The sequence below is a fragment of the Nostoc sp. 'Peltigera membranacea cyanobiont' 213 genome (genome assembly GCF_002245975.1).
Lineage (GTDB): Bacteria > Cyanobacteriota > Cyanobacteriia > Cyanobacteriales > Nostocaceae > Nostoc.
Map to the genome: position 1 here is coordinate 1 of NZ_NOLI01000013.1, position 57,671 is coordinate 57,671.

The window sequence follows — 57,671 nt, forward strand, 5'->3', positions numbered from 1 at the left end:
AGTCAGGCGGAGGTGATTCATGAACCTTTCTGAACCATTTATCCGCCGCCCCATTATGACAACTCTGGTGATGACGGCGATTTTGATTTTCGGTTTCATGAGTTATCGCCTGCTGCCAATCAGCGATTTACCCAGCGTAGATTATCCCACAATTCAGGTCAGCGCCTCGCGACCGGGAGCTAGCCCCGAAACGATGGCAGCATCGGTTGCTCGTCCTTTAGAGAAGCAATTTTCTAGCATTGCTGGACTCGATTCGCTCAACTCAACTAGCACCTTGGGACAGACTCAAATTACCCTGCAATTCAACTTGAGCCGCAATATTGATGATGCGGCGCAGGATGTGGAAGCAGCGATATCAGGATCGTCGGGACAAATTGCGACGGATTTACCTAATCCTCCCACTTACAGCAAAGTTAACCCCGCAGATCAACCAATTCTTTACCTTTATCTCGATTCTCCCACTCTGCCCCTTTCCCAGGTAGATAATTATGCTGAGACTTATTTGGCGCAAAAGCTATCTACAATCAATGGGGTAGCACAGGTAGCCGTCTACGGTTCCCAAAAGTATGCGGCTCGAATTCAACTCGATCCCCAGCAATTGGCTACGCGGCAAATTGGGTTAGATCGGGTGGCGACGGCGATTCAACAGGGTAACGTCAATTTACCTACCGGCAGTCTTTCGGGAAATCATAAGAATTTTACAGTCCAGACTAACGGACAACTTGAAGATGCAGCTGCTTATCGCCAGTTGATTGTGTCTTATAAAGATGGGATGCCTATCTATCTCAATCAACTGGGTAGGATTATTGACAGTGTAGAAAATGACAAAGTAGCAAGCTGGTACAACAATACTCGCGCCATTATTCTCACCATTCAAAGACAGCCCGGAACCAATACGGTGCAAGTCGTAGACACAATTAAGAATTTGCTGCCAAAGTTACGAGAACAGATTCCGGCATCTGTGGAAATTGGAGTTCTTTATGATGCATCTCAGTCGATTCGAGATTCAGTAGATGATGTCAGATTTACGTTGATTTTGACGATCGCTCTCGTTATCTTAGTAATTTTCATCTTTTTACGGAACCTCTCGGCGACGGTAATTCCCAGTTTGGCATTACCTGTTTCGCTGATTGGTACTTTTGCGGTGATGTATTTCCTGCACTACTCACTAGATAACCTATCACTGATGGCGTTGACCCTTTCAGTGGGCTTCGTCGTGGATGATGCGATCGTTATGCTAGAAAATATCGTCCGGCACATGGAAATGGGGGAAAGTCCGTTAGAAGCGGCGTTGAATGGGTCGAGAGAAATTGGTTTTACAATTCTGTCGATGACCCTTTCCTTGGTTGCAGTCTTCATTCCCATGTTGTTCATGAGTGAAGTGCTGGGACGATTATTTCATGAATTTGCTGTGACGATCGCAGTTGCAATTCTCGTCTCTGGTTTTGTATCTTTGAGTCTGACTCCCATGTTGTGCAGCCGTTTTCTGCGTCCTGTGGATCGTGCTAATCAAAGTCGCTTATATCAAGCTTCTGAATATGTCTTCGATCGCTTCCTGGGTTTGTACGATTGGAGTCTGAAAAAAGTCTTAAAATATCACCTCACCACGATGATTTTATCCGCCTTTCTCTTGGCGGTGACAGTTGGGCTACTGGTGGTAGTTCCCAAAGGCTTTATTCCTAGCGAAGATACCGGACAAATTACAGGTATTACCCAAGCAGCCGAAGATGCATCCTTCGATAATCTTGTCCAGCATCAGCAGACAGTTGCTAACCTGATTCGTCAAAACCCAAATGTCGATGCAGTCAACTCCAATATTGGCGCGGGATCTAGTGCTAGTGGCGGTGGGGCAGCAGTTGCAGCCAATTCCGGCAGTTTGTTCATTCGGTTAAAAGAGCGATCGCAGCGCCAGCTTAGTGCCGATGAAATCATTCAAGAGTTGCGAACCCAACTCGCCACTGTTCCCGGCATCCAAGTATTCTTACAAAATCCCCCAGCGATACCGATTGGCGCTCAACAAAGTACGGGACTTTATCAAGTTGCACTTCAGAGTTCGGATGTCAAGCCCTTACAAGAATATGTTCCCCAACTTGTTCTCAAGATGAAGGAGATGACAGAACTCCAGGATGTCAACAGCGATTTACAGTTTGCTTCCAAAATTCAAATTGACATTGACCGCGATAAAGCCTCAACTTACGGGATTACCGCCCAGACAATTGAAAATACCCTGAGAAGTGCTTATGGCTCTTACCAAGTGTCAACTATCTATGCAGCCACCAATGAGTATCAGGTAATTTTGGAATTAGCGCCCCAGTATCAGCAGGATATCAATGCTCTGTTGACATTGTACGTTAACTCCAGCACTGGAGTAGCAGTACCTCTCAAGACATTCGCCAAACTGTCTCAGGGAGTCAGCCCGTTAATGGTTAATCATAACGGTCGGATGAACGCCGCCACCATTTCCTTTAACCTCGCCCCCGGTGTGTCTTTGGGAAATGCCAACGAAGAGATTCAAAAAGTGATTGATGAGGTGATTCCTGCCAGCATTAGCACCAGCTTTCAGGGTGCAAGCCAGGTATTTCAAAGTTCACTGCCGAGTTTGGGTTTATTGTTAGCGATCGCTATCCTCGTAATTTATCTCATCCTGGGTGTTCTCTACGAAGATTTCATTCACCCAATTACAATTCTTTCTGGTTTGCCATCAGCAGGTTTTGGGGCATTGTTAACGCTGATGATATTCCACGTTGAACTCAACGTTTACTCCTTCATCGGCATAATTTTATTGGTGGGCATCGTTAAGAAAAACGGCATCATGATGGTGGATTTTGCGATCGTTGCCCAGCGAGAAGAATTGAAAAAGCCCTCCGAGGCGATTTATCAAGCGTGTTTGGTGCGCTTCCGCCCGATTATGATGACCACAATGGCAGCATTAATGGGAACCTTGCCCATAGCGATCGGATTTGGGGCTGGTTCGGAATCCCGCCGTCCTCTAGGAATTGCAGTTGTGGGCGGACTGGTATTTTCTCAGATATTAACCCTGTATTTAACCCCTGTGTTCTATATATATATGGAATCATGGCGGAACAAACTCAGTCAAGTTAAGTTCCGGCGAGTGTTTTCATTTACAGGCGGGCGATCGTGATTTTCAATCATCTGAAAACCAAGACTAAATCTGATTTTCTCAATTATGAATTAAACACTTATGTCAGATATTAAAGATGCATTAACCCGAATTCATGACTGGTTTCAAGAAAATCATCCAGCAAAGATTGCATCATTGGCATCAGGTTTAAGTCCATTAGAAATAGATAATGTGTTGAGTACCCTATCTTTTAAAGTATCCAAAGAAGTTCGGGAAATTTATGAATGGTCAAATGGATACCCAATGGATGGCTGTGTAGAAGATGATTGGATATTTTATCCTATGTTTCTTCTAAGTTTAGATTCAGCAGTGTCAGAAGCTCAAACTTGGGTAGAAGAACATGAAGAAATAGCCCTGATGTATAAGTATGCAGGTAAACCTGTCTTGCCAGTCTGTATGTCAGATGTCGAGTTTTTAGCAGTTGTCGCAACGGATGATGAACAAACAACTTCTCCTGTAGTTCATATCTCCGAAATTGCCGAAATTTCGCTACGATACAGCAATTTAACAGCTATGATGTTGACCATAGCAGAATCTTACGAGACTGGGGGATTGTTCATTGGTCGTAATGGTTACATAGAGAAAGATGAGAAAAACTATGCTGCTGCATATCGAAAGTACAACTCAGGAATTACAGACTTAGCTATCGAAAGATTTCTGAAAATCTTTCCTGAAGATTCCTCTTGGCAAACCGTACACCTACTTTATGACGACCTAAATATGATCGATAGCTATCAAATAGAAATCCCGCCAAGTAGCCTGAAAAGTCAAGTAGTTACGACTCTTCTTTATGTGCTGCAAGACGAAAAATATGATTCCGGCTTTTCTGTAGTATTAGTACTTGAACAACTTCGAGCAGTAGATGCATTAATTCAAGTACTTCAACACCCTAACAAATGGGTTCGTAGTAGGTCGGCGTTTGCTTTAGGAAAAATCAAAGCATTTGAGGCTGTAGATTTTGTATCGCAGCTTTTAGAAGATCCAGATCCAGTTGTTCAAGAAGCAGTTCAGGAGGCGTTAGATATGTTTAAAAATCACAGATAGAGTTGTTGCACCTATTACAGATTGATCGAATTCACGTTGAAATTATATTTAGCGATCGCACCGCTACCACATTTCTGGGATAACAAAACCCATGAACCTTTCAGAACCCTTCATCCGTCGTCCAGTCATGACCACCTTGGTCACGATCGGTATTCTCATCTTCGGTCTGATGAGTTATTTCCTCTTACCCATCAGTGCCCTACCCAACGTTGAATATCCTTTTATTTCTGTCTCAGCTAGTCTCCCAGGTGCTACCCCCGAAACAATGGCATCTTCCGTCGCTGCACCTCTAGAAAGACAGTTTACCGAAATTGCCGGACTAAATTCCTTCAATTCCACCAGTTCAACTGGTAGCACCAACATCTCCCTCCAATTTGACTTTAGTCGTAGAGTGGAAGATGCCGCCAAAGATGTGCAAGCAGCCATCTCCGCCGCCGCCGGACAACTACCTGCCGGAATGCCTCACCCCCCCACGTACCGCAAAGTTAACCCCTCTGTCTCACCTGTTATCTACCTCTATATGTATTCTGAGACACAGCCAATCTCCACAGTAGATGAATACGCAGAGGTAACAGTTGGTCAACCCATCTCGATGATTGATGGTGTTGCTCAGGTACAGGTATATGGTCAACAGCAATATGCAGTCCGCGTCCAACTCGATCCGCGAGAGTTGGCATCAAGGGGAATTGGTCTAAGTCAGGTAAAAACTGCCATTCAACAAGGAAATGTCAACTTGCCAACAGGCAGTCTTTCTGGCACTTACAAAAGTTATACGATTCAGGCAAACGGTCAACTTACCGATGCCGTCGGCTATCGCCAGTTGATTGTAACTTATAAGAATGGCGCACCCGTGCGCCTCCAGGATTTGGGGGATGTGATTGACAGCGAACAAAACGTCAAAGTCTCGAATTTGTATAGCGATCAGAAGGTGACAAACCGCCATTCGGTTGTTCTCGCTGTACAGCCACAGCCGGGTGCTAATACTGTAAATATCGTTGATGCCATCCAGGAACTTTTACCGACACTGCGCGAACAAGTTCCCAAATCCATTGAGATGGGGATTATGTACGATCGCTCCCAAACTATCCGCGCCTCTGTCAACGATGTAAAATTTACCTTGGTTCTATCGGTTTGTCTAGTTGTCTTAGTTATTTTCTTATTCTTGCGTGACACAACTGCGACGCTGATTCCTAGTTTGGCGCTACCTGTAGCCATCATTGGCACTTTTGCGGTAATGTATCTGTCGGGCTTTTCCCTAGACAACCTCTCACTCATGGCGTTGACCCTTTCTGTGGGTTTTGTGGTGGATGATGCGATCGTGGTGTTAGAAAATATCGTCCGTTATCGAGAAATGGGCGAATCTCCCCTAAACGCGGCATTGAAGGGATCGAGGGAAATCAGCTTTACCATTTTGTCAATGACACTTTCCCTAGTGGCGGTGTTTATCCCCATCATGTTTATGAGTGGAATAATCGGTAAATTATTTCATGAATTTGCCGTGACGATCGCAGTGGCAATTTTGGTTTCCGGTTTTGTTTCCCTCAGTCTCACCCCAATGTTGTGCAGTCGCTTTTTGCGTTCATCCCATCAGCAAAAGCCAAATTTGGTGTATCGCGTTTCAGAACGAGCATTTGATTCACTACTGCAAGGATATGATTGGACGCTCAAGCCGATTTTAAAATACCGTCTGATGACACTAATCGGTTCTGGTATTTTGCTGATAATGACTGTATATTTGTTCGTCATCGTTCCCAAAGGCTTTATTCCCACCGAAGACACCGGACAACTGATGGGAAACACAAAAGCAGCGCAAGATATTTCTTTTGATGATATGCGTCGTCACCAACAAAAGGTTGTCGATATCATTCGTCAAGACCCCAACATAGAAGCAGTTGATTCCATTGTGGGCGCAAGCGGCCCTAACGCCTCCGTGAATTCCGGGCGAATTACAATTCGGCTCAAGCCACGTTCTAAACGGAAACTCAGCGCTGACGAAATCATTCAAGAGTTAACCCCCAAGTTAAGGCGTGTGGTTGGACTTAAGACATTCCTCCGCTCTCCGCCAGCTATTCCCATCGGTGGACAACAAACCAATTCTACTTATCAGTTCACGTTGCAGAGTTTAAATCTGCAAGACTTACGCCAATACGTTCCGAAACTTGTAGATAAAGTCAAAACTCTACCAGGACTCCGGGACGTTGACAGCGATTTACAACTCAGCACTCCCCAAATCCAAGTCCAAATCGACCACAATAAAGCTGCAACCCTTGGCATTACCGCCGAACTGGTTCAACAAACCCTCAGCGCCGCTTATGGTTCTAGCCAGGTTTCTACTATCTATACCCCAAATGACCAATTTTATGTAATCTTAGAAGTTAAACCGGAGTTTCAACGAGATCCCAGCGCCTTATCGATGCTCTATGTGCAATCAAGTACAGGGAAACTTGTTCCCCTGAGTGCGATCGCAAATATCACCCAAAATGTCGGCCCCCTCACTGTCGCTCACGTTGCTCAACTCCCTTCTTCAACGATATCTTTTGACACCCTCCCAGGAACGTCTCTCAGTCAAGCTACAGATGCCATCAAGCAAGCAGCCAGTGAGATACTACCTTCAACAATTACCACCAGTTTTCAGGGTTCAGCCCAAACCTTTCAACAGTCTTTCAACGATTTAGGCGTGTTGTTGTTGGTGTCTATTTTAGTCATCTACCTAATTCTCGGTATCCTCTATGAGGATTTTATTCACCCAATTACCATTCTTTCCGGTTTACCTTCGGCGGGTTTTGGCGCATTACTGACGCTGCTAATTTTCCAGGTTGATTTAAACCTTTACTCTTTCATCGGCATTATTCTGCTAGTGGGTATCGTCAAGAAAAACGGGATTATGTTGGTGGATTTTGCCATTGAAGCGCAACGCAAGGAAGGTAAAAATTCCTTTGATGCCATCTATGCCGCTTGCTTGGTTCGCTTCCGGCCGATTATGATGACAACGATGGCAGCTTTAATTGGCACACTCCCCATTGCGTTGGGCACAGGAGTCGGTTCAGAAGCGCGTCGTCCTTTGGGGATTGCGATCGTTGGTGGATTGCTGTTCTCTCAGATATTAACTCTCTATCTGACTCCGGTATTTTTTATTTACATGGAAGCATTGCGGAAAAAGCTTGGACAACCGAAGTCTTACCGCTTTTTCTTCAAAACATAGCAAGGGAAATTAGCCCCTCTAATACTCACCGACATCCTACCTCGGAATTCATTCCGAGGTGGGATAGAAAGTAGTTCGAGATTTATTAATAAATATATGGCTGCGGAAAGACTTGTGTGTAAACTGTAGTCTTACTAGCCTGGAAAATGCTATGTGACTCAATTGCAAACTGATAATCTCAGTAAAGGATTGGATCGGAAAGTCAATCAGGTATGTAATCTGAATGCTAGCCCTGAATTTATGAGTGCTAACGAAATATCTCTTCGACCTGCTCAAGAAACAGATGCCTGGGTGCTGAGTGCAATTCATATTGCTGCTATTAAAGCTCTACCTGCAACTTTCTACACCGAAAAAGAACTTTTAGTTTGGCGTAATTACCGCGAAAAACCTGATGGTTCAAATATCTTAAAAAGTATCAAAGTGGAGACTTGCTGGGTTGCAATTGAGGGAGATGCTGTCATAGGTTTTGCTAGTTTTATAGTTGATGAACTTATCGGGCTGTATGTCCATCCTAAATATCAAGGTAAAGGAGTTGGGCGGGCTTTAGTTCAACATTTTTGCGATGAAGCAATTGAGCAAGGCATAGATAAGGTAATTACAACAGCTAGTCTTTATGCTGAAGGATTTTATTTACGGCTGGGATTTACTGCCATCCAAAGGGCACCTCATTATTTAGGAAGTGGGGTATTTGTCCCAGTTACTAAAATGAGTAAAATATTAGCTAAAGTACCAAAGGAAATTTGAGCCGATACAATATTTTCACTAACTTTAAAAATGCTGGTATCAAGATTAATTTTTACCCAAGTTGCGATCGCTTTCTTTACATAACTTATGATGTAAGTAAGTACTTGCCAGCATAAATGAATAAAACTATCCGTTCATCAACTCTTACCCGTACACGTTTGATAGAAGCCGCTTCGCAGGTATTTGCTAGCTTAGGTGTTCAAGGAGCAACTACCCGTGAAATAGCTCGTGTTGCTGATGTGAATGAGGTCACTTTGTTTCGCCATTTTGCTAGTAAAGAACAACTTTTGGGAGCAGTCATCAAAAATGCCTTTGCACTCCAGACGGAAGCCCTTGCACACCCTGAAGCGTGGACCCAGGATTTAAAAATTGATTTAAGACAGTATGCCAATCTTTACAATACTATGCTAGAGGCACAAGAAGACTTAATTCGTACCTTTATTGGAGAAGCGAAACGTCATCCAGAGGCGGCCAAACAAGTTATTCAAGAAGCTGCCAAGCCTTTAAGAGAAAAGCTGGTAGCTTACCTGCAATCGGGTCAGATACGAGGCATTGTCAGAGCAGACCTCGATCCATTTCCAGCAGTCGATATGTTTACAGGAATGCTGTTAGCTGGAATGCTATGCCGTAGTGCAAAATTCAATCAAGACAGCTATAGCTGTGAAGACTATATAGAAACCTGTGTAGAGATTTTTGTACGCGGTATCAGTGCAATTACCCTCTGAGTTAGTTGTCAATGCGGCTGTAATCATCCCGACTATCTAACTCTCTGCCTTTATTGCCATGATTGAAATTCATCAACGGCGCTACGAATTAAGGAAGTTATTTGAGCGCGACGGGTTTCAAAGTTGGCGGCGATGTAAATCAGTAAAATTCCGACTAGCAAACCAACAACCCATTTTAAAAATGAGTACTGCAAGCTGAAAATTACCGATTGATAGATTGTAGTGATTAGAAAAGCGGCTGTACCAATGTAGAGAAAAGCTCGCACTCGCAAAGCTAATCCGGCAAAAATGGCGATGAGGCTTAAAACTCCAGGTATCCAGGCTGTATTTTGATGAAATAAAGTTGCCCACCCACAAATTAAGCCACTACCTAGTACTCTCAGAAAATGGCGGGCTGTTTTGTACTCTGGTAGTCTGAGTTGGGTATCGACTTGAGCAATATAAAGCAGTGATAACCCAATTGGCGTTACATACCATAAAACATCAGTCAGGCGTAAGGAATCAAACCAACGGAAAAGTGCCCAATCAATCAATGCCACACTGATATAGGTAAAACGGATGTTTTCACCCACTTTTGCGAGAAAAATGTAAAATCCAGCTGCGAGTACTAAGGTAATGGGGTAAGTTTGCAGTCTGGTTTCCCATAAAATTATCAGTGGTATGATGTAGGCGGCTTGCTGCCAAGGTCTTTTAGACCAACCCCAATTTTCCCAAGGTAGAATGTACAGAAAATAGGCTACCACACAGGCGATCGCACCGTTCCAAGGAACCAACGGCCCAGCCCAAAATTTTCCTACAGCTGTCTCCCGCCAATAAACTCTCATGCCGGCTACCTCTAATAAGCCAAGGTAAACCCACATTTCGGCTATTGTGATTCCTCCCAAGATGCTGGGGGAAGTGCGCGAATTTCGTCCCTGAAAGATGGCATAGCGAATCAAAAATCCCCCTGTTGCCAATCCCACCAAACGGTTAACTCCAATAGGAAGCGGAATCGCAGCCATTAATAAGCAGCTACTCCAAACCCAATGAATATGGGCAATTCCTTTTAGTTCTTGGGGAGTTAGGCGTAAGTAGCTGACAAGCCTTGGCGACAGAATGCGGTAAGCATACATGATACTGGCACCAAGGGCAGACATAGCAATTAATCCATCACCTAATGCTCCTCCTGAAGCTTGTGACATTTGATAGAACAAAAGTTCATAGGCAGAAATGGATACGCCAATAATTCCTAAGTACAGCAGGGGTTTAAAGTTCTCGCGCCGTCGCCCCACGCCAATGATAATAAAAGCTACACCCAAGGAATACAAACCAGTCCACTCGGTGAAGGTGTTCAAACGCAGTAATACGCTGAATGCACCATAAATTAAGGGCAAAATATGAAAACTGCTAGGAACCCTTTCTAATTGGTATCTTCGTCGCCACCACTCTCCGAAAAGTTGAGCGATTAAACCCAAGGCTATGTTAGCAATCGCAATTTTAACAGTTGAGCGTTCCCCAAATCCCAACACCTGGGCAGTCAACAATTCCAATGACCAACCAATAGCATAAAATGCCCAATTTGTCGGTTGTCGCCAACTGCGATAAATAATGGCTGCCAAGGTGATTGCAGTGGCAGCTATATACAAAAATCCTGAAGATAGAAACCCTGAGTAAATCAATATTGAGTGCAGTGTCAAACTGAACAACTCAAAACCACATAATGCGATCGCCCATCGATCGCTAGCGGCTGCATAGATAACTCCTAATTCGTTACCGCGTCGGCTCAAAGCTGTCCGCGCTAACCATAGACTTAGAGTTGCGATCGCTCCGACGACAAACCAACCTCCTAGCGCAAGGCGAGGTAAACCAGGTACACCCGTCCACAGCAGCGCTACTATGAAACTCAGAGCAAATCCTTCTGTAATTACCGCAGATATTTGGTTTCGCAAATAGCGTGTATTGGCGAACATCAGTCCCGCACCTACTGCCAAACCAATTAATCTAATTCCTGGTAGCTGTAAAGTTAGTAGCTGGGCGACTCCCACAGCTAAGACACTCAAGTAGCGGGTAGTAGTCCGTCGCTCGATAATTGTGCAATTGGCAACACCCGTGAGAGCTATGGGCGTAACTAGCCATAAGGCTCCCAAATAAGCTTGGCTATCAGCTATACCATGCCAAGATGACTCTGCGTTCATCCACAATAGGAAAAAACTCGCGGCGGCTAATCCTAAACCCACATCCCATGCACTACGTTGCCATAGTCCTTCTTCCACGCTAAATCGCCATTCTGCAACCATCAAAGCTAATAAAATACTTGCCCAGACTTGTTGACTCAGGTTTGGTGCCAGCCAATTAATGGTAGAGCAAAATGTCAGCACTCCCATGATGTGAGTTAGATATACCAGGGGAAGGGATGAGGGGGAACGGCGTTGAGTAATCAATGCCAGAGTGATGGTGGAAAATAGCAGATTTAGCGATCGCAATGCGGGATTTACTATGGCGATCGTTGTTAAAAAAGCTCCAAGTAAGAGGGTTAACAGTTCGCCAAACTTAGCTAATTCTTGCTTTTGGGTGCGATGTAGGCTATCTGTTAGCGCCACCATCAAAATTATGTAGGGAAATAAAGCTACACCCAGCAAAGCCGAGGGTTGATTTTGAGAATTTGTGAGTTGAGTGCCAGTTGCGATCGCTAATTTCTGTAAGCTATCAGGTACTAATCGCCAACCTAGCCAAACTGTCTGTAAGCCAATAACAAAAACCGCAGCGAAATCAAGCCTTAAACTGTACCGCCGCAAGCGACTTCCCAGAAAGCATAAACCCAAACCACTGACAGCTATGGCTTGCCAAGGATAATTTATTACCGAAACCAGCCAACCCAAGAAGAGTAGAATACCACCAAGTTTTTCCCAGAGGAAGAGAGATGAGGGGAATGGGGGAGATGGGGAGAATATTAGAGTTACATCCTCTGCTCCCCCTGCCGCCTGCTCTCTGCTCTCTCCCCTCTCCTCTGCTAACCAAGTGACTAGCCAGCCACAAATGCCGATCGCTAAACCTAATTGCGTTACATCTACCCCAGCAACAAAAATCGCCCGCACTAGCAGCACTATTAGAGCATAAATAATCACAGAGGCAGGTAAGTTAATACTTAACCGCCGGCGATCGCTTCTATCTCCTTGACGTTGGTAAAGATTGTGATAAATGCTAATGATGGTTGTGCCGATCGTTGCTACATAAATGGCAATTAAGGGAAATCCTTTTAATTGCCAACCCCAATGCAGATAACTCAGCCCCAGAATATTTGCAAGAGGTAATTTGCCAGGATGTAAATCGGGAAAAATAGTCCGATTTTTGGAGAGTAAAACAGTTATAGCTGTGAGAGTAGGCCAGGCGATCGCAACTACAATCCAATCCACAGGATTTTGCCACAACTTAAAGCTATCCATTGCCCAAAAGTTCACTGGAACTAACAAAAGAGTGGCAATCAGTAAAGTTTGAGCCGTCAATCTCAGGTTGTTTTGCCTAGTTGCCCAGAAGCTTAACCCCCAAAAACTCAAAGTATAAGCAAATAAAACTCCATACTGTCCAGAAGCAGGAAACTTTGCCCACTGACTCGCAGCCAGTACCCCAGATGATACTACTACCAGGAATACTCCTAAAAAAAGCAGCCACCGGACACTCAATTCTGCCCCCAAGGACTGCAATATTCTACTGAGAAAGTTGGGTTCAGTTGGTTTTTGTTGCGTTTGTCTGCGGCTACTAGATTGTAAAGCTGCTACAGGCAGCTGCTGCACGGGATCGGGAGTTATAAAAACTACCTTTGTTTGAGCTTCAGACTGGGGTTGCAACACCACCGTACACACCAGAAACTCTCGACATAGCTCCTTAACTTGGGTATCGGATATCAAACCTAAACGCAGCCATATATCTAGTCCTTCTAGTAACTGAGGATGTGAGTCTGGCAGTCTGATTTCAAATTTTAGCGGGCGCTCAAGGGGCGATGACATAAATGGCAGGAGTATAAGTATATACTTTAATATGATTTTAATTAAAGTATATTTTGGCTGTAATCGTGCCACTTATTAGGCTAATAGATATTAATTTTTAACTCCTATAGGACTCAGATTTTATTTTTGAAATACATGTAGGGTACGTTATGCCAAAGGCTAAGGCACCACTTGCCAGTTGGAGAGAATTAATTCATCAATTGACTATTAAGTAGGTAGACATAATTAAATATAAAATAAACTCCTAGTTTGTAGTGAGCGATTTATCGCTCAGAGCAAGGATTATCAGGACTAAAGTCCTTACTACAAACAATAAATTTATTTATGCCTAGATACTTATTACTCTCAATGATTTGGTAACAAAAGCTTTTTCCTGTAATGCCACAAAAGAAGGGAAGTTACTGCCTCCCTTCTACTCTTTATCGAGCTAGTGTATTAAGTGCTAATCTCTTAACTGAGAGTGATTGATTATCGATAGTCATACTCATGTCTAGAGCGCCACTCCCGTTTCTCATGTTCTCTACGTAGCCATTCACGGCGCTCGCGTTCTTCCCGTTCTCTACGTAGCAATACTAGCCTCCTTTGTTCTCGTTCGCGCCATTCATGTTGGTGATTGTTTCCCAAAATTACTTCTACTTGAGCAGATGCCCGCTCTGCTAAAACACTCGAAGTTAGCAAAACGCCTAACAAACAAGATGAAAGAATTCTTTTCATGTTCATAAAGACATACCTTTGATTGAACCAGAAATCTATAGCTTTAGACTTTTTACTTTCACAAAAGGTTCAATTCGGGGAGACACTTCCAAATAATCCTAGTCGTATTCTTAATTGCTCGTTGTGTGCTGTTGTTCTGGATTGTACTTCTATATATATTCAGAAATTATCCGTTTTAGCTCTTTGAGAGAATTCATTTTGAGCAATTTTTGCCTATGCCCAAACTTCTAACCTATTTGAACCTTTTTTCCATTCATCCGGTCTAATAAATACAAGCAACGAAACGGATAGAGGAGAATGCCTCAGGTGTTAGTTGTGCCAGCCAAGGTTTCAAAAGCAAATCAATTGATTGGTGAATCAGAAAGCGAATCTGACAGTTATCTAGTAGAGCAGTGCCTGCGGGGTGATACCCAAAGCTACGGTCAGCTTTACCGTCGCCATCAGCAAAGAGTGAGGTCAATCCTCTACAAACTTTGTACTCCTGCCAGCCTGGATGATGTGGTGCAGGAAGTGTTTTTGCAAGCCTGGAAAGGATTGCCCAAGTTCCGCCAAACAGCAAAATTTTCCACCTGGCTGTACCGAATTGCTTGGAATGTGGCTAGCGACCAGCGACAGGCAGATGTTAAAAGGCGGACTCAATTACAGATTCTGAGTGAAAAAACTCCTACCCAACAGGAAGCCCCAGAGTTAATGAATCTGCATTATCAAGACCTTGTGCAACGGGGACTAGCAAACCTAAGTTTTGACCATCGCACAATATTGGTTTTGCATGATTTAGAAGAAGTACCTCAAAAAGAGGTAGCACAAATCCTAGATATTCCCTTGGGAACAGTCAAATCACGCCTATTCCATGCTCGTGCTGCGATGCGTCAATTTTTCCAAAACCAAGGAGTACAGCTATGACTCAGCCACCCGATGATGATTCTGACCTAATTAATTTTCTGTGCCAACATCGCCCAGAAGTTCCGCCAGCTTCACCTGATTTAGAACAACAAATTTTACAACAGGTAAAAGCTTCCCCTTTGCCACCCTTACGCCACTATTCAAGGTTGAGGTTAGTTTTGCCTGCTCTCGCTGCTGGATTAGTAGCTGCTATAGTTGGCTACCGTGCCTTTATACCAGTTCAACCGAGTCCAGCTGAACTTGCTACATTGCAAAATTTTATTGAAAGCAATTGGCAAGATACAGTCAGTAACGAACATCTGGAAAGTGATGTATGGCATTTTACAGACTTAGATACTGAATAGGAGATCGCTTTGATGTTAATTCGTCGTGTTTCCATTTTGGCGGTGGCAATGATTGCCCTTGGTAGCACTATTGCTCTGGCCAAGCCAACTTTGCTTTCACGCCAAGTCATTGCCCAAACTCCCACAAATCTATCTCGCCCAAATCGTGCTAAATCAGGGGGATGGCTCAAGGATTTGAATTTGACATCCCAGCAACTACAACAGATTAAGGAAATTCGTCGTCAATCTAAACAGCAGATAGCCCAAAAATCACAGGAGATACGTCAAGGGCAACAGCAATTACATGACTTAATAGCAGGGACTACAGCTACTAAAGAGCAAGTGCGGGATAAATATAACCAAATTAAGCTTGTGAAGCAGCAGCTTGCTGATATTCAGTTTGAAAATACCCTTGCTATTCGGGAAATTTTGAACCCAGAGCAACGGCAGAAATTTGCCGATCGCATGTATAAGAAAAATCCTCCAGCACAGCACAATTAACTCTATGCTTGTAAAGCCTAAATATTGGGTGTTGTTGTTGTTGATCTTGCTGGGGTCAATTCCTCCCAGTAATGCAGCCTCCACAACTGTTGACCCAAAAGTATTACATATAATTAATCGCCTCAGCTTTGGCCCTCGTCCGGGAGATGTACAAAGAGTGGAATCTATAGGTGTAGAGCGATACATTCAGGAGCAACTCTCACCCGAATCGATTCCCGAACCAGAAAGTCTCACCAGCCAACTAAAGCAGCTAGATACTCTCCAATTGAATCCGGTGGAACTTTTAGAACATGGTACAACTAATCTCCCAGGACAAAAACCCACCCAGTTAGAAAGAAAAGCTGCCAACCAATGGGCTAAACAGGTGCTAGCTCAGGCAGTCCAGGCGCGATTATTAAAGGCAACTAGCAGTCAGCAACAACTCCAGGAAGTGATGGTGGACTTTTGGTATAACCATTTTAATGTGGATGCTGCTAAAGGACGCGATCGCCTCTGGGTGGGAGCTTATGAACAACAAGCGATTCGACCTTACGCTTTGGGTCGCTTTCGTGACCTGTTAGGGGCAACAGCTCGTCATCCAGCCATGCAGTATTATCTAGACAACTTCCAAAATCGGGCTGACAGCCGCCCCGATGCCCAAGGTAATATTCGAGGTTTAAATGAGAACTATGCCCGCGAACTGATGGAACTACACACTCTCGGCGTAGATGGAGGTTATACTCAGCAAGATGTGATTGCTCTGGCGCGGATTTTAAGTGGTTGGGGTTTCAGTCGTCCCAGTCAGCAAACAGATAATCCTTTCGGATTTTACTTCAATCCAAAGCGTCATGATTTTAGCGACAAAGTTTTCCTGGGACACACAATTAAAAGCGGTGGTGAAGCCCAAGGGGAGGAAGCTTTAGATATTTTGGCTCGAAGTCCGGTGACTGCACATCACATTAGCTATCAGATAGCTCAATATTTTGTCAGCGATGTTCCCCCAACTTCTCTAGTAAACAATCTCACACAACGTTATCTTGCCACTGATGGCAATATTCGTGAGCTTCTTAACACCCTATTCCACAGCCGGGAATTCTGGGATGCCAAAAACTTTAATGCCAAGTTTAAAACCCCCTATCAATTCGCTATCTCGGCGGTGCGAGCCACAGGTGTCGAAGTGCAGAATACAAAACCAATCTCCAATCTGCTGCAACAGTTGGGAATGCCCCTATATGGTTGCCAAACTCCAGACGGTTACAAAAACACAGCAGATGTGTGGTTAAATCCTGATGCCATGAACCGCCGCCTGAGTTTTGCTTCAGCGATCGCTAATGGAAATTTACCCTTATCAACTGTCCCCACAAATCTGCAACAGTGGGAGAAAATCGGCCAAAAGTCTCCCAATATTCCTGTAGATGCTTGGCAACTAACCAATACATTGGGAAATTCTTTGTCAATGAAAACACAGAAGGCGATCGCTTCTAGTTCCCCTCAAATTCATAGTGCTTTAATTTTGGGAAGTCCAGAATTTATGCGTCGTTAGGGACTCTTTCTTTGCGGTTCGTTCCTCATAAACTTTGGCGCATCTTCATACAAAATTGGTATCAATAATTTTAATTATGAAAAGACGTGACTTCCTAATCCAAAGTGGAATTTTTTCAGCTGCTGCAATTTCAGCCGTAAGCAGCAATGCTTGGATAGCTAGATCCGCTACCCAAAATAGTGACCAGAAGCGCTTGATTGTAATTTTTCTCCGGGGAGCAGTAGACGGTTTAAACATCGTCGTTCCTTACTCAGAGACAGCTTACTATCAAGCTCGACCGCAAATTGCTATCCCCCAACCAGGGAAGGAAGGGGGAGTAATAGATTTAGATGGACGCTTTGGCTTGCATCCAGCATTAGCTTCTTTGATGCCTTTCTGGCAGCAGAACAGTTTGGCATTTGTTCATGCCTGTGGTTCTCCCGATCCAACTCGCTCTCACTTTGATGCTCAACAATACATGGAAAACGCTACCCCTGGTGACAAACATACTCAGGATGGTTGGATGAATCGTTTACTAGGGGTGATTTCTCAAAAAACACCCATCCAGGCAGTAAGTGTCGGAGAAACAACACCCTGGATTTTTTCTGGACGGATGCCTGTAGCTAACATCGCATCCGGGAGAAATGCTAACAGACCTCTGCCAATAGATCGTCCTCAATTAGCAGCAGCATTTGACCAACTTTATAGCGGTAATGATGCCTTAAGTCAGACCTATCGCCAAGGACGAATGGCGCGTCAGGCCATCATGAATGACCTAGATAATGAAATGAAAATGGCAAATAATGGTGCGCCTTCACCTGATGGCTTCGCCAGCGATGCCCAACGATTAGCACAATTAATGCTCAAAGATCCCAGAATTGAGTTAGGGTTTATGGCTTTGGGGGGTTGGGATACTCATGTCAATCAAGGTAGCACTCAAGGACAGTTAGCTCGGAACTTAAAAAAATTGGGTTCAGGTTTGACAGCTTTGGTCAAAGGTTTGGGAAGCGTTTACCAGAATACGACAATTGTCGTAATGTCCGAGTTTGGTCGTACAGTTAAGCAAAATGATAACGGTGGTACTGACCACGGTCATGGGAATGTCATGTGGGTTTTGGGCGGTAAAATTCGCGGTGGTAAAGTTTATGGTGAATGGCCTGGTCTATCTACAGCCCAACTTTATCAAGGTAGAGACTTGGCTATTACCACTGATTTTCGGGATGTTATCTCTGCTGTGTTGTCAGATCATCTACATGTCAATGAAGCAAAATTAAATCAAGTATTGCCAAATTACGCCTCTACTCAGAAAGTAGGATTAATTTCCACTTAGTACCAATTGCCGAAATTGTCTCTGCAACTATTTTCCAAGTCAGTGCGCCCTTGCGGTTCCCCAACTTGTAGCAACTGGCATAACACAGAGAGAACAAAGAGATTTTACAAGTCACATTGAAATTATCAGAATGTATTCAGTTAGCTTATATCCAATAAAAGAAATCAAAATGCTGTCTTGAAGCAATTGTAGGAATTTTGCTTCAAACTAAAAATATAGTAAACACCAATTTTGAAATAAGGGCGATCGCACATGAGTTTAATCGATGGTATATTCCTGACCCTGCTAAATACTGTTGCTTGCCTTGCACTGCCTAAATTCCTAGTAATTATGTCTGCGAAAAGCCAAAATACTGCAACCTCCGAATCCAACTCTGAAATTGCTAGTTTTTCGTAATATAAGCTGATTGTCTATAGATATCGCCTTGATGAGGAGAAAATTTAGTTATTGGTGCAAGGCGATATTTTAAGGAAAGTTATACACACTTTGTTTTAGGAAAAGAATGAGTGTATATATTTTACCAAAAATAAAATCTATAGAGAAAAAACTGGTGTACATTACAACTAAAACTCGACAATAGAGGAGAAGTTATATTATTACTACATTAATAGATTTTATATGAACTTCAGTTGATTTTATTCATGCAGAATTTCGTTTTTTAATCAAAAACTAGAGTTTTGTTATTTACTATTTATTTGTTTTTACCGGAGTTATTTTAGGTCTGACGATAATTATAAATCCGATCAAAGTAAAAACTAACATTTGCCAAGTCACTAAATTCCAGCCACCAAGATTCCAGCATAATAGACCAATGCTAGTACCGACAGCACCGCCGATAAAATAGGTAGTCATGTAAACTGTGTTGATGCGACTATTCGATTGAGCGTCAAGGGTGTATATCCTTGCGACATTGGTGACTTGAATTGCCTGTACACCTATATCTAGTAACAGTACAGCAACAGCGATCGCGATCGCTGAACTAGAAGCAATTTTAGCAATTACTAAACTTACAATCACCAGCGATACAGCAATAGTCAAGGAACGTTGCGAGTTACCTCGATCGGCTAGTTTACCAAAAACTGGTGCCATCAATGCACCTACGATCGCCACAAAGCCGTACATCCCAATTGTGTCAGATTCAAAATTAAAAGGCGCTCCGCTTAAATGAAAAGTCAGCGTTGTCCAAAATGAGCAAAATACACCAAACAATAACCCACCAATTAAAGAAGCTTCTCTTAATAATGAAAAACGTTTTAATTGTTCAAGTGTTGATTTCAATAATTCCAAATAATAACCATCAAAATCATTTTTGACATTCGGCAAATATATTTTGAGCAATCCACTAACAATTAAAATCATTACTGCTGAAAATCCGTATACATAACGCCAACCCAACCATTCAGCAATATATCCACTAAAAACCCTGGCTCCTAAAACTCCAATCAATATACCAGTAAAAATGTTGCCTACAGTTTGTCCTGTAGTTACTCTATCTATGCTTGCTGCTAAGGGAAGAATAACTTGGGCTGAGACTGTCACAATCCCAATTGCGACGCTCAATATCCAAACTTCGACGATGTTTTGTGAAAATGTCATGAGCATCAACAAACAGAACAAACATCCCAGTAAGGAAAGAATTAATTTTTTCTTGTTAATTTTATCGCCCAAAGGGATTAAAAAGAAAAGCCCAAAACCGTAACCAACTTGCGTAAGCACAGATATGCTACCCGCTTCGCCTTCACTGACTCCAAAAGAAGACGCAATATCTTTGAGGATTGGCTGATTATAATAAACGTTAGCAACACAGACACCAGCTGCGATCGCCATAATCAGTACCTGGACTTTAGTTAATCGCTTATTTGAGATTTGTTTTTCCATTAAACCTAAAATTTATACAGGAAAAAAATGGTTTACATTACAGCTAAAACCAGGTAATAGCGGAGAAATTATATTATCACTACTAAATAAGGTGGCTACCAAGCTAAGTTGACTTTGTTCGCGTCGATAGACCTCTAGTTTACGCGATCGCCAATCAGCAATCCAATATTCTTTTACTCCTCTGGAAGAATAAAGTTTAAGTTTAGCTTCTTTATCTCGTCTTAGGTCTTCGTTGCTAGCAGACAATACTTCGACTACTAAATCTGGTGCGCCAGTTAAATGTCCCGCTTCATCCAATGTAAGCGCCAAGGTTTCTTTAGTAGCCCAAACTACATCGGGAATCACATTATCTGATTCTGAAAATAAAACGCCAGGGTTGATTACAGCTTCTCCTAAACTAGTAGACTCCGACCAAACATCTAGTTGTCGAAAAATCTTGCCACAAGTTTGCTGATGTTTAAAGTGAGGTGCCCTGGTCATAAATAATTCTCCATCAACTATCTCGTAGCGCGTCCCTTCGTTTTCCGGGAACAATTCTACATCATGAATTGTCCAGCGTACTCCTGTATTAAGGGTCTGACTCATGGGCTAACTCCTTTAATCTTGCTCTTGTATTTTAATCATAAAAGGATATTTGAAAATTCACAAAGTATACTAGACGGGACTATTTTTTCTAGACGGAAACCGCCCAGAAAGGCTTAGACATCTTATATTCATATTAAATAAATTGTCAGTAGAAGCATATTCCTTAGTCTAGTAGATGCAGATGGTAACGAACTAGAGGAATACAAGGTAAGTTTACCAAGTTGGCTAAGACCAGAGATATTTACAAAGGCTTCAATGGTCAACCTATTATTTTTAAGGATTAATTATGGCTACAGATTTCATTAAGCTAACTGATTTACTTAATCAATCATAATTACTTTTAAAGCAAATCAAACAGTATCCAGACTACAAAAAGGTAAAATATTCACCAGATTTTAGAGTTACAGACGCGATTGCAGCTTTAGAAGAACTACAAACAGAGATACAAGAATGAAACCAGGGTACATTTATTTAATTCATAGTGTAGGTACATATAGATACAAAATAGGGCTAACTGTAGCACCACGGACACCAGAGGATAGATTAAAAGAACTGAATAGCCGTCAAAGTCCCTACCCATTGAAACTCATTCATTATGTGTTTGTTGCTGACGTTTACAAAGTAGAGAAAGAAATTCATCAAGCTTGTAAGTCATTTAATGTTTATAGGGAGTGGTTTGAATTTCAAAAGAACGCATATTTGCAACAAGTTATTCAGTTAATGGAGCGTAGTAATGTAGCGCAAAAACCAAATAAGAATTCTCAGAGTTACGGTCAACATCAGAATAAAATAAATCTTTCTTTGCCTATAATTCCTAGAGATATTGAACGTACAAGTCAAGAGAGAGAGGAAATCCCAAAATATTTAATATCCAGACGATATGAACCCAACAATCGTTTGAGACAAGGCATAGTCGGGGAGAAAAACAAGAATAAGAAAATTAAGAAAAGGAAACCTACTGTTTTAGGTAAAGTTTTCAATAATAATTTTTTATTTTTAGTAGCAATAGTCATTTGTATTATTTTATTTTTATATGTTGTGAGTATATTGATTTAAAAGGGTGCGATGGCGTAACCGCCCTTTCCGGTGGCGATCGCAGCAATTAACATAGTTTTCACTGAAGCTAAAACCCTGGCGAATAGAATTCGCGGCTATACAGACAAAACCCACCTTCGTGGGTTTAAAATCTTGACTTTCTCTTAGTCCACGAAGGTGGACTTTGCTTTTGTAGCCGCGAATTCTATTCGCCCTATACTTTGAAAACATCCTCTAACATTTAATTTTTATTTACGATTTTCACGCCGCCACTTACTCCGCACTAAGCGAATTTCATCAAAAGTATAGCTTTCACCTAGTTGTTCTTTGATGGGAGTGAGGGAAATATCACCAAGTACTTCTAAAACTTGCCAAATTTTTTGTTGATGTTCTAGAGGCATTAATTGATTTAAATCAACTGGCTGATGTTTCTCAATTAGTTTTTCTAGATGATTGCTAACTGTTGCCGGACTCAGGTTGCGTTTTTGGGCAATTTGAGCGATATTTAAACCTTGTTGATGTAATTGTAATGTCTGTAATTCGGTGTAAGAAGATGAGTTGGGAGAAGATACAGAAGTGGGAGTAACAGATTTATTTTGCAAACCTTTTTCTTGGCGGTAGGCGCGAATTTCTGTAATAAACTTTTCGCCATATTGAGCAAGTTTGTGACTACCTACACCAGAAAGTTTGGCAAATTCAGCTAAGTTTTGAGGTTGTACCTGTACCATCAATTTTAAAGTGGAATCGTGAAAGATGACGTAAGGTGGTACAGATTGCTCATCAGCTAATTGTTTACGTAGCGATCGCAACTTCTGTAATAATATCTCTGCAACTTCTGCTTTTTCACTCCCCTGTTCCCAGCTAATTTTTTGGACTGTGGTTACAGCTAGCGAAACTGTGCGCTGTTTTCGCATTACTTCCCAACTTGAGGCATTTAGTTTTAAAACTGAGTAACCATCGCTAGTTTGTTCTATTAACCCTTGATGTAAAAGCGATCGCCCCAACATTCGCCATTCATCTACAGTTCTATCTTTACCAATACCATAAGTAGAAAGTTTATCGTGTTCGTACTGAAGAATTTTGTCTTTTTTTGCCCCCCGTAACACATCAATTATATGTAGCATCCCAAACCTTTCTTTGCAACGCGCTACACAAGATAGAAACTTCATGGCTTCAATTGTCCAATCTTGCATGGGTTTGGGATGGCGGCAATTGTCACAGTTACCGCAATTCCCAGGAAACCTTTCGCCAAAATAGCCTAGTTGAATCGTTCGCCGACAATCAGTGCCTTCAGCGTAATCGATCATTTGTCGCAGTTGTTGTTTGGCAATCAACTGTTCTTGAGGATCGGTTTTTTGATCGATACTCCATTCAATTGTTTTAACATCACCAAAGCTGAAAAAGATTGTACACCGAGATGGTTCTCCATCTCTACCTGCTCGACCCGATTCTTGATAATAACCTTCTATATTTCTGGGCATATCAAAGTGAACTACTAGCCGCACATCGGGTTTATTAATTCCCATACCAAAGGCGACTGTTGCCACCATCACCCGGACATCATCTCGAATAAATCGCGTTTGATTACTACTACGTTCTTCATCACTTAATCCGGCGTGATAAGGTAGAACAACAACCTTATCATTTTGCAGTTTAAAAGTGAGTTCATCAACTTTTTTCCGAGTTAAAGAATAAATAATTGTCGAACCTTCAGTTTCTCGTATTAGTTCTAATAATTCAGCGTAAGCATATTTAGTTTTAGGACGAACTTCGTAATAAAGATTTTCACGATTAAAACTGGCAAGATGGATGCTTGGTTGCTTTAGCCCTAATTGTTGAATAATATCACTACGGACGCGATCGGTTGCTGTGGCAGTGAGGGCGACGGTAGGAACATCAGGATAGCGTTTCCGCAGAGATTTTAACTGGCGATATTCTGGGCGAAAATCGTGTCCCCATTCCGAAACGCAGTGCGCTTCATCAATAGCAAAGCTAGAAATACCGATTTTTTCTTTAACTAAATCGATAAATGGGAGAAACCTTTCACTGAGGAGACGTTCCGGGGCGACGTAGAGTAATTTTACTTTACCGTTAAGGATGGCTTCTTCCCGCGATCGCACTTGGTAAGCATTCAAGCTGCTATTGAGAAATGTGGCGTTAATATTATTATTTCGCAGTGCTTCTACTTGATCTTGCATCAAAGCAATTAACGGCGACACTACCACAGTTAGTCCATTTTTTAACAACGCTGGTAGCTGAAAACACAAAGATTTTCCCCCACCAGTCGGCATCACAACCATTAAATCTCGATTTTGCAGCGCATCTTCGATAATTTGCCGTTGTCCGGGGCGGAATTGGTCGTAACCGAAGTGATATTTTAGCGCTTGTTCGAGATGGGGATACTGAAGCATAGCGATCGCTTTTTCAGGGGATGTCTGCGTGAGTAGTTATTAAAGATATCAGCATTTTAACTCACATCTTTGGCAGCATTAAGAAGACTATGCTTTCTTTAGAGCGTAGGCGCAGCCCGCCGCAGGCATCGCGCTTCATAACCTAATAAACATCGTCATGAGTACCAATATCTAGCAAAATAACAACTTGTTCCTCATTCTCGTCATCGGTTTTCAGTGAGAAAACAATCCGACAATCATAATCCACAAGAGCATGAAAGCAATCCTGATAACTTTCCCTCTAGCTTGTGAGTGCCCAAGTTAGATGCAAATATATCATTTTATGGTCTTTTAGCCATAAACAAAGTAACTCGTCATATCTATCAATTAGGTGCGTGACCTCCCGTTTATATGATGACTTGCTCACAATTGCTGATAATTACAAAATAAAGGCATTAAATAATGAAAAAAAGAGAAAAAATTGAACGAGATTTTCAAAAATATTTTTATATAAATGTTATATTTTATTTTCAAGAGTTTTAGCCTTTTGAAGTATTATTTCTATACACTTTGTTACACGATGTTCATGGCTAACTTGAAATACTCAAATTAAAAACAATGGAAACCTTGAACTGGGAAACCCGTATTAGAGAATGGAGTCAAAAGCGAATAGAAATATTTCTTGAAGATTACGATGAAGAAGATTTATCCCCGGAAGTTCGCAAATCTGGCTACTTAGGTTATCCTGGTGCAACTGAGGAGGAAATAGTTGCTACCGAAGCTCGTTTAAATGTAACTTTTCCACCTTCTTACCGGGAGTTTCTGAAAGCTTCTAATGGGTTGCGTTCTATATCAAAATATAGTCTAGAATTTTGTGGAACTGAAGATATTGTATGGTATGCTCCTGACCACCAAGATTGGGTAGATGAATTAATGGAAACTTGGAATAAACCAGTAACAGATAAGGAATATTTTGTTTATGGTGACGAACAATCAGATTACACATTTCGTCCAGAGTATCTACAAACATCGTTAGAAATTAGCAGTGAAGATATGGGCTATATATTTTTACTTAATCCTCAAATAATTGTCATAGATAATGAGTGGGAAGCTTGGTATTGCAGTTTTTCAAGTTCATTTGGCATATATAGGTATCGTTCTTTTGGTGAAATGATGGAGGAAATATTAAACGATCCAGAATTTATTGGATAGATTGGAATATTCAATAAATTTGAATATCTGGTTTTCATAAAATGGTAAATACTCAAAATGCTAGATATTCTGATATCCAATAGCCTAAAATATCCTAGTAAAAACTTAGTTAGTTATTAAAATCCATTTTCTGTCATCTTTTCCAATAAACCAGTCAAAAAATTTCGATTATCATCTTGGCAGGTAGAACGTATTTCTGTAAGAGCAGCAATTGCAGAGGAATTACCGACTCCAATATTTCCTAACGTCTTAACGGTGTCCCAATAATCAATGTTTTTAATTTTTGGCATTATTCTAGACTTTCTATAACGGCTTTTGACTTTATTTAACCTAAAATCCAAAATTTATCTCAGCATCCATCTAACCGAGAATTTGCTGTTATTACTTTCCCATGATGCCCTATTTGGTTACATTTTAACTGTGATTCTAAAGCATCAATCTTTCGTAAAAGCGACACTCCCCACACTATAGAAATCACCAACTTGATTGTCATACCTGCGAGTAAAAGTGTCACAATTGTGGCAGCTTTCTTTTGTTGATCCAGCCTTTTTTGTTGTTCTGCCAGTCGTGCTTCAACTTCTTTGGCACGTTCGGCTTCTAATGCTTGCTGCATTTCTCGCCGATCTAATTCTTCACTAGCAGCTAAAAATCGATAATCTAAGTTGCTTAAGCTTTTACCATGTGCCCAGGTTTGGGCATCAATCAAGGCTTGTCCGCGCAATAGGCGAGATTCATCATTTTGGTTTGAGGCTATCCACGCATTGAAGCTTTCATAGTAGGGGCGCAAGTAAGCTAATTTTTTTCCAACCCATTCTAAATTGAAAACTTCTTGATAGATTCGGTTTTTGATTTGCAGAAAACCTTGCTTTTTGATCGCCAAACCAGACAGCAATAGTTCTACCTGTTCTCGACTATCATCGGTTGGTACTTCCATCCCTTGGAGGATTTGCTGATAAATTCCTAGCAATCTGGCGGCAATTTGTTCATTTCGGAGGATGCGATCGCGAATTGTCCGCAAATGTTCTGGTTCATCTTGTGATTCCCATTTTTCGATGATATGCGATCGCACCACATTTTCTATCCAAAATTCTTCTGTGCCAGGGGGAATTGTTAGCGTTCTACCCACATCATCTTGAGATAAACTGACAAGTAGCCGACACAGCTTTTGAGTAAGAAATGGTTGCCCTTTTGTCCAAGCTAATACTTCTTTCAAAACTTTCTGGGGATGATTGTCTTTAATATCCAGTCCTAAAGATAGTGGGTGAGCTTCTTCAAATGTAAAACCATTGACTCGGATGGCTTTACCAAAATTAAATGGTGTAATGTGATTTTGATATACAATTAAGTCTGAAGGTGTAGCAACACCAAAAATTGCAAATGTAATCCGATGATATTCTGGATCGATTGCTCGTTGGTTATAGCAGAACCGAATCAAGCTGAAAAAGTCATCAACAGAGAAATCGAGGCCGAGAATACTATCAATTTCATCAATAAAAATAAATAGTCTTTCGTTAGGAAACTGAGCTAACAGAACTTCTGAAATAAACCGACTGAGTTTATGAACCAAAGAAATATCATTTTGTTCTTGCCACCAGGCTTTTAAATTGACTTTTCCTAACAGTTTAAAACCCAACCATAAATCGCCTACAACTCCCTTATACCACTGTTCTGGAGTTATATTCTCGCAACCAATATTAGTCATATCAACGGTGGCACATCTAAAACCTTCTTGTTGCAAGCGATGCTTTGTTTTTACCATCAGTGAAGATTTACCCATTTGCCTACAGCTAAGGATGTAGCAAAATTCACCTTGTCTCAAGGCTTCGTAAAGTTCCACATCCGCTCTGCGCTCAACATAGCTAGGAGCGTCACTAGTTAACGTGCCACCAACTTGATATCGATAGTTGTCCATTTAATTTAAAATTTAGAATGTTAAATTATTTTTCGTTCTTAATAAATGAATTGGAATTGAGACAATTTATAGAATTCATATTAAGAACGAAAATTACTTATTTTCTTAATTTGTCTTTCAACAGTCTACCAGAACTATTTAGTATGCTGAATGCTTTCCAAGCTGTTGGCTAAAATAAAGGCGATATAACTCACACATAGCGTGAGCTTGATTGCCATTGAGTTTAACCAAACCCATACTTTCTAGTTTATAAGCAGCGATCGCATCTAGCTCTACTTTTTCATCTGTTGCAATTACCTGTTGCATAGCTGACATTAATTCCGGTTCTATTTGCAGTAAGCTCAATAGTTCTCGTAAATGCTGACTGTAAATTCCTACTGGTGTAGATGCGGTTTCTAGTAATACCTCTAATGTCATTTCCTCCTGACATAGATGATAAAGCGCCAGGCTAACTAAATAGGGATGTCCTCCTACCATTGCTTGTAGAGGTGCAAGGCGTTTTGCCCCTTCGGAGTCTGCTGCCCAATGTAGTCTGTAACACAATGCTAAATTCTGTATCTGATTGAGAGTTAACGGTGGCAACGTAATTGTTATGCCAACATTGAAAGGCGATTGGTTAAGCTTGAGTGGAATATAAATTTCTGTGGTGTGAACTACCACCATCCGTAGTTTTTGCCAGATTTGCTCCTGCTTTGCTTGTTCGTGCCAAAATCGCAGCATTGGCAGAAAGTCTTGGGCAATATTGGGATGTTCAAAAACTCGATGGACTTCATTTAAAGCCAAAACTACAGGACTATTATCAATGTATTGCAGCAAATATGCTTCAAAATAGATTTTGCAGCTTACCTTGCTGCCCATTTCCGTATCCCAAAAATCATCTAGACAGGGAAGCAGATTTAACTGTCTGCTGACATTGACACAAAACCAACGCAAAAATTTATCGAGAGAAGCAAAAACGTCTTGATCGGCTTCTTGAAAGTCTAAATAAACAATTTGATAACCTTGCTCTCTAGCATAAGCAATCATCCGATTGAGCAGCGAACTTTTTCCGGTCTTTCTAGGTGCTTTGATTCGGATTAAGCAACCTGGATATAAAATCTCGTTACAAACAAGTTCTTCTAGGGGAGGGCGATTGATGTAAAGAGGAGAACCCAATGGTAGAGGGCCGCTAGGAAATTCCATCTTGCTTGCTGAAAAAAAGTCTGAAGAAACCATTTCTAAGCTAGATTCTTCGTCCAAATCTTGTTGGCTCTGATTTTCCCCATCGTCTATTTTGTCTTCCAGGTATTTATTCAACGCTAAATGCAGATTTTTTTTTGTTACTCTTTTTCCCAGTGCTACGGAAAGGTCTTGCCACAATTCAGAGCCAACTTCCTTGATGTAATTGTTGCGGTAGCCTGATTCCTGTGCCATTTCACCATAAGTTTTGCCCAACCATGATTGATAAAGTACAAACCATTGGATGGAAGCAAGAGGCTTGTCTTGCAGAATTCTTTCTACTGCTTGCAGAATATCTTCCACGGATATCAAAGGTTAAACAGTTAGTAGATGGATTTATCTACTTTGGTCTATTAATAATATACAACCGAATAAATATTTTAAAAAATAAAAATGAATATATACGGTTATATTTATTTACATTATAATTAATTTGCAAGGGAAGAAAATACTTAGTAAGAAAAGTCAGCCGCTAGAAATGTTCTTCTTTCCAAGGAGAACTTGTGAAACCACTATTTTTTAAAAAAGTGATACCACGGTAGTTTCTGCGTTCGTAACAAATAGATAAATGAGGATTTAAAGATATTACTTTTTCAGTGCTAGAGTCAAGCCATCTGCGATCGCTACTAAACTAAGACTAACTCGCTGGTCTTGATGCAGCTTTTGATTAAAGCCCCGAATCCTTTTAGTTCTATTATCCTGAACTTGAGGATCGGCAACCTTGCCTGACCAAAGCACATTATCGATCGCAATCAGTCCCCCCGGACGCACTAGTTGCAGCGATCGCTCATAATAAGCATCATAGTTGCTCTTGTCTGCATCGATGAAAGCAAAATCAAAGGTTTCCGCCTCTCCTGTTGCCAGTAAACCATCTAAAGTATCCAAAGCTGGGGCAATGTGCAGTTGAATTTTATCAGCCACTCCAGCTTGCTGCCAATAACGCCGAGCGATCGCTGTAAATTCCTCACTCACATCACAGGCTACCACCTTCCCATCATTCGGTAACGCCAATGCCACCACCAGGGAACTATAACCTGTAAATACCCCAACTTCCAGAGTTTTTTTCGCTCCAAGCAACTGCACCAGTAACGCCAGAAACTGCCCTTGTTCAGGAGCTATCTGCATTCTCCCTACTGGATGCTGGGCTGTTTCTTGCCTCAGTTGGATTAAAATTTCCGGTTCTCTGAGAGAGACTGATAGTAAATAATTATACAGATTTTCTTCGAGTCCTAATGTTTTAGTTGTCATAAATTTGGGGCATTGGGAATTGGGCATTGGAGACGAGTCTTTGATGCCCGCCAACGATTTTTTAGATTATGCCAAATCTCAGAAATGTAGTGGGAATTTCATGAATTGTCCCTACGCATCCTACTGGATAATTTATTTTTTGTAAGTCTCTTAGACTCAGAGTTTATTCTGATACCGGCTAGGTGAGAATGAAATAGCTCTGATTTTAACAGCTATGTAAATTGCAATTATTATGCAATAAACCAGCACAGAGACATTCTATATGTAGAGATATTGCATACCAAGCCTTTCTTTGAGTTACTGGCCTAAACCCTCCTAGAATAAAGACTATTGTAGGGAAATTGTATTAATAAACATTACTTTTATTCTGGGAGGTATGATGAGCCGTCCAATAATTCTTGGTATTGTCGGTGACAGTGCTGCTGGGAAAACAACATTAACGCGGGGAATTGCTCAGGCACTCGGCCCAGAAAATGTCACAATCATCTGTACAGATGATTATCACCGTTACGATCGCCAACAACGTGCAGAAATTGGCATCACCGCCCTCCATCCCGACTGCAACTACTTAGATATTATGCAGCAGCACCTGTCGCTACTACGTACAGGACAGCCAATTCTTAAGCCAGTTTATAGCCATAAAACAGGCACATTCGAGCCACCGCAGTATATCAAACCCGGTAAATTTGTGATTATTGAGGGATTGCTCGGTTATTCTACTCGCGCCGCCCGTGATTCTTACGATGTTAAAGTCTACCTTGCACCCCCGGAACAAGTACGTGCTAAGTGGAAAGTCAAGCGAGATACCCAAAAGCGTGGCTACACTGCTGAACAAGTACTAGCTGAACTAGAAAAGCGCGAACCAGACTCAGCCCAGTTTATCCGTCCGCAACGGCAATGGTCTGATATAGTAATTAGTTTCTATCCACCCACTGATGAAGCTGATGAAACTAATGGACACCTGAATGTCCGCCTGGTACTGCGTCCGACAATTCCGCATCCAGATTTCACCCCAATTACCAACTCTAGCTATGGTAATTCTGACTCAGCCATCCGCCTGGGGCTAGACAGGGATATGAGTAAGCCTGTGGATGTCTTAGAAGTTGATGGTCATGCCACCTTAGAACAGGTGAATAAGCTAGAGCATATTATTTGTTCTGATATGCCCCATTTGCGAAATATTTGCGATCGCGAAAGTAATCCCGAACTGGGTAAAATTGCTGGTACAACTGGGGAGACATTGCAAAGTTACCCTCTTGCTCTCACCCAGCTAATTATTACCTATCACATGCTCAAAGCAACGCAAATTTATCAATAAATCAGCGAAGATAAAGGGGTTTAAATTGCTGGTGTAGACGCGATCGCACTTTGCTAACTACTCAAATTTTAGATATTGCTTATGGTTGTACCTTGACGGCGGCTTGCAGCAATTCAATATCTCTAATCTGAAGAATGCCACTACTCTCAAATTGCACACCGATTTGGATCTTGGCAGCATCCGCTTCTTTTTTAAAATAGGCACGCACTTTGTAAGGCTGAAAATTTTCCGTTGGTGCAACTCCTCTACCCCATGAAGTTGTTCTCATTCCGCCCGATTCTCCTGGTCTACCTACACCCAAACTTACTGCAATTGATTTTTCTGTGTTCAACGCTTTGGCATTAAATTGACAAGCAAGAACACACTCTTGAACATCGGGTTGTGCAACTTCAAACAAGATGACTTTTCGCAAAGGATCTGTACTATTAGTTAGAAAGCGCTGGGTATTATCGTCATAAGCTTCTATTTGCCAACTTTCTCCGACAATTGCAATGCCTCCCTTTGTCACCGTGGAATCGGCAGGTGTAAATCGACGAATCAATACAAATGGCTCTGCGGGTTCGGGAATAGCAAGGGGTTTTTCTAGCTCCTTAAGGGCTTCCTGGGCTTTAGAGAGAATAAAATTTGTTAGATTGTTGAATAGCTCGTCAAACATAGCGTACTTTACTAATTACTCAAATTTCAAGTATTGCTCATGATTGCTACTTTACAGGCGCTTGCAATAATTCAATATCTCTAATCTCAAGAATGCCACTACTCTCAAATTGCACACTGATTTGAAGTGTGGCAGCATCTGCTTCTTTTTTAAAATAGGCACGCGCTTCGTAAGGCTGAAAATCTTCCGTTAGTAAAACCTCTGTTGACCAGAAGTGCCTCCATGTGCCCCACTGTCCCGTTCTCCGCCAACCTAAACTAACTTTGATTGGTTTTTCTGTGTTTATTGCTTTCGCGTTAAATTGACAAGCAAAAACACACTCTTGGATATCGGGTTGTGCAACTTCAAACAAGATGACATTTCGCAAAGGATCTGTACTATTAGTTAGAAAGCGCTGAGTATTATCGTCATAAGCTTCAATTTGCCAGCTTTCTCCGACAATTGCAATACATCCCTTTGTCACCGTAGAATCGGCAGGTGTGAATCGACGAATCAGCACAAATGGCTCTGCGGGTTCGGGAACGCCGAAGCGCTTTTGCAGATCGTTACCGACTTCCTGAATTTTAGAGTCAATAAAACCTTTGAGATTGTTGAATAGATCGTCAAACATAGCGTAGTTTACCACCAGAGACATCGCCCTAAATCATATTATTTTTAGTATTCCCTTTAAGAGAGCAACCTTTTGTCATACTTGGACGTTGCTGTTTATCCGCTAAAACATCCTTTATTACGTCTGATTTATCTCTGGCGGCATAAAGCGATCGCCCCCGGTTTCGGTACTCTGGCCAAAAGTTGCTGGAATGTACGCAATCCGCGATCGCAGATTGGCAGCCAGTGGCTAAGGAGAAGAGGAAAAGTAGAGCGATCGCTTATATGGGTTTTCGACTCTAAATTCCTTAAACATTTTGGTTTGAATCTCGAACTGCTTTGCTTGCTTATCAATTAACTTATGGGTGTACTTGGCAACGATCGGATTTATCTTGATAATGAAAGTGTGTGTTTTAAGCATTAAAGAGCATCACAAAAATTGCAAATTCTAAAAAGGTTGATACAACATGGTTTCTAATATTCGACAAGAAATGCCCGTACTTGCCCGTCATGAGGGAGATTGGGTAGGAACTTATACATTAGTTGATACAGCAGGAAAAATCCTCGACAGTTATGAGTCTCACTTAACTTGTCAACTTCCAGAAAATGGCCCTCATCCCTACTACCAAATTAATCGCTATAAGTGGTCTGATGGGAAACGAGAAGAATATGAATTTCCCGGAAGCTATAAAGATAATAAACTCTGGTTTGACACCGATCGCATTCAAGGTAAAGCTTGGGAAGCCGATGATTCAATTGTGATTTTGTGGTTTACTTATAAAACAAACCCAGAAATGAGTTTATACGAAATGATCTACATTAGTCCTGACAATAACAATCGTGCCCGCACTTGGCATTGGTTTAAGAACAATAAAATCTTTCAACGCACCTTAATTCAAGAAGAACGGCTAAAATAGTAATTTCTGTTCTCAAACATAATCATTCATTATTCTCCAGTCCGCGCAGGCGGACTTTGTTTGTGTAGCCACGATTTCCAGTAGTTAGACTTTCATCTCAAATAGCAACTTAGTAAGGTACACGTATGGCAAAAGTTGACAAAATAAACTTTTCTACTCCTAGCGGTTTTCCAGAATTTTTGCCTAATGAAAAACGTCTAGAATTATATTTGCTAGATATCATCCGTAGAGTTTTTGAAAGCTACGGATTTACGCCCATCGAAACACCTGCTGTAGAACGTTTAGAAGTGCTGCAAGCTAAAGGAAATCAAGGCGATAATATCATTTATGGCATTAATCCGATCCTGCCACCAAATCGACAAGCTGAGAGAGATAAATCCGGCGAAACGGGTTCAGAAGCAAGAGCTTTAAAGTTCGATCAAACAGTTCCTTTGGCGGCTTATATTGCTCGTCATTTAAATGAGTTAACTTTTCCCTTTGCCCGATACCAAACAGATATGGTTTTTCGAGGAGAACGGGCGAAAGATGGGCGTTTCCGTCAATTCCGCCAGTGCGATATTGATGTAGTTGCTCGTAAGGAACTCAGCTTACTTTATGATGCTCAGATGCCTGCAATTATCACTGAAATATTTGAAGCAATTAACATCGGTGATTTTCTGATTCGCATAAATAATCGCAAAGTTCTTACAGGCTTTTTTAAGTCAGTTGGAATTACCCAAGATAAAATTAAATCATGTATTGGTATTGTTGATAATCTAGAAAAAATTGGTGAAATTAAAGTAAAGCAAGAATTAGAAAAAGAGGGAGTTTCCGGCGAACAGACGCAAAAAATTATTGATTTTATTAAAATAGATGGTTCCGTTGATGAAGTACTAGAGAAGCTTAAGCACCTCGCCCAAAGCCTGCCGGAAACCGAGCAATTAAGTCTGGGAATTAGCGAATTAGAAACAGTAATTGCAGGCGTGCGTAATCTTGGAGTTGCCGAAAATCGCTTCTGTATTGATTTATCCATTGCTCGTGGACTTGATTACTATACTGGTACAGTTTACGAAACAACCTTGTTAGGACATGAAGCTTTAGGTAGTATTTGTTCTGGCGGGAGATATGAAGAATTAGTCGGGGTATTTTTGGGTGAGAAAATGCCTGGTGTCGGCATTTCTATCGGCTTAACTCGCTTAATTAGTCGGTTGTTAAAAGCGGGTATTCTTAGTACCTTAGCTGCTACACCAGCCCAGGTGATGGTAGTAAATATACAAGAAGATTTAATGCCAACTTATTTAAAAGTTTCGCAAAATCTCCGTCAAGCTGGAATTAATGTTATCACTAATTTTGATAAGCGTCCCTTGGGTAAGCAATTTCAGCTAGCCGATAAGCAAGGAATTCAATTTTGCGTAATTATTGGTTCTGAAGAAGCAGCAGCGCAAAAGTCTTCGCTGAAAGATTTGAAAACAGGCGAACAAGTAGAAGTGTTACTGATAGATTTAGCTGAAGAACTTAAAAAAAGGCTTGGCTAAGAGGATGTTTTAAAAGTTTCATTGTCGGTATCAAAAGTTCTAGATCGCTCTAACCCCCGTAAAAAGGGGGCAAAAACATCCCAAAGTTCCCCTTTCTAAGCAATAAGGAGTAGGATAAATCACGCTTTAAGCAAATTATAGTGTTTTTACCTGATTTGCTTGAGAAGTAACGCCCTAAGTGCGATCGCAATAAACTTCACCAAAGCTACGATCGGCATGGATCTCAATCACTAAATCAACTACTGTTGCATCTTTTACCAACGGCTTGATAAATAACTCCGGGTGAAGCGATCGCCAAAAATAATTGACAAATTGCTCTATCTCTGAATTGCTCATCCCCGACTTCCCCGCAGCAATCATCTGCTGTTCCGCCTGTTTGCGCCACTCCAAAGAACAGCGATAATCGGTTGGATAAAGCAAAATTAAGCTGTCTAATCGCTCCCACAGTGGTAAATAATCGTGGAGGCGATGATTAATGTCACGGGCAAATGCTCTATCCTCATCTGTGAAAATTGGCGGCGGTGCAGTATCAAATACATCTGCGTTAACTGGTCGTACACCCACAAACCAACCTTCAAATAGTACAATATCTACACCCGTTACCATTTCTGGAGTAGTGCGATCGCCAGCGCCTTTGTATGCAGATTTATCAAAGCGGGGAACCATAACCGAACTTTGCGACTGGCGGATTTGATCTAGTACATCTAAGCCTAAATCTACATCGTGGGTTCCTGGTGGACCGCGCCAAATCAAGCGGGGATCTTGTTGTGTTAAAATCAAGCGATCGCTGTAAGTTTTATATAAGTCATCCAAAGACAAACTCAGAGCCTGGTATCCCAACTGATTCAGAATCAAGCTGAGAACCTTAGACATTGTGGTTTTACCAGTGCCTTGTCCTCCTAATATTCCTTGAATCAGAGGGCGTTCCAACTGTTGGCGCTGCGATGCTAGTTTGATCGCCAAAGGCAGCCACAAGTCCCACAAAACTTGTAACATTTCCTTAGGTTCGATTTGGAGGGTAGTTTGGCAGAATTGACTGAAAGCTGGGAGGACAGATTTTAGTAACTGCGATCGCTTTTCTATCACCTCATCGACATTTTCCGGCACGATCCCAAAAGCTTTAGCCCTTAACTTATCTGCCAGCGCTGCAACTCTAGCTTGTTGCTGCCAAGTTTCCCCCAGTGCATCCGTTACCAAAATTTCACCCAGCCACAAATTCATAAATTCCTCATCTCCCTACGATCCCAGCTTAAAGGCTTCAAGAAACAGGCTGTAAGTGAAACCAACTTTAAGGAGATTTAGTGAGTCTACAAAGAGCGATCGCTTGGCGAAAAAGCTCTGACTGTAAAATATCCTACTAATAACTTCCGTCAACACTACAAAAAAACCAGCTACCACAATATCTAATTCTGCCCGTTGACCGGCTGTAGTGGAAACTGCGTTTCCCAGAAAAAAACCGAACAAAAAACTAATTATCAGCAACGATAGCCGCCGCCAAGGATTTAAAAACCATTGACCCAAGCGTGTAACAATGGCATCAAACAAGTTATTGAGACGGGTATTTTGCATCACAATGACTTCTAAGTAAAAGTCAAGATATCTTGAAATATCTCTATATTAGGTAAGGAAGATATTAGTTTTAGTCTAAACTTATTTGTTAATATTATATATATATGCTGGATATCCAGTGTTAATCCAAATTTGCACATCCGATCGTCTTTCAGAAAGTACAGTCCCTTCAAAGGGTAATTATTCTAACGCAAGATTAAATATATATCTTAGATTTATCTAAGGTTTGGCAAAGAACGCCTTGTTGAAGCCGTTAGCAGTTTCAGTAAATCCTTATTTTTTATACAAATGAATTGGCAGGCGCGGTATCTAATTTTATTATTTTTATCCAAGCCTACGGTCAATACATAAAACAAAGGGTGTCTGTAACCCTTGTCTATCAAACATCAAGGGAATTATTTCCACCAAATATTTTCCGATAAAAATGATATTTATAATACATTAGTATCCCTAATTTTAGGAAAGTCTATATTAGGATACTTTCTATGATTGGCTTTTGTGATAATAGGCTACTATTTGGTCAAGCCTAGACAAAATATTTATTTCTAATAACTATCAATATGAAATATTCAGTGTATCGTAACGTCGGTATTACAGCTTCTTGCTTGGGATTGCTTGTTGCGTTGGTAGGATGCTTTGGATTGAGTGTATCCTTTGAGTCCACAAACCCAGATACATCTTCACAACTGCCAACAGAAACTCAAGGGTGGGAGACAACTTCCTCTACACCTGTTTTATCTGAAAAAGGTATTTCCGCTAATCTATCTACTCCAAGCAATCAAGTAGAACATAGTATTAGAGATAATACTTATCCTGTCTTGGCAGAGCGTGATAAATCAGCAAGCATTGCCAAGGGTGAAGGGACTTTACGGATGAGCAATCAAACAAATCAGCCTGTGCGGTTGGCTCTACTGGCACGACAGTCAGTAGCAAAAGGCTCTAGTACTAAACAGACTCACTATGATATACCGGCACATTGGGATTTTGCTCCCCAAGAAGGTAGTGAGAAGGGACTAGTTTTATCGCTACCTCAGAATAATTTAAAACTGGAGAAGGGAGATATTTTAGTTGCTTTTGCACAAGATGGTTCCCGTCGTTACTGGGGCCCCTACGTTGTCGGTGAAACTCAATTACCTAAATGGAATTCCCAAAATAGGGAATGGCAACTAGTTCTGAGTCCATAGTTAGTAGCGCTAACAGCACCCTCGATCGTTCAGTCAAACTTTTATTTTGACATTGTAGGCAGTGTCTACCCTACAGTTGGTAGAGTACTGAGTAGAGAAAAATTATTAAATTAAAAACTCCGAAGAACAAAACATAGATAACCAACGACTATTGAGTAGTGATTGTTGACTATTGACTAATGAGCATGAATTTGAGTGTTAAGCACACTGTTGATCGGTGGTTCAACAAGATAGCAAAGAATCCAGCCCTGAGCGTAACTGTATCCATATTGTGGTTAATGGTGATTGGCTGGATCGCTTTTGGGTGGAATTTGGGCAACACTGGCTTGATTGATGAGACAGAGCCGCTATTTGCCGAAGCTTCCCGCCAGATGTTCGTTACAGGTGATTGGATAACCCCATTTTTTAATGGTGACACTCGTTTCGATAAACCTGCTTTAATTTACTGGTGTCAAGCGATCGCATATCACATGATTGGGGTGAATGAGTGGGCAGTACGCCTTCCTTCTGCGATCGCAGCATTCGGCTTAATTTGTTTAGCTTTTTACACCATACAGTGGTATTTAATTAAACAAGACGAATTAGAGCAAGTTTCACGTCCTACTCGTCGCTACTTAACATCTTTTACAGCAGCAGCGCTCATGGCACTCAATCCCGAAACTATTATTTGGGCGAGAACGGGTGTCTCTGATATGTTGCTTACCGGATGTATGGCATCAGCTTTGTTATGTTTCTTTCTAGGGTATGCAGGCAAAGATGGGGCTGGGGGCTGGGGACTAGGGACTGGGAAACAGGGAATTGCAGGAAGTGGGGAGGAATTTTCCCAATCCCGGAGCGAAACGAACTCCCCATTCCCTAATAAGTGGTACTTAGCTTTTTATGTGCTAATTGCCGGAGCAATTTTGACTAAAGGCCCTGTGGGAATTGTCTTACCGGGGCTAATTGTTGGTGCCTTTTTGCTTTACGTGGGAAGGTTTCGAGAGGTATTGCGAGAAATGCGCCTCTTGGTGGGTATGCTGATAATTTTGGGTTTGTCAGTGCCCTGGTATGCTTTAGTAATTTGGCGCAATGGCTGGAATTACATTAACTCCTTTTTTGGTTATCACAACCTGGAACGCTTTACAGAAGTAGTTAATGGTCACTCAGCACCTTGGTATTTTTATTTTATAGTGGTGCTGTTGGGTTTTGCACCATGCTCAGTGTATATACCAGTAGCAGTAATCAGGCTCAAGTTTTGGCAGCGATCGCATTGGCGATCTGTTGAACGTTTTCAGCAGTTTGGTTTATTCGCCTGGTTCTGGTTTGCTAGCATCTTTGGCTTTTTCTGCATTGCTGTTACCAAACTTCCTAGTTACGTGTTGCCTTTAATGCCAGCAGCAGCCATCCTGGTAGCCCTGTTGTGGAGCGATCTTTTTCAAGATATGGAGACACAGCAAACAACTTCTGCTTCTCCTCCACTCCTGTGGAGTGGTTGGTTGAATGTAGTGTTTTTATCAGTTCTGTCAACAGCACTGTTTAACATAACCCACATATTAGGTACCGATCCAGCTATAAGTAACTTCCACGAACTAATTCAAAAATCTGGTTTACCAGTAATAGCCGGCGTAATGTGGTTGGTTTCTGCCATTTTAGTTGCGGGTTTATTATTGAGTCGTCAATGGAAGCACATTATCAGTATTAATTTAATCGGGTTTGTGGCGTTTGTAATTTTTGTTTTAACGCCTGCTTCGTTTTTTATCGATCGAGAACGTCAATTACCTTTAAGAGAATTATCTGCGGTTATCCTAGAAGCAAAACAACCAAATGAAGAATTGATCATGCTTGGCTTCAAAAAGCCTAGTGTGGTATTTTATAGCCACATTCATGTAAATTATTTAGGATTTCCCCAAGAAGCTATAGAGCATATTAAAAACCAGGCTGCCAAAGGGTTAAAACCTCCATCGGTGCTGCTATTGGCTGAACAGAAAAAGTTTTTACAAATGGACTTACAGCCAGATGATTACAAGAGTTTATCGACCAAGGGTGCTTATAACTTAGTTCGAGTTCCTTTTAAGAAAAAGAAAAATGAAAAAATAGATATATCTTAAATTGTCATTAGTCATTTGTCATTTGTAAATAACCAATTACCAGTGACTAATGACTAATGACCAATTAACATTTGCCATTGTAACCATTGACAGCTAAGGCTTGATTGATCTGGTTTAAGAGGTCTTCCATTGATATGGATCGCGGTAAAATTCGGGTAGCGATCGCACCAACAACAGTTTCTATAGATTCCAAACCATTCTTCTTCTGCTTGCTAATTTCCTGGTAAGCTACCCCAGCCGGAAAAGTGGTTTCTGAGCGATTTAATCGCTGATTTAGTACTACAATCGGTGGTAATTTGTCAGGGGAATCTCCTAATGTTTTCAAGGCTTTTAGCACATCTTTGTGGATAGCGGATTCTCCTAAACAAATTAGCAGTAAGTCAACGCTTTGGTGGCGAATTTGTTGTAACACTTCTGCCCAACAAGGACTCATCGCCGCTTTGAAGCCTGCTGTTTGTAGGTACTGAATTAAAGCTTGGAACCACTCAGACCCCCGTTCAGCTGTTTCACTACTAATTGAGCAATTTTTTTCTATCTGATAACCCTTCGCTTGCTTGCGTCTTACCTGGGGAAAATCACGCAACATTGTCAAATCTACTACCAAGATGTTAGCAGGGGAGCAAATACCAGAAGCAATTTGCAGTACTGACAATAAGGCATCTGTTTTCTCAATGCGACTGCTGTTGTCTTTGCTAAATGGTGTTAAGTAAGGAAATACAGATAATCCTGGTATTTTAGAAGCGATGAGAGTAGTTGCAACATCGCAAGTAACCAGTGGTATAGCCGCCAAACGTGGATGTTGAATTAGTTGTTTTAGATAAATTTGGGCGATGGTACTTTCGACATCTAGCAAAATGACATCAAACTGCCATACCCGTGCTAAAAGTTCTGCCTGATCTAGATCGTCTACTTCAATCACCCGATGTTCTCGAAGTGAAGAGTGGGGATTTACTGATTCCAACTGGGGATTCACCAATCTGAGAATTCGCAGTGGGGTTTTCGGTGGAATAATCGCGCTATTGTCTAACCCTTGCTGCGTAGCTGCTTGTGCAGTACATAATTTTTCTAGAACTGGTGCTAAGACTTGATGCTCTACTGGCAAACTTAAGAAACCATCGGCTCGGTTAGCAAATGCTCGATCTTTTTCGGCTCCCGTCGCAGTCACAATTACAGATATATGACGGGTTGCGGAGTCGGATTTTAGTAAAGTTAGCACATCCCAGCCTGATAGCAGGGGTAATAACGGATTCAAAAATATTGCTATTGGTTGCAAGCGTCGAGCTTTTTCAACTGCTTCTGTCCCCGATCGCGCAATTACTACCCGATATCCTAAACCCTTGAGTTTGTCGGTCAAGTCTTCAATATATCGGGCTACTGCCTCGACTACCAAGACCAAACGTTGCGAACTCGCAGGATGATGCTGTGTGTGTGTGGACTTACCGCTCTGCTGACGAGTTGCTGCGGGGTTTTCCCGTGTCTGTTGGTGTCGCGTTTCCTCTTCTTCTCTGATTCCCATATCTGGCTCAGAAAAGCCTGTTTTTGGAGGAGTAGGCGGCAGAAGTAGGGTAAAGTGGCTACCTTTACCTTCACGAGATAAGAAACTGACATCTCCTCCGTGGAGGCGAGCCAAGGCCCGAGTTAATACCAGTCCCAAACCAGTGCCTTCAAATTGGCGGGTAAGGGGATTTTCCAGTTGTTGAAATTTTTGAAAGATTAAGTGTTGCTGGTGTTCAGGAATGCCAATACCTGTATCCCAAATTGTAAAGGCAATCCATCCTTCCCAACGACTCACCCGCAGCCCGATTTCGCCGGATATTTCGGTGAATTTAAAGGCATTGGAAAGTAAGTGGACTAGCATCTGGCGTAAGCGCAACTCATCTGCCACCATCTGATCTAAGCCTAGTTCAATAGAAAGGCAGAATTGGGGAGCAGTTGAACGGGCATTTTCTTGAGTTTGGGATGTCGTTTTGGTAGTTTGAGTGTGGATGGCTTTGGCTTCTGATAGGGCGCGATCGCACACAGCCTGAATTTTCACCGGAGTTAGCGTCAAATCCATTTGTCCCGTTTCCATCCGGGTCAAATCTAAAATGTCGTTAACCACACTCATCAGGTGGCGGCCACTTTGATGAATCAGCCCCGCGTAACGGGCTTGACGCTCGTTGAGTTCTCCCAACTGCTGATCTACAAGCAAGCGCGATAATCCTAAAACGGCAGTTAGGGGAGTTTTGAGTTCATGACTAATACAAGCTAAAAACTCGTCCTTTAGGCGATTTAGTTGAATTAAATCGGCATTTTTTGCAGATAATTCTTTGCAAAGCTGCTGCTGTTCAGTCACATCAGTAGCTAAAACTAACCACAAATCATTGCTGAGTAAAACCTCTGACTCAGCACTCATCACTTTAAACTCAGGACTATCTAAGGGAATTTTGGCAAATTGCCAGATTCGCTCCTGACCATTTTGTACTTGGACAACGCAGGTACAAGTACCCACTTGACTATCCAAATAGCAGCGACTGTATACAGAATCTGGTGATGCTTCTTGTTGAGTCAGTTCTTGTTCAGCACCACGCTCATTCTCCCTAGAATTGGGATGAACTTTGATTGCCCGTTGGCTGACATATTCTGATTTTTCGGAGGACTTAGGAACAAGTATTGCCTCCACCTGTTGCCTAACTCCTTCTGGATCTTTCAAGGCTCCTAATTGCTGCCACCAAGCGGGATTTCTGGCTAACACCTCGCCAGTACCAGTTTGCAACATCAAAGGCCAAGGTAGTCTTTCTAGCAATAGTATCAGTGGCTGGTGTCCTAATGACTTGGGTTTATTTGACTCCTGACGCGACCTCTGGATGCCTGAACTTTCTAACCCAGCCATGCGTTCCTTAGCCAGCGATCGCAATAGGCGCGAACTATCCAGCAACCCTAAATATCGACCATCAGAGTCAATCAGCGCCCAATCTAAGTTCTGGTGTTTTTCGCCTTGTGGATAACACAAGCGCAAGCTTAATTGCTCTACACGTTCAGAAGCTGATATTGTCTGTATTGGCTCAATTAAACCTTGACCCCAGATAGAGACAGATTGCTGTAAATTTAGATTTTTATTGTCACTATGTGCTAATAATTTTTGGATTAAACGGGCAGAATACAGCAATCCTATAGGACATTGCTGCTGATTCAGTACTACCAAGCGATCGCACTGCTCTTGCTCAAAAATCTCCAGCACCACTGCCAAAGAAGATGTTTGGAGGCAGCTAGGTACGGTTGCCTGAAAGTCATAAAGCGGGTAATCTAGCATTAACATAGGGCTTTGGGGGTCATTCTTCCTGTGGAAAGCTCCGGCATCTCCATCTGCCAACTGTTGATGGTCTTTTCGCCTGAAGCCATATCCTCTAAGAAGACTCATATAAGCAACTCTGGTTATTTCAACGCCATTGAATAAAACAACGGGATTTCCCCTCACGGACACTTGCTTGCGGACGAGTGCATTTTTCCAAGAGGCGACGTTTCTGATTTATCGCAACTAGCCTCCCAGTTTCTTACTGGTATTTAAACTCCTCATCGATAGCGACGGCTACAACAATTATGGCCCCAAAGATTCGCTTTAGAACCTTGAGGAATTATAATGATTTAGAATCCGACAATCCTTTAAGTTCGTTTAAGTATCTTATCAAGGAGCAAAATCAAAAAATCTATCTACTTGTATAGATAAATATGCAAATAATAAATTAGCTACTGTGTCTCGTTATGGCGACATATAGACTAGTATTTAATTTTTGAAATCTTACGTAGGGGAGGCAGTCGCGTGGGCGGGTTTCCCGACTTGAGCGAACTGGCGTAGCCTAACGCACCATCAGCTTGGGATGGTGCGTTACGACGTTCCCTCTAACACACCCTACAAATACTTATATTTTTTCAAAAATCAAATATGATTCCTATAGTTAATTCATCATCAAAGACCTACTAAGTCCTACCACTCAGCTGCACTAGGTTGTTGAGTAGCTAGCATAAGCAGGCAACTATCCAGTTGAAAAATTTTGTGCATAAGCAATATACCTCCTGCCTCCTGCCCCCTTGGACTATCTGCTAACACAGAGCTTTATTTGGGCGTAGAATCACCAGTTTACTGCACATGAAGTTATTCCCCTAGAAGCGTTAGCCAAACTTCTTAGCCCACGTTTCTTTGTCAGGGCATTGAGGAGATAGATTATTAAAGAGTAAATGTTATTACCGATATTGATTCTGCAACCTGATGTTAACAAATGTTTAGAAAATCTAGTTGGCTTGGCCAATCAAAGGATTTTTAGTGGGTGGGCGTGGAAATTTATTGACGCAATTATTGCCCAATTTTGCTACTTACCTGTTGCTGCAACTACCACAGGGGAAATCAAATATTTACCAAATTGGCCGCCAAAAGATATAAGTAGCGCCTACACTGGCCAATACGTCTATGTATTTGCCAGTCAGATGCAAAAAAGCCAACAGCATTTCCAGGAGATGACTCCAGCAGAAAGGCAAGGATTATTAAGACAGCTTAAATCAGATTACACCCTAATCCTTATAAACTATTTTACTACAGACAAAACACTAAAAGAAAAAATTGATAAATTTATCAATACTATATTTTATGCTAATATTCCTGTGCCCCAAATCATCGAAATTCACATGGAAATAATTGAAGAATTTTCTATCCAGCTAAGAATAGAAGGAAGGAGCAATGAAACCTTACTTGATTATCGCCTGACCTTGATAGATATCTTGGCTCACCTGTGCGAAGTCTATAGAAGTTCGAGTTCTAGATAACTTAAAATTATCGATGTTCAATTGCGAATAAACTAACATTGTTAGTTATTCTTAACGTGCAAACACATCCTGTATTTCTATCTGTATAACTAGCCTTTAAATATATGATTAAAGCCAAAAAAACCTACGTTCTCAAGCTTTACGTAGCAGGGAACACCCCTAATTCCGTCCGGGCATTAAAAACACTCAAAGATATTTTAGAACAGGAGTTTGAAGGTGTTTATGCTTTAAAAGTGATCGATGTACTAAAAAGCCCGCAACTGGCGGAAGAAGATAAAATATTGGCAACTCCAACATTATCTAAAATTTTACCTCCACCTGTTCGCAAAATTATCGGGGATCTTTCAGATCGAGAAAGAGTATTAATTGGATTAGATTTGCTCTATGAAGAACTGAGTGAAGGAGATTTTGAAGAGTAAAATAATTAATGAATGTGGCAAGAGAGAATTTATAAAGGAAATTTTAACTGTGTAGGGAAGCCAGTGTATTGCTCTAATCAAGATAGCTCGATCGCTATTTATCTGGATGGGTTGCGTCAAAAATATTTATTTTGGCGATCTTTTAGTTCAGATTGTTACCTAACACACCCTACTTGCTTAAGATTTGGTTTATAAATATCCTAAAAAAATTGAGTCCAAACCTACTTTAGTAATAAAATAAACAGTTTTTTATACCCTTTTATTATCAAGCAATGAGTCAAAACGAGCAAATAGAACCAAATAAAACACCTAAAAATGGAGGTGTAGAAAAAATTCGCACGATGATCGAAGGATTTGACGATATTAGTCATGGTGGTTTACCAATTGGTAGAACTACTTTGGTTAGTGGTACTTCCGGTACAGGTAAAACTTTATTATCTCTTCAGTTTCTCTATAACGGGATCACCTACTTTGATGAAGCCGGAGTATTTGTCACCTTTGAAGAATCACCCAGTGATATCATTAAAAATGCCCATGTTTTTGGTTGGAACTTGCCACGCCTAATTGAAGAAGGCAAGTTGTTTATTCTTGATGCATCTCCCGATCCAGAAGGTCAAGATATCGTTGGGAATTTTGACCTTTCAGCACTTATTGAACGCCTGCAATATGCCATTCGCAAATACAAAGCTAAACGAGTTTCAATCGACTCAATGACAGCCGTATTTCAGCAGTACGAAGCGATGGGAGTAGTGAGACGCGAGATTTTTCGCTTGGTAGCACGGCTTAAAATACTGAATGTCACTACTGTAATTACCACTGAACGGGGTGAAGAATATGGCCCCGTTGCCTCTTTCGGTGTGGAAGAATTTGTTTCTGATAATGTAGTAATTGTTCGCAACGTTTTAGAAGGAGAACGCCGCCGTCGCACAGCTGAAATTCTCAAGTTGCGCGGTACAACCCACATGAAAGGCGAATATCCCTTCACGATTACTAATGAAGGAGTTAACATCTTTCCACTAGGGGCAATGCGTTTAACTCAACGCTCTTCTAATACCAGGGTATCTTCTGGTGTCGAAACCTTAGATGAGATGTGCGGTGGTGGTTTCTTTAAAGATTCTATTATCTTAGCAACAGGAGCCACAGGTACTGGCAAAACCTTGTTAGTTAGTAAGTTTATTCAAAATGGTTGTCTTAATGGAGAGCAGGCCATATTATTTGCTTACGAAGAATCACGCGCCCAACTATCTCGAAATGCTTCCTCTTGGGGAATTGATTTTGAAGAATTAGAGGATCGAGGTTTACTCAAAATCATTTGTACCTATCCTGAATCAACTGGTTTAGAAGACCACTTACAAATTATTAAATCAGAAATTGCTGTCTTCAAACCGGCTCGCATCGCCATTGATTCCTTATCAGCATTAGCGAGAGGAGTAAGCAATAATGCATTTAGGCAGTTTGTAATTGGCGTGACGGGTTATGCTAAACAAGAAGAAATTACTGGTTTCTTTACTAACACAACTGACCAATTTCTGGGAGCGCATTCGATTACTGACTCTCATATCTCCACGATCACAGATACAATTTTGATGTTACAGTACGTAGAAATTCGTGGAGAAATGTCGCGGGCAATTAACGTATTTAAAATGCGTGGGTCTTGGCACGATAAGGGCATTCGTGAGTATAATATCACTGCTGACGGGCCCGATATTAAAGATTCTTTCCGAAACTACGAACGGATTATCAGCGGTGCTCCTACTCGCGTTAGTATCGATGAAAAGGCGGAACTTTCTCGCATTGTCAGACGTTTTGAAGACAAACAGAGTTCCGAACCCTAAATTTAGTATCGTAGTATATTCTTTCCTAAATTTAGTATCGTGCTATATTCTGTGGTGAAGAAAGGTTTTCTGCCGCTAGATTGATTTTCGTGTGAGGGATGCGGTGAAAGGACAGCAATTATTCTATAGCTTCTTGCCTGGTGTGACGGCAGCGGTCTTAACAACTCAGCCTGCTTGGGCTGGTACTGTAAAACTAACTGGGGTAAAGGTGGCTTCTTCTCCTAGTGTTTTGACTTCTACTTATGGTCAAAACTCGGTTGTAGACATGATGAATACCCAACTGCCAAATAGTGCAAATGTTAGTGTTCCAACCCTAGTACCCAGTTTTGGTTTCACTAAACTTAGTATGAAGCCTTTAAGTAATAACAGTATTCCAGCATTTACGGCTGGAAATACTGTTGTGCCAATAAAACAAGTACTTAAGAAAGATCGAGGTAGATTTTTAAGTTTGACACCTACCTCTAATCCTTCCCAACAGGTAGATGTCAGCCGTTCTGCTCAAAATAACCAAAAACAGAGTAACTCAAGTGCTGATGGGCAGAAATCAGAGAGCATAGTAGTTCCCAACTACACTTCAAAACTCTCTCCTGTCCAAAAAGAAATTTTACCATTGTCTTCTGCACAGCAGCCAGTGGTTCAAAAGATAAATACTGTTACTGAGTTGCAAACATTTTTACAAACTTCAACGACAGGTGGAGAATCAGCGAAACTGTTGTCAGGGCAAAGATGCCAACAGGAGTCAGGGAAAAGTAAGACTGATTTCTTAGCAGCTTTGCGACTGGCTTCAAGCACCTGTTTACAACAAAATGCTGTTGGCCGCATTGCTCAAAGCAATACCCCGATTCCCACAGATTCTACCCCAACCACTGTACCAGGAAGCGTAACTCCTGCACCAGGGAATTCAGTGCTACCTGCCACTGTACCAGGAAGCGTAACTCCTGCGCCAGGGAATTCAGTGCTACCTGCCACCGTGCCAGGAAGCGTAACTCCTGCGCCAGGGGGTTCAGTACAAGTTCCCAATAACCTGATTCCTAACTCAAATCCCTTGCAATTTCCCACCAAAGCCGAGGAAGTGACATTTCAGGGAAATCAGCCGATTACTTTGGCACAGGCTCTAGAGCTAGCACGGCGTAACAACCACGATCTACAGGTGTCGATATTGCAGCTAGAACGCAGTCGTGCTGCTGTCCGCGAGGCACAAGCTGCTTTACTTCCCACTCTTGGTGTTAGTGCTGATATCACTCGCAGTCAATCTGCTTCGAGTCAACTTCAGGACGAATTATCCAGACAGCAAGGTTTCCCGTCTAACACAGGCTCACCTAGTACAGGTTTCAACGGTCAAGCACAACTGACATATAACCTTTATACTTCAGGGAATCGGGAAGCTACCATCAGACAAGCTGAGGAACAGGAGCGCTCTGATGAACTGGCTGTAGAAACTCAATACGAGACAATCCGCCTGAATGTTGCCACTGACTACTACAATCTGCAACAAGCAGATGAACAAGTGCGGATTAGCCAATCGGCTGTGACGAACTCTGCGGCTAGTTTGCGTGATGCAGAATCTTTAGAGCGGGCTGGAGTTGGTACGCGCTTCGATGTGCTGCGATCGCAGGTGACTTTAGCAAATTCTCAACAAAACCTGACTAATGCTATCTCCCAGCAGCAAATTGCCCGTCGTCAATTGGCTACTCGGATCAGTTTGCCGCAGTCAGTTAATATCAGCGCCGCCGACCCTGTACAATTAGCTGGTCTTTGGAACCAAACCCTAGAACAAACTATTGTGCTGGCTTTTCAAAATCGTTCGGAATTGCAACAGCAATTGGCACAACGTAACATTAGCGAACAACAGCGACGGCAAGCACTTTCAGCACTAGGTCCTCAAGTTAGTTTGGTAGCTAGCTACAGCCTACTAGATCAGTTCAATGATAGTGTCAGCGTGACTGATGGTTATTCAGTAGGAGTCAGGGCAAGCCTAAGTTTGTATGATGGGGGAGCAGCAAGAGCAAGGGCATCTCAGGCAAAAGCTAATATTGCGATCGCAGAAACTCAATTTGCCGAACAGCGCAACCAAATTCGCTTTCAGGTAGAACAAGCCTATTCTAATCAGCAATCTAGTTTGGAAAATGTTCAAACCGCTAATACCGCTTTAGAACAAGCTAGAGAAGCTCTACGTTTAGCCCGTCTGCGATTCCAAGCTGGTGTAGGCACTCAAACTGATGTGATTAACTCTGAAAACGACCTCACACAAGCTGAAGGTAATCGAGTCACAGCAATTTTGGGTTACAACCGCGCTTTAGCTCAATTACAAAGGTCTGTTACGCTCAGAGGATTACGCTAATTAGCCGAAACTCAACCGCGTCAAGACTTTTGACTGCTGTTGTGTTTTATAATGCACTTCGCATCTGTCTCAAGGCATCACAAGGGACTTCCAAATAAAAAAATAACCAATCGCTGCGTAAGCAGGGGGCAGAGGGAGTAAGAAAAATATAATCTGAATAAATTGGATAGTTTATTTTCTGGAAGTCCCCAAAGTCAAGTAGCGTTTCCGATCAAAAGCTTCCATAAACCTCATATTTTCAGTGTATTTGCTGAAAATATGAGGCTTTTTAGTCAGAAAAGCAATTTAGAAGTCTTTTTGCAAATCGCTTGTGGATAATAACTCACCTTGACCTTGATGAGGAAAAACTAAGGTTTTCCTGAAGATGTGGTTTATCTAAAGTATTACTACTTTTGTACCTGAAAACGAAAAAAGCGGATGAGAGGATTACACCAACAAAATGTAGATTAGCAACTACGAACCCAAATCTCACCGTAGCCGTCTTTCGCAAGGTCTATCACATCTTCAGGAAAACGCTTTAGAAACTCATCTGGAGGCAACCATTCTTGAAATACAAATGAATGCATTTCAGCAGGTACAACATTAACCAGTATTTTTCCCAGATTGGATAGATAATCTATACAAGCACCAGTGGTATTAATTTCGCGTTCTGTTATGTGGTATTCAAATGACACTAAAGGAATGGGTTGTGTCAACCCTTTGAAAACTTCAAGCTCCCACCCTTCAACATCAATTTTGCAGTAATCTGGTGTTCCAAATTCATCAATTGCGCGATCGAGAGTTGTGATAGACACTTGAATACTGTTTTGTACAGTACCGATCCAATCCTCATAAAAACTTGCGATTCCACTTCGTTCGCGAGTGTACAATCTTGCTTCTCCAGGTTCTGCACCAACAGCCTTCTGAACGGCATGAAACTTACTGCCATAATAACTGCATCGAGCTTTCAGTTCTCTCATACATTCAGGCTGTGGTTCAAATGCCACAACTCTTGCACCTGCTAGAAGAAAAGCCTCTGCTTTGTCACCGATGTTTGCACCAATATCGAAGCAGAGACTATCAGAATTTAATAGCTTCGAGTAGAAAGAAATTTCTTGTTGAAAATAACTTGAGTAATCTTTTAACCGATCTTGATTTAACAACCGATATAGACTCCTAATTGGTCTATATAGACCAGTTGATATGGAAAAATTCTTTCCAAGAGATTTCATTGCACTAAGTTGCATGTTGTATTTACCTCAACCAGCAGTTTTAGACTCAATAATTATAAAGTAGATGCCATGAATTATGCAATAAATGCTACAGACAGTATTTTCAGTAGATCGAAACTGTTTGTAAATTGAAAAAAATAAGGTTTTTAGCCGATATTTTCAGGACAAACCTATCTAAATTACTCTCGATCGCAACCAACCAAAAAATCAGCATTCATCCTTTACTTTAGTTTCCAAGATTCAAAGCGATATCTACAACGGGTTATGGCTATACTTAAACATTTAGCAACAAGTAAGGCTTGATGAGATTGCTTTTGACTCTATCGAGAATAGACTACTATTATTGACATTATGTGGTTGCCCTGGGATTGTTTTAGGCTGACAAAGTATTGGTTTGCGATTAGTACCCGCCCAAGCTAGGCAATCGTAGGATAGTTTACCCGCATTTCTCACAAGCTTGAGGGAAGGGGCAGAGGAGCAGAGGGGCAGAGGGGGAAGAACTTGGTATTTGAACTCTCCTCTGCTCCCCTGCTCCCCTGCACAAGCACAGGCTTTGAGAGGTGTGATGAGAAATCCGGGTTTAGTTACAAGAAAGTACTCAAAAGGCAAATTTAATTGCGATTCTCAATAGTCTGTCAAAAATGCCCCTATTCAAACAAGTCTCAAAGTAAGACTTTTCTCAACAGGTCTATTGTGTTAGTCAAAATTGGACTAACATAACTGAGTGTTCGTAGTTTACCGCCGTAGGCATCGCTCGCCCCGTCAAAGACTCATGACTAAAGTAACATCTCAAGAAATTGCACAGTTTCGCTCTCAATTGGCAGACGATCCTAGCGATATGGAAGCACTGGATTTGATTGAAGACTGTGATGGAGATTTAGAAGATGCGGCAATGACGCTAGCTATCCGAGCCGGACAACAACCAGAAAGAGCAAATTCTGAGTGGTTAGATGCCTTAGCGAGAAAATGGCGTGTGGTAATTTGCGAACAAGAATATCGAGAAGATTTGCTTAATAGTTCGCTTCAAAAGATGATGGAACATCTAAAAGCAATGCCGACGTTTCCTAAGATTTTGGCAGCGCCAGTTTTAATTTATGTCCTCAAGCAAGGGGCGAACAATTTTTGTGAACCACTAGATTCGCTCAAATGATCGGCCCATGTATATTTAACTTGTGCTTAACTTGTGCGATCGCTGTTCGTGGTTTGTAGTTGAATTTAACACAGACCTAAACCCCAATCTTGCCAACAATGGAAGGGAAGCAAGAATTAAAGTCTTTCTCTACTCCTAGCCAATGCAAGATTGATTCGACCAAGACTGATACGCTGTTAATTAAGGCAAAACTTCTATTAAACAAATTGTAAAATCAATGAATTACCTTGTTGCCGTATTACCAGACCGCATTCAAGCCGAAGCTGCTTACTTAGCTTTAGAAGAAGAAGGCATAAACAGTACTATCCTGGGGAAGGGATATAAAACGGCTGACGAGTTTGGCTTAATTGACCCCAAAGACCAAGCTAAAAAGCAAGCACAACTGATGGCAACCTGGCTGATACCATTTGGCTTTTTTGCAGGTTTTACATTCAGCCTCATCACTGGTTTAAATACTTTTGCCTGGGCAGGTGAAGTTGGCAATCACATCGTTGGCGGACTGCTGGGTGCAGCTAGTGGTGCTATGGGTGGTGTCGTTGTGGGCGGCGGAGTTGGTTTACTCGTAGGTAGTGGTGATGCTTTACCCTATCGTAACCGCTTAGATGCGGGTAAATACTTAGTAACCGTTCAAGGCTCTGAAACTCTCACTCGGCAAGCAACCCGAATATTGCGTCAGTTCGATCCAGAAAATATCCAAGGTTATGCTGACCCCAATACTGTGTATTGAATGAACTGCTAAAGTGGGAATTAAAGTTAAAATCAAGATAGTTTTCAAGAAGGAAATGAGACATTGACAAATGACAAATGACAAATGACAAATGACAAATGACAAATGACAAATTCATAATTTTTAAGAATGTTGCCACGAGAAGAACTTTTAAAAGGTGTTGAAAATCGAGATAGTGTAGCTCGTGTAATTGACCAAGCAGAACAAGCCATCAAAACTTGGGAAGTGATTTTGACAGATTTTGTATCTCCCCCAGAGTTGGCGGAAATTCAACGGGTATTTAACCGATTAACAGAAGTGCAATTGGCGGCGTGGGGCGGATATCCACAAGCTGAACGCCAAAGAATAGCGATCGCTCGTTCGGAACTTCCCCTAGATCGATCTCAAGTCAGCCTTGTTGCTGTGGAAATTGCTGGTAATTTCCTGTTTGATACCGCCTCTCACCGCGACTTTTTAGGCGCAATGTTGGGAACGGGAATTGTTCGTGAAAAGACGGGAGACATTATTGTTTTAGGAGAACGAGGGGCACAGGCGATTGTCGCGCCAGAGTTGGTGGAATTTTTAGAAATGAGTCTGAAACAGGTGCGATCGGTTCCTGTGAAAACTCAACAGATTGAAGTAACTGAGTTAAAGGTTCGGGAACCCAAGAAAAAAGAACTAACCACTGTAGAGGCTTCTTTACGATTAGATGCGATCGCATCTGCTGGTTTTGGGATGTCGCGCAGTAAAATGGTTGATTTCATTGATGCCGGTGATGTCCGCGTCAATTGGAAGGAAGTTACTCAAGCTAGTTCTCAATTAAAATCAGGCGACTTAATCGCCATTCGCTCTAAAGGACGTTTAGAAGTTGGGGAAATCGCCGTCACTAAAAAAGACCGTTACCGAGTTCAATTGACAAGGTATATGTAATAAGTTAGGAGTTAAGAGTGAGGGTTTATTTAACCTCTTTAACCTCAAACTCCTAACTATATACTTAAGCTTTAAAATGTTTTGCTAACATATTCAAAAGAAGTTTGCGCGGTACAAGCCGAGATAATTTGCTTCTCATTTGAGTCGTAGTATCAGAACTAATAACAGTTGGATAGCCTTTTTCCAAAGCTTCTAAAGATTCCCAAACCACTTTTTCGGAAGAATAACCTTTCTCTGTAGTACTTGCCAGCGCTGGAGGAAAATTAGCTTCTGTAAAAAAGTTTGTTTCTATTGGCCCTGGACAAGTTACTAGAATACGGACACCATATTGACGATTTTCTGCCCATAGTGCCTCACTAAAGCTGAGAATAAAAGCTTTAGTAGCAGCATAAACAGAAAGGTATGGTATCGGTTGAAATGCGGTAATAGAGGATACGTTAATAATACTTCCAGACCGACGTTGCCGCATCAATGGGAGAAATTTATGCGTTAAATCTACCAATGCTAAAACATTTAATTGTACGATTTTAATTTGTCTTTCTCCATCACTTTCAGCAAAGTCGCCATAGTAACCCAAACCAGCATTGTTGATTAATAAGTCAATGGTTAATCCCTTTGCTTTTGTGGCCTCAAATACAGCACAAGCTGCATTAGGTTCTGTGAGGTCTTTGAGTATAACGTCTACTTGAATTTTGTGTTCTTCTTGTAGCTCTTTAGCTAATTGGCTTAGTTTCTCTTCAGAACGAGCAACAAGTACAAGATTGGTCTTGCGTGCAGCTAGTTCTTGGGCAAAAGCTTTACCAATACCACTAGAAGCACCAGTAATTAAAGCAGTTGGCATTCTACATATTCAGATAGTTTTTAAGCACCTTATAAATCTTAGCTATGCTGGCTATAAGTTTTAACTACCCAAAGTGGTATACTCAAAAGAGTAAAAATAGTATTTAGAGGACATTTGAAAAGTCTTATTTTTGGGATCAAAAGTTTTATATCCCTCTAAATCCACACCACTTGCTTCTCCTGTTCGGAGACGCTATGCAAAACACTTGGTGGATGCCAAAACACTAAAAAAGGAGGACTTTGATTCCGGTTCCTCCATTTTTTAGAGGGTTTGGGGAGACATAAATGTACCTAAAGTCTCAGTGAAACTCTTTTTAAACAACATCTTAATACTGAAGTTTGAGCCGAGAAAGCCTGCACTCAAAACTTATCCTTTCCTTCCTCAAGACTTGACTTTCGGAAGCGATATTAATTCTCCAACCACACCGATATGAGAAATTCTTAAATCTTCTTCATCTGTATATTGAATAGAGGAATCAATTTTTTCTGGGAAGTCTCCGTCTTGGCGCGACCACTCAAATACAAATTTATAATTTAAGTGTTTGAGGTTAGAAAATATCTGCTTCCATTGGCTGCGTCGAATTCGATTTCCCCACCTTGATTGTAATTCTCTTGAGTAGGCTTCCTGTTGATAAATAAAGAAATCAAATGGTCTTTCTTCTCTATTTCTGTGATCCACTAAATCAATGAGATGAAACATAAAGCCATCTTCAGAGAGGCTACTTGCAAGATTTTTTAAAAGTGGCACAACATCATCAACTGGCACATGCTCTAACACAGATTTAGAGAATATGAAATCTATTCTTTCTTGAGTAGGCATTTTTTGAGACAAATCAATTGGAGCAATGTATTCTATACCCAAGTCTTTCAAGGCTTCTACAGATAAATTTTTTAATGAGAGCAGTTTTTTTAAACGTAAGTCAAGAATGTGACGATCTTCAAATGTAGATAGACTATCCAAGATACTCCAATCTACAGACTGAGATACAGCTTTGAAAATATTTTCGGGTTGCAATAACGGATAAATATCTGTTGCATAAACCTGTTTTGCTCCAAGAAGATAAAATACTAATGAATGAGTCAGCAACCATCCACTTCCAATTTCAAGGCAAATCTTATCACGCAATACATATTTCTCTTTACCAGACTGAAGCAGATAGATAGCAACTTCGTTGGCACAAATATCAAGCCTTTTACCTCTGACTGCTAGCTTGCTTGAATGCATTCTATTATATAAAACTTGATATAGATCGGACGATCTAATAATTGATTTGGTTCGTTCATCAAGGAGATTTTTTACTATATTTTTCATTTTGCACACCTCTCTTACTTAATTTCTCGTGAATTGAACATAACATAACACTATTAACTGTAGCAGTAAGATGGATTTGTGGATAACAAAAGCATCTAACCGTTGTTGCTTATTATACAGTTATGCACCTTTGCTGATAGGTGACAAAAACCTTTCATCTGATAACTGAGGATTGAGCGGAAACTCAGCTTGGTATTAGCATCAGATGTAGCAATGTATAAAAATAATAATTTTTATGATGACAATTTCAAATACATTTGAATTGTTAATTACCATTTTTCAGACCAATAGATAATTTCTGATGTTGAACTATTAATAGCAACACCATAACTATCTCCATGATTCCACTTGAAACCAGGTCTACCTTTGTCGTCTGCATTTAATACTAATATTTCATAACTGGCTGGAAAAGATTCTGTATGAGAGTCACTGGTGTAGAAGAAAGTTGTCGGTACACCGTTAGGCTGGTTTATGTGGTCGTTTGTATTACCACCCCTATAGTTGTGCTTTGCACTACTTCTGTATTGTGATAGTAATTTTGCTATCTTGTTTGGTGATTCTTTCAGCCTAATTTGAAAAAAACTACTTCCTTGCAAAATTTCGGGAGAGTAAGCAATGCGAACACCTTTGGTATCAGTGGGAATCTCATTAGGAAAATGCTTTACTCGCTCGTTATCAGACCATAATAATTGATTACGAATTTCTTTGTAACGTGATGTATCAGTTATTATTTTAGGTTCGCTAGTACTGCTAAAAGTTGTTCTTAGAAAAAAGCTTCCCCCGACAATACAAAGACTAGCTAGGGCTAATAAAAATTGCGATCGCTTCATTAAGTTGGGTTCGTTTAACTTTCATATTCATATACCCAACTAATAAACTAAATTAGTACTATTGCGGAGATGCGATCGCAGATATTAACAGAAACTTTGCGTATTCCGGGTAAATTTGGGGTTATTGTAAAATTACCGTGAAGCTGGTAAATGATTACCTAGTCAAAAACCGTAGGTTATCCTCATTGAGGCTAGTACTAGCAGTGTAGCTAAAGAAATGAATTCCACAGCCATCTATTTTTTTCAATTCTTCCTGATAAAGCAATAACTAAGGCGGATATATAAATAGTAGATGCACCTTAATTAAATCATAGCCCTCAGCTTTTAGTTGGGGGCTTTTTTTTATTGTTGATATCTGTAATTGGGAAATAAAAGAAAATTGGATACGAGTTAAATTTGCCCGGATATAGTAATCAATAAAGCGGATTAATAAATAGTAGATGCACCTTAATTAAATCATAGCCCTCAACTTTTAGTTGAAGGCTTTTTTATTGCTGATACCCATAATTTAGGAAAAAAAATCGGATGTAAGTTAAATTTGCCCGGATATAGCAATCAATAAAACGGATTAATAAATGGTAGATGCACCCTAATAAATTACAGCCCTCAGCTTTAAGCTAAGGGCTTTTATTATTTAAATATAGATGGCAGCAAACTGGGAGCTAACCATACTGCATAACCAAGAAATCCAAACAGCAGGGTAATCAGGACAGTGATGCCGTAGCTGATGCAAATTAATAAACCGTCAGATTCGATGGTGGCAACAGTTAAAAGTAAAATACCGATAGTGGGGATGGGATTTGTAAACGGAATTGGTAATATTAATAATACTGTCAACAAGGAGATACAAAACCCATTAATTCGCCAAATCAAAGGATTATTAGCTATTTTTGGCAATCGAGGACGGGTAATTTTCTGTAAAACTTTGGTAAGGTGTCCCAAGTTTTGCAAAAGTAACTGGGCGAAGGGACGAGGAAATTTGTAGTTAGCGATTCTTTTCGGTAGCCAAGGCGATCGCCTTCCTAAAACCATTTGTGCTGACAGTAGTAAACAAGCACCACCAAAAGGGCCAGTTAATCCCGGTGGCATAGGAAATAAAAAGGGCAAAACTAATAATGTAATTACCAAGCTGAACCCTCGTTCTGAGGTTTCTGCCAGAACATCACCTAGAGTAAGCGGTTGTTCAGCTAGGCGTTGCAACAGGGACTTTATATCTTGAGAAAATCTCAGATGCATTTGGGGTGAGTTGATGCAAGTTCCCACATTTTTAGCAGAGGAAGATGGGGAGAATAACCCCTAACTCTTAACTCCTGATTTCTGGGGTACTAAAACAGCTATAGCTTTAGATATAACCCGAAAATGAGCCGGTGTGTAAGTAGTGATTTCACCATCTGTATTAATAGGACGCTGTTTGCGAGTATATACTTTTATTTCTTGACCTTGAAGAGAACGTACACTCTCCCAATGTATATGTCGCCCTTCTCGCATCGCCGGGAGTAATAGTATAATCTGCCACCAGTGTTTAATCTCCAAGCTATAGAGGTCTAACCTTTGGTCATCTATTGTGGCATCGTCAGCCACAGCCATACCACCGCCATAATAACGGCCGTTACCCACAGCAATTTGTACTGTTTTCACGCTAACTGATTCACCATTGATCGCAATCTCCGCAGTAAAAGGTCTAGCTTCCCAAAGGACTTGCAATGCAGTGGCAGCATAAGCAAATACTCCCCAACGGCGTTTAACTTCTTTGGTAAGTCGTTGGGTAATTTTGACACTCAATCCCAGACTAGCAACGTTAAAAAAGTGCTTGTCGTTTACCCAACCCAAGTCGATGCGACGTAAATTTCCATCTGCAATAATTTTGCAAGCTTCACC

The 57,671-nt window shown here is 41.2% G+C and carries 45 protein-coding genes (1 of these 45 running past the window's edge); 25 read left to right on the forward strand and 20 right to left on the reverse strand.

All coding sequences use genetic code 11. The annotated features are described in order from the left end of the window. The first annotated feature begins 19 nt into the window (after positions 1-19). From CDG77_RS06045 to CDG77_RS06065, 5 genes are all read left to right on the forward strand, one after another. Positions 20-3,142: an efflux RND transporter permease subunit gene (locus tag CDG77_RS06045; protein WP_094328496.1), complete on the forward strand. Its 3,123-nt coding sequence runs from the start codon at positions 20-22 to the stop codon at positions 3,140-3,142. Positions 3,143-3,202: 60 nt separating this feature from the next. Next, positions 3,203-4,186: a HEAT repeat domain-containing protein gene (locus CDG77_RS06050; RefSeq protein ID WP_094328497.1), complete on the forward strand. Its 984-nt coding sequence runs from the start codon at positions 3,203-3,205 to the stop codon at positions 4,184-4,186. Positions 4,187-4,277: 91 nt separating this feature from the next. After that, entirely contained in the window at positions 4,278-7,388 is a 3,111-nt protein-coding gene (locus tag CDG77_RS06055) for an efflux RND transporter permease subunit (protein WP_094328498.1), read from the forward strand. Between the two features lie 153 nt (positions 7,389-7,541). Beyond that, positions 7,542-8,132, forward strand: coding sequence for a GNAT family N-acetyltransferase (locus CDG77_RS06060; protein WP_223269718.1), 591 nt, complete (start codon positions 7,542-7,544; stop codon positions 8,130-8,132). A 116-nt stretch (positions 8,133-8,248) separates the two neighbouring features. Further along, positions 8,249-8,857: a TetR/AcrR family transcriptional regulator gene (locus CDG77_RS06065; protein WP_094328499.1), complete on the forward strand. Its 609-nt coding sequence runs from the start codon at positions 8,249-8,251 to the stop codon at positions 8,855-8,857. 50 nt (positions 8,858-8,907) lie between these two features. Here CDG77_RS06065 and CDG77_RS06070 read toward each other — a convergent pair whose 3' ends face one another. Together CDG77_RS06070 and CDG77_RS06075 are read right to left on the reverse strand one after the other, a co-directional pair. Beyond that, positions 8,908-12,840 carry a DUF2157 domain-containing protein gene (locus tag CDG77_RS06070; protein WP_094328500.1) on the reverse strand — a complete coding sequence of 1,311 codons (3,933 nt, stop codon included), beginning with the start codon at positions 12,838-12,840 and terminating at the stop codon, positions 8,908-8,910. Positions 12,841-13,308: 468 nt separating this feature from the next. Then, complete coding sequence (locus CDG77_RS06075) at positions 13,309-13,560, reverse strand: hypothetical protein (RefSeq protein WP_143856963.1); 252 nt, start codon at positions 13,558-13,560, stop codon at positions 13,309-13,311. 291 nt (positions 13,561-13,851) lie between these two features. On the opposite strand from CDG77_RS06075, the gene CDG77_RS06080 reads away from it, so the two are divergent. The 5 genes from CDG77_RS06080 (at position 13,852) to CDG77_RS06100 (ending at position 18,112) form a co-directional block, all read left to right on the forward strand. Beyond that, on the forward strand, positions 13,852-14,457 hold the full coding sequence (locus tag CDG77_RS06080) for a sigma-70 family RNA polymerase sigma factor (protein ID WP_094328502.1): 606 nt from the start codon (positions 13,852-13,854) through the stop codon (positions 14,455-14,457). Continuing rightward, a complete protein-coding gene (locus CDG77_RS06085) occupies positions 14,454-14,801 on the forward strand; it encodes a hypothetical protein (RefSeq protein ID WP_094328503.1) in 348 nt (115 codons plus the stop codon). Before CDG77_RS06080 ends, CDG77_RS06085 begins: the two co-directional genes overlap by 4 nt. Before the next feature lie 12 nt (positions 14,802-14,813). After that, positions 14,814-15,281, forward strand: a complete 468-nt coding sequence (locus CDG77_RS06090) for a Spy/CpxP family protein refolding chaperone (RefSeq protein ID WP_094328504.1) — start codon at positions 14,814-14,816, stop codon at positions 15,279-15,281. 4 nt (positions 15,282-15,285) lie between these two features. Continuing rightward, the gene (locus tag CDG77_RS06095; protein WP_094328505.1) at positions 15,286-16,803 is read left to right on the forward strand and encodes a DUF1800 domain-containing protein; all 1,518 of its coding nucleotides are present in this window, start codon (positions 15,286-15,288) and stop codon (positions 16,801-16,803) included. 76 nt (positions 16,804-16,879) lie between these two features. Beyond that, the gene (locus CDG77_RS06100; RefSeq protein WP_094328506.1) at positions 16,880-18,112 is read left to right on the forward strand and encodes a DUF1501 domain-containing protein; all 1,233 of its coding nucleotides are present in this window, start codon (positions 16,880-16,882) and stop codon (positions 18,110-18,112) included. A 687-nt stretch (positions 18,113-18,799) separates the two neighbouring features. Here the strand turns inward: CDG77_RS06100 and CDG77_RS06105 are convergent. Both CDG77_RS06105 and CDG77_RS06110 read right to left on the reverse strand, forming a co-directional pair. Beyond that, on the reverse strand, positions 18,800-19,990 hold the full coding sequence (locus CDG77_RS06105; protein ID WP_094328507.1) for an MFS transporter: 1,191 nt from the start codon (positions 19,988-19,990) through the stop codon (positions 18,800-18,802). 12 nt (positions 19,991-20,002) lie between these two features. Next, positions 20,003-20,575 carry a Uma2 family endonuclease gene (locus CDG77_RS06110; RefSeq protein WP_094328508.1) on the reverse strand — a complete coding sequence of 191 codons (573 nt, stop codon included), beginning with the start codon at positions 20,573-20,575 and terminating at the stop codon, positions 20,003-20,005. Between the two features lie 450 nt (positions 20,576-21,025). On the opposite strand from CDG77_RS06110, the gene CDG77_RS06115 reads away from it, so the two are divergent. Beyond that, positions 21,026-21,631: a GIY-YIG nuclease family protein gene (locus tag CDG77_RS06115; RefSeq protein WP_094328509.1), complete on the forward strand. Its 606-nt coding sequence runs from the start codon at positions 21,026-21,028 to the stop codon at positions 21,629-21,631. Positions 21,632-21,858: 227 nt separating this feature from the next. Here the strand turns inward: CDG77_RS06115 and recQ are convergent, their stop codons facing one another. After that, complete coding sequence (gene recQ / locus CDG77_RS06120) at positions 21,859-24,021, reverse strand: DNA helicase RecQ (RefSeq protein ID WP_094328510.1); 2,163 nt, start codon at positions 24,019-24,021, stop codon at positions 21,859-21,861. A gap of 597 nt (positions 24,022-24,618) precedes the next feature. Between recQ and CDG77_RS06130 the strand changes: the two genes are divergently transcribed. After that, on the forward strand, positions 24,619-25,212 hold the full coding sequence (locus CDG77_RS06130; RefSeq protein WP_094328511.1) for an SMI1/KNR4 family protein: 594 nt from the start codon (positions 24,619-24,621) through the stop codon (positions 25,210-25,212). Between the two features lie 116 nt (positions 25,213-25,328). Here CDG77_RS06130 and CDG77_RS36260 read toward each other — a convergent pair whose 3' ends face one another. From CDG77_RS36260 to CDG77_RS06145, 4 genes are all read right to left on the reverse strand, one after another. Then, positions 25,329-25,502 carry a hypothetical protein gene (locus CDG77_RS36260; RefSeq protein ID WP_190233913.1) on the reverse strand — a complete coding sequence of 58 codons (174 nt, stop codon included), beginning with the start codon at positions 25,500-25,502 and terminating at the stop codon, positions 25,329-25,331. A gap of 59 nt (positions 25,503-25,561) precedes the next feature. Continuing rightward, complete coding sequence (locus CDG77_RS06135; protein WP_094328512.1) at positions 25,562-27,124, reverse strand: AAA-like domain-containing protein; 1,563 nt, start codon at positions 27,122-27,124, stop codon at positions 25,562-25,564. A 138-nt stretch (positions 27,125-27,262) separates the two neighbouring features. Next, on the reverse strand, positions 27,263-28,651 hold the full coding sequence (locus CDG77_RS06140; RefSeq protein ID WP_190233914.1) for an AAA-like domain-containing protein: 1,389 nt from the start codon (positions 28,649-28,651) through the stop codon (positions 27,263-27,265). A gap of 276 nt (positions 28,652-28,927) precedes the next feature. Then, on the reverse strand, positions 28,928-29,590 hold the full coding sequence (locus CDG77_RS06145; RefSeq protein WP_094328513.1) for a class I SAM-dependent methyltransferase: 663 nt from the start codon (positions 29,588-29,590) through the stop codon (positions 28,928-28,930). A gap of 379 nt (positions 29,591-29,969) precedes the next feature. On the opposite strand from CDG77_RS06145, the gene CDG77_RS06150 reads away from it, so the two are divergent. Further along, positions 29,970-30,908: a phosphoribulokinase gene (locus CDG77_RS06150; protein WP_094328514.1), complete on the forward strand. Its 939-nt coding sequence runs from the start codon at positions 29,970-29,972 to the stop codon at positions 30,906-30,908. Between the two features lie 79 nt (positions 30,909-30,987). Here CDG77_RS06150 and CDG77_RS06155 read toward each other — a convergent pair whose 3' ends face one another. Continuing rightward, positions 30,988-31,563, reverse strand: a complete 576-nt coding sequence (locus CDG77_RS06155) for a hypothetical protein (protein ID WP_094328515.1) — start codon at positions 31,561-31,563, stop codon at positions 30,988-30,990. Positions 31,564-31,609: 46 nt separating this feature from the next. Continuing rightward, entirely contained in the window at positions 31,610-32,173 is a 564-nt protein-coding gene (locus tag CDG77_RS06160; protein ID WP_094328558.1) for a hypothetical protein, read from the reverse strand. A gap of 72 nt (positions 32,174-32,245) precedes the next feature. On the opposite strand from CDG77_RS06160, the gene CDG77_RS35215 reads away from it, so the two are divergent. The 3 genes from CDG77_RS35215 to hisS all read left to right on the forward strand — a co-directional run bounded on the left by CDG77_RS35215 (position 32,246) and on the right by hisS (position 34,582). After that, positions 32,246-32,509: a hypothetical protein gene (locus CDG77_RS35215; RefSeq protein WP_143856964.1), complete on the forward strand. Its 264-nt coding sequence runs from the start codon at positions 32,246-32,248 to the stop codon at positions 32,507-32,509. Positions 32,510-32,618: 109 nt separating this feature from the next. Beyond that, positions 32,619-33,068 (forward strand): DUF3598 family protein, encoded by a 450-nt coding sequence (locus tag CDG77_RS06165; RefSeq protein WP_094328516.1) that lies wholly within the window; start codon positions 32,619-32,621, stop codon positions 33,066-33,068. 125 nt (positions 33,069-33,193) lie between these two features. Next, a complete protein-coding gene (gene hisS, locus CDG77_RS06170; protein WP_094328517.1) occupies positions 33,194-34,582 on the forward strand; it encodes a histidine--tRNA ligase in 1,389 nt (462 codons plus the stop codon). 174 nt (positions 34,583-34,756) lie between these two features. Here the strand turns inward: hisS and CDG77_RS06175 are convergent, their stop codons facing one another. Together CDG77_RS06175 and CDG77_RS06180 are read right to left on the reverse strand one after the other, a co-directional pair. Continuing rightward, positions 34,757-35,803, reverse strand: coding sequence for a glycerate kinase (locus CDG77_RS06175; RefSeq protein ID WP_094328518.1), 1,047 nt, complete (start codon positions 35,801-35,803; stop codon positions 34,757-34,759). A gap of 15 nt (positions 35,804-35,818) precedes the next feature. Next, positions 35,819-36,151: a DUF565 domain-containing protein gene (locus tag CDG77_RS06180; RefSeq protein ID WP_094328519.1), complete on the reverse strand. Its 333-nt coding sequence runs from the start codon at positions 36,149-36,151 to the stop codon at positions 35,819-35,821. 560 nt (positions 36,152-36,711) lie between these two features. Between CDG77_RS06180 and CDG77_RS06185 the strand changes: the two genes are divergently transcribed. Then, complete coding sequence (locus CDG77_RS06185; RefSeq protein ID WP_094328520.1) at positions 36,712-37,335, forward strand: hypothetical protein; 624 nt, start codon at positions 36,712-36,714, stop codon at positions 37,333-37,335. A gap of 179 nt (positions 37,336-37,514) precedes the next feature. Beyond that, positions 37,515-39,422: an ArnT family glycosyltransferase gene (locus CDG77_RS06190; RefSeq protein WP_181154146.1), complete on the forward strand. Its 1,908-nt coding sequence runs from the start codon at positions 37,515-37,517 to the stop codon at positions 39,420-39,422. 64 nt (positions 39,423-39,486) lie between these two features. Here CDG77_RS06190 and CDG77_RS06195 read toward each other — a convergent pair whose 3' ends face one another. Continuing rightward, positions 39,487-42,720, reverse strand: a complete 3,234-nt coding sequence (locus tag CDG77_RS06195; RefSeq protein ID WP_094328560.1) for an ATP-binding protein — start codon at positions 42,718-42,720, stop codon at positions 39,487-39,489. 917 nt (positions 42,721-43,637) lie between these two features. Here CDG77_RS06195 and CDG77_RS06200 point away from each other — a divergent pair. From CDG77_RS06200 to CDG77_RS06215, 4 genes are all read left to right on the forward strand, one after another. Then, positions 43,638-44,219, forward strand: coding sequence for a KaiA family protein (locus CDG77_RS06200; RefSeq protein WP_094328521.1), 582 nt, complete (start codon positions 43,638-43,640; stop codon positions 44,217-44,219). A gap of 104 nt (positions 44,220-44,323) precedes the next feature. Continuing rightward, complete coding sequence (kaiB, locus tag CDG77_RS06205; RefSeq protein ID WP_094328522.1) at positions 44,324-44,638, forward strand: circadian clock protein KaiB; 315 nt, start codon at positions 44,324-44,326, stop codon at positions 44,636-44,638. Positions 44,639-44,910: 272 nt separating this feature from the next. Beyond that, a complete protein-coding gene (kaiC, locus tag CDG77_RS06210) occupies positions 44,911-46,473 on the forward strand; it encodes a circadian clock protein KaiC (RefSeq protein ID WP_094328523.1) in 1,563 nt (520 codons plus the stop codon). A 103-nt stretch (positions 46,474-46,576) separates the two neighbouring features. Further along, positions 46,577-48,814, forward strand: coding sequence for a TolC family protein (locus CDG77_RS06215; RefSeq protein WP_094328524.1), 2,238 nt, complete (start codon positions 46,577-46,579; stop codon positions 48,812-48,814). Between the two features lie 446 nt (positions 48,815-49,260). Here the strand turns inward: CDG77_RS06215 and CDG77_RS06220 are convergent, their stop codons facing one another. Then, the gene (locus tag CDG77_RS06220; protein ID WP_094328525.1) at positions 49,261-50,040 is read right to left on the reverse strand and encodes an FkbM family methyltransferase; all 780 of its coding nucleotides are present in this window, start codon (positions 50,038-50,040) and stop codon (positions 49,261-49,263) included. 757 nt (positions 50,041-50,797) lie between these two features. On the opposite strand from CDG77_RS06220, the gene CDG77_RS06225 reads away from it, so the two are divergent. The 3 genes from CDG77_RS06225 to CDG77_RS06235 all read left to right on the forward strand — a co-directional run bounded on the left by CDG77_RS06225 (position 50,798) and on the right by CDG77_RS06235 (position 52,811). After that, positions 50,798-51,175: a hypothetical protein gene (locus tag CDG77_RS06225; protein WP_094328526.1), complete on the forward strand. Its 378-nt coding sequence runs from the start codon at positions 50,798-50,800 to the stop codon at positions 51,173-51,175. Positions 51,176-51,392: 217 nt separating this feature from the next. Then, positions 51,393-51,902 (forward strand): hypothetical protein, encoded by a 510-nt coding sequence (locus CDG77_RS06230; protein ID WP_094328527.1) that lies wholly within the window; start codon positions 51,393-51,395, stop codon positions 51,900-51,902. Positions 51,903-52,031: 129 nt separating this feature from the next. Continuing rightward, positions 52,032-52,811 (forward strand): photosystem II S4 domain protein, encoded by a 780-nt coding sequence (locus CDG77_RS06235; protein ID WP_094328528.1) that lies wholly within the window; start codon positions 52,032-52,034, stop codon positions 52,809-52,811. Positions 52,812-52,875: 64 nt separating this feature from the next. Here the strand turns inward: CDG77_RS06235 and CDG77_RS06240 are convergent, their stop codons facing one another. From CDG77_RS06240 to CDG77_RS06260, 5 genes are all read right to left on the reverse strand, one after another. Next, positions 52,876-53,652 carry an SDR family NAD(P)-dependent oxidoreductase gene (locus CDG77_RS06240; RefSeq protein WP_094328529.1) on the reverse strand — a complete coding sequence of 259 codons (777 nt, stop codon included), beginning with the start codon at positions 53,650-53,652 and terminating at the stop codon, positions 52,876-52,878. Positions 53,653-54,033: 381 nt separating this feature from the next. Then, positions 54,034-54,963 carry a methyltransferase domain-containing protein gene (locus CDG77_RS06245; protein WP_104900422.1) on the reverse strand — a complete coding sequence of 310 codons (930 nt, stop codon included), beginning with the start codon at positions 54,961-54,963 and terminating at the stop codon, positions 54,034-54,036. Positions 54,964-55,232: 269 nt separating this feature from the next. After that, entirely contained in the window at positions 55,233-55,793 is a 561-nt protein-coding gene (locus CDG77_RS06250; RefSeq protein ID WP_094328531.1) for a hypothetical protein, read from the reverse strand. A 630-nt stretch (positions 55,794-56,423) separates the two neighbouring features. Continuing rightward, positions 56,424-57,029, reverse strand: a complete 606-nt coding sequence (locus CDG77_RS06255) for an exopolysaccharide biosynthesis protein (RefSeq protein ID WP_181154143.1) — start codon at positions 57,027-57,029, stop codon at positions 56,424-56,426. Positions 57,030-57,089: 60 nt separating this feature from the next. After that, positions 57,090-57,671 carry the 3' portion of a lipid kinase gene (locus CDG77_RS06260; protein WP_094328533.1) on the reverse strand. It continues 309 nt past the right edge of the window, so the window shows 582 of its 891 coding nt (coding positions 310-891); its start codon lies off the right edge, out of view; it ends in the stop codon at positions 57,090-57,092.

Bases quoted from the DNA above. Each gene is read 5' to 3' on its own strand.
- kaiC (WP_094328523.1), top strand. From the start codon at position 44,911: ATGAGTCAAAACGAGCAAATAGAACCAAATAAAACACCTAAAAATGGA.
- CDG77_RS06085 (WP_094328503.1), top strand. From the start codon at position 14,454: ATGACTCAGCCACCCGATGATGATTCTGACCTAATTAATTTTCTGTGC.
- CDG77_RS06235 (WP_094328528.1), top strand. From the start codon at position 52,032: ATGTTGCCACGAGAAGAACTTTTAAAAGGTGTTGAAAATCGAGATAGT.
- CDG77_RS06045 (WP_094328496.1), top strand. From the start codon at position 20: ATGAACCTTTCTGAACCATTTATCCGCCGCCCCATTATGACAACTCTG.
- CDG77_RS06165 (WP_094328516.1), top strand. From the start codon at position 32,619: ATGGTTTCTAATATTCGACAAGAAATGCCCGTACTTGCCCGTCATGAG.
- CDG77_RS06200 (WP_094328521.1), top strand. From the start codon at position 43,638: ATGTTATTACCGATATTGATTCTGCAACCTGATGTTAACAAATGTTTA.
- recQ (WP_094328510.1), bottom strand. From the start codon at position 24,021: ATGCTTCAGTATCCCCATCTCGAACAAGCGCTAAAATATCACTTCGGT.
- CDG77_RS06225 (WP_094328526.1), top strand. From the start codon at position 50,798: ATGACTAAAGTAACATCTCAAGAAATTGCACAGTTTCGCTCTCAATTG.
- CDG77_RS06255 (WP_181154143.1), bottom strand. From the start codon at position 57,029: ATGCATCTGAGATTTTCTCAAGATATAAAGTCCCTGTTGCAACGCCTA.
- hisS (WP_094328517.1), top strand. From the start codon at position 33,194: ATGGCAAAAGTTGACAAAATAAACTTTTCTACTCCTAGCGGTTTTCCA.
- CDG77_RS06175 (WP_094328518.1), bottom strand. From the start codon at position 35,803: ATGAATTTGTGGCTGGGTGAAATTTTGGTAACGGATGCACTGGGGGAA.
- CDG77_RS06055 (WP_094328498.1), top strand. From the start codon at position 4,278: ATGAACCTTTCAGAACCCTTCATCCGTCGTCCAGTCATGACCACCTTG.
- CDG77_RS06135 (WP_094328512.1), bottom strand. From the start codon at position 27,124: ATGGACAACTATCGATATCAAGTTGGTGGCACGTTAACTAGTGACGCT.
- CDG77_RS06160 (WP_094328558.1), bottom strand. From the start codon at position 32,173: ATGTTTGACGATCTATTCAACAATCTCAAAGGTTTTATTGACTCTAAA.
- CDG77_RS06250 (WP_094328531.1), bottom strand. From the start codon at position 55,793: ATGAAGCGATCGCAATTTTTATTAGCCCTAGCTAGTCTTTGTATTGTC.
- CDG77_RS06110 (WP_094328508.1), bottom strand. From the start codon at position 20,575: ATGAGTCAGACCCTTAATACAGGAGTACGCTGGACAATTCATGATGTA.
- CDG77_RS06145 (WP_094328513.1), bottom strand. From the start codon at position 29,590: ATGACAACTAAAACATTAGGACTCGAAGAAAATCTGTATAATTATTTA.
- CDG77_RS06150 (WP_094328514.1), top strand. From the start codon at position 29,970: ATGAGCCGTCCAATAATTCTTGGTATTGTCGGTGACAGTGCTGCTGGG.
- CDG77_RS06195 (WP_094328560.1), bottom strand. From the start codon at position 42,720: ATGTTAATGCTAGATTACCCGCTTTATGACTTTCAGGCAACCGTACCT.
- CDG77_RS06180 (WP_094328519.1), bottom strand. From the start codon at position 36,151: ATGCAAAATACCCGTCTCAATAACTTGTTTGATGCCATTGTTACACGC.
- CDG77_RS06095 (WP_094328505.1), top strand. From the start codon at position 15,286: ATGCTTGTAAAGCCTAAATATTGGGTGTTGTTGTTGTTGATCTTGCTG.
- CDG77_RS36260 (WP_190233913.1), bottom strand. From the start codon at position 25,502: ATGCCAAAAATTAAAAACATTGATTATTGGGACACCGTTAAGACGTTA.
- CDG77_RS06115 (WP_094328509.1), top strand. From the start codon at position 21,026: ATGAAACCAGGGTACATTTATTTAATTCATAGTGTAGGTACATATAGA.
- CDG77_RS06065 (WP_094328499.1), top strand. From the start codon at position 8,249: ATGAATAAAACTATCCGTTCATCAACTCTTACCCGTACACGTTTGATA.
- CDG77_RS06050 (WP_094328497.1), top strand. From the start codon at position 3,203: ATGTCAGATATTAAAGATGCATTAACCCGAATTCATGACTGGTTTCAA.
- CDG77_RS06075 (WP_143856963.1), bottom strand. From the start codon at position 13,560: ATGAACATGAAAAGAATTCTTTCATCTTGTTTGTTAGGCGTTTTGCTA.
- CDG77_RS06100 (WP_094328506.1), top strand. From the start codon at position 16,880: ATGAAAAGACGTGACTTCCTAATCCAAAGTGGAATTTTTTCAGCTGCT.
- CDG77_RS06130 (WP_094328511.1), top strand. From the start codon at position 24,619: ATGGAAACCTTGAACTGGGAAACCCGTATTAGAGAATGGAGTCAAAAG.
- CDG77_RS06230 (WP_094328527.1), top strand. From the start codon at position 51,393: ATGAATTACCTTGTTGCCGTATTACCAGACCGCATTCAAGCCGAAGCT.
- kaiB (WP_094328522.1), top strand. From the start codon at position 44,324: ATGATTAAAGCCAAAAAAACCTACGTTCTCAAGCTTTACGTAGCAGGG.
- CDG77_RS06070 (WP_094328500.1), bottom strand. From the start codon at position 12,840: ATGTCATCGCCCCTTGAGCGCCCGCTAAAATTTGAAATCAGACTGCCA.
- CDG77_RS06220 (WP_094328525.1), bottom strand. From the start codon at position 50,040: ATGCAACTTAGTGCAATGAAATCTCTTGGAAAGAATTTTTCCATATCA.
- CDG77_RS06185 (WP_094328520.1), top strand. From the start codon at position 36,712: ATGAAATATTCAGTGTATCGTAACGTCGGTATTACAGCTTCTTGCTTG.
- CDG77_RS06155 (WP_094328515.1), bottom strand. From the start codon at position 31,563: ATGTTTGACGAGCTATTCAACAATCTAACAAATTTTATTCTCTCTAAA.
- CDG77_RS06080 (WP_094328502.1), top strand. From the start codon at position 13,852: ATGCCTCAGGTGTTAGTTGTGCCAGCCAAGGTTTCAAAAGCAAATCAA.
- CDG77_RS06190 (WP_181154146.1), top strand. From the start codon at position 37,515: ATGAGCATGAATTTGAGTGTTAAGCACACTGTTGATCGGTGGTTCAAC.
- CDG77_RS06240 (WP_094328529.1), bottom strand. From the start codon at position 53,652: ATGCCAACTGCTTTAATTACTGGTGCTTCTAGTGGTATTGGTAAAGCT.
- CDG77_RS06090 (WP_094328504.1), top strand. From the start codon at position 14,814: ATGTTAATTCGTCGTGTTTCCATTTTGGCGGTGGCAATGATTGCCCTT.
- CDG77_RS06245 (WP_104900422.1), bottom strand. From the start codon at position 54,963: ATGAAAAATATAGTAAAAAATCTCCTTGATGAACGAACCAAATCAATT.
- CDG77_RS06105 (WP_094328507.1), bottom strand. From the start codon at position 19,990: ATGGAAAAACAAATCTCAAATAAGCGATTAACTAAAGTCCAGGTACTG.